This window comes from Thiocystis violacea, assembly GCF_016583565.1.
Classification (GTDB): domain Bacteria; phylum Pseudomonadota; class Gammaproteobacteria; order Chromatiales; family Chromatiaceae; genus Thiorhodococcus; species Thiorhodococcus violaceus_A.
In genome coordinates this window covers 1-57,152 of sequence record NZ_NRRF01000023.1, presented here as the reverse complement: position 1 = coordinate 57,152, position 57,152 = coordinate 1, and the positions used below count along the sequence as shown (strand labels likewise).

Here is a 57,152-nt window from a genome sequence, read left to right as displayed (position 1 = left end):
CGGGCGATGTCCTCAAGGAGCAGCTCGCCGCGCATCAGTCCGGAACCGAATACGAAGATCCGCGCGTCGCGGAGGTCTGCCAGCGGCTCGAGATCCTGGCTCGACTGGATCCGACGGAGGGCGGTGACGCGATCGAGCCCGTCGCCGCGAGCCCGGCGGCGCCGCGCGAGCCGGTGACCTGGCAGCTGCGCTTTCGGCCAAGCGAGATCGGGCCGCTCTCGGGCGCGGATCTTCGCGCGCTTGCCGATGCCCTCGTCATGCTCGGTCCGCTCGAACGGGTGCGGGAGGATGCGGAGGATCTCCACCATTGGCGTCTGACGAGCGCCAGCGACGAGCGTGGCATCCGCGATGTCATCGCCTTCCTCGGCGACCCGGAGCCTGTCGAGATCACGGTCGACAGCGCCGTTTCCCAGCAGACCGCTTCCGCGTGCCTGGAGGATGAGGAAGAAGACGGATTCGGCTTCTTCGCCGGGGCGCCGGGTCGCGCGCCGGCGCTGGAGCAGAATGAGGATGAGGATGGATTCGGTTTCTTCGCCGGGGCACCCGGTAGCGAGCAGGCACTGGATCAGGAGGAGAGCGGTTTCGGACTCTTCGGCGGCAGTCCTGGGATGCAGGAAGTCGCTGCCGTCGCGAGCCGGAGTCGCGCCGAAGAGGCGCAGGGTTTCGGCTTTTTCGACGCCGCGCCCGGTGTGCCTGAAGAGGCTGGCGATCACGAGACATCCGCAAGCGCGGCGCAGCCCCTGCGTTCGATCAAGGGGGGCGAGCGCAAGCCCATGGCGGCCGGGGCCGCGCGTCCCGCCGCCGCCGAGACCTCGATCCGCGTGAGCGTGGAAAAGGTCGATCAGCTCATCAATCTGGTCGGCGAGCTGGTCATCACGCACGCCATGCTCGCGGAGTCGGCCTCCAACCTCGACCCCGTGCTCTTCGAGCGCATCTTCAGCGGACTCTCCAACCTGGAGCGCAATTCGCGCGACCTGCAGCAGGCGGTGATGTCCATCCGCATGATGCCGATCAATTTCGTCTTCAACCGTTTCCCGCGCGTGGTGCGAGACACCGCGGCGAGTTTGGGGAAGAAGGTGACGCTCAAGCTCGTCGGCGAGGATACCGAGCTGGACAAGGGGCTGATCGAGCGTCTGGCCGATCCGCTCAACCATCTGGTGCGCAACAGCATCGATCATGGCATCGAGCTGCCGGAGCAGCGCCGCGAGGCGGGCAAGCCCGAGATCGGCGAGATTCTGCTGCGCGCCAGCCACCGTGGCGGCAGCGTCGTGGTCGAGGTGAGCGACGACGGCGCCGGACTCAGCCGCGAAAAGCTGTTGGCCAAGGCCGCGAAGCAGGGCATCCCCATGCCCGAGAACCCGACTGACAAAGAGGTCTGGCAACTCATCTTCCATGCCGGATTCTCGACGGCGGAAAAGGTGACCGACATCTCCGGTCGCGGCGTCGGCATGGACGTGGTGCGGCGCAACATCGAGGAGATGAACGGCCGGGTCGACATCGACTCCAAGCCGGGCCGGGGCACCCAGATCACCATCCGGCTGCCGCTCACCCTGGCGATCCTGGACGGTCTCTCGGTGCGCATGGGCGAGGAGATCTTCATCCTGCCGCTCACCGCCATCCGGGAGTCGATCCAGCCGAGACCCGAGCAATTCAAGTCGGTTGCGGGGCGTGGCCAGTTGGCGTTGGTCAATGGCGAGTATCTGCCGCTGGTGGTCCTGCACGACGTCTTCGGCTTCGCCGGGGAGAAGATTCGGCATGAGGACGGGATCCTGGTCATCGTCGACACCAACGAGGGGCGCGCGGCACTGCTGGTCGAGGAGTTGGTCGCCCAGCATCAGGTCGTCATCAAGAGCCTGGAGACGAACTACCGCAAGGTCGAGGGCGTCTCGGGTGCCACCATCATGGGCGACGGCCGCGTGGCACTCATCCTGGACGTCGATGCCCTGGTTCGACTCAACCGCAAGGCGGCTTGAGCCGATCCACTGGCAACTTCTCCACTGACAACTTCTCCACTGATAACTTCAAATCCATCGGAGCCTAAGACATGAACGTTTTGAGCCAGGAGGGGGCCTCGACGATGAGCGACGATTCGCGGGAGTACCTGACCTTCACTCTCGGCGACGAAGAGTATGGGATCGACATCCTCAAGGTGCAGGAGATTCGTGGCTACGACGCGGTCACCAAGATTGCCAACTCGCCGGCCTTCATCAAGGGCGTGATCAATATGCGCGGCGTGATCGTGCCCATCATCGACATGCGCCTGAAATTCAACTTGGGTCAGGTCGAGTACAACCAGTTCACGGTCGTCATCATTCTGAATATCGCCGGACGGGTGATCGGCATGGTGGTCGATGGCGTCTCGGATGTGATTGCGCTCGGTCGTGACAAGATCAGCTCCGCACCCGAGTTCGGCGCCGTGATGGATACCGATTACATCGATGGTCTGACCACGCTGGAAGATCGGATGATCATTATGGTGGATATCGAGAAGCTGATGACGAGCGCGGAAATGGGCCTGGTCGAGCAAGTGCAGACGGCCGTCGCCTAGGGTGTGTTCCTTGAATACGGGATCTGATGTCCTTGTTCATCCTTTCCGCCGCGCGGTCGCGATTCCGGCGTGGGGCGTTCAGGCTGGTCGCTACCCTTGAAGAGGCGGATCACCCTGGCGGGTATCCGCCCTACCGGCCTGGAACTCGACCAATCATCTTGCCTAGGACACTTTCATGATGTTTAGAAAAAGCCTGCAAGCCAAGCTCTACCTCGCCGTTGCCATTCTTACCCTCGGCGTGGTGTTGATCCTCGTCGGCGTCTTGGCGTTGAACGGCAGCGCCGCCATGCGTGCTCAGGCGGGGAAGGAGGTTGCAGCCGGGCTGGATTCGGCCGAACGCTTGTTGGCCGTGACCGACGCGATCATGAAGGAGCGTGTCCAGGCGTCGATGGCCTTGCTGACGCAAGGGGTCGAGGCTCTTGGCACCGCGTCGCTGGGCGAGAGCGTCACCGTGGGCGAGCGCCAAGTCCCCGATCTGTTGCTGGGTGGGCAGCCACAGGCCAATCGGTTCGAACTGGTGGATCGCGTCACGGCGATTGCCGGCGGCACGGCGACCCTGTTCGTTCGGCAAGGCGATGAGTTCGTGCGCGTCTCCACCAACGTCATGCGCGAGGGCAAGCGCGCCATTGGCACCGTGCTCGATCCCAACGGTAAGGCGATCCAGGCGATTCGCGCGGATCAGCCATTCTTCGGTCAGGTCGATATTCTGGGGAATCCCTTCCTGACCGGCTACGCGCCCATCCATGACGCCACGGGGGCCGTGATCGGGATCAGCTATGTTGGCTACAAGGCTGACCTGAAGGTGCTGGAGGATGGGATTGCCGACAGTCATATTCTGAAGCGGGGGCTCATGGTCCTGCTCGACGATCGCCAGCGGGTACGCATGCACAGCCGCGATGCGGACCCAGAAGTGGTCGCAGCGATGGTTGCCGGTGCGCCCGCAGGTTGGGTGGTCGAGCGTCGGTCGTTCGCGCCCTGGGGTTACAGCGTCCTGGCGGCGTTCCCCGAGTCCGAAGTGACCGAGGCGGTTCGTGCACAGATCTTGAGCGTGGTCGGTATCGGTTTGGGCATCGGCGCAGCCTTGGTGTTGCTACTGGGCTGGATCACTGGTCGCTTGGTGGTCCGTCCATTGCGCGATCTGGTGGGAAAATTCGCGGCGATTGGCGGCGGCGACTATGACCAGGTCATCGACGAGGCGCGCGAAGACGAGGTCGGCCAGGCGCTCAAGGGGCTGGCCAGCATGCAGTCCAAGCTCAAGACCGACATGACCGAAGCCCGTCGCGTGGCCACCGAAAGCCTACGCATTCGTTACGCGCTCGATAGCGTGGCTTCGAACGTGATGCTGTCGATGCCCGACGGCGAAATCGTCTATGCCAACCCATCGATCATCGAGATGTTTCGCAAGGCCGCTCATGAGATTCGCAGCGATCTGCCGAATTTCGATCCCGAGCGTTTGGTCGGATCCAGTCTCGACGTCTTCGACAAGAACCCCTCGCATCAGAACCGAATGATGGAGGTCATGCGTTCCCGGCATGAGGCCCAGATCACCATCGCTGGGCGCATTTTCAATCTGATCGCCAATCCCATTGCGGACAAGGACGGTTCTCGCATCGGCACGGTCATCGAGTGGGAGGATCGCACCGAGGAATTGAAGATCGAGCGCGAAGTGACCGCCCTGGTGGAGGCCGCCGCGGCCGGCGATTTCTCCAATCGGGTGGCGACGCATGATCTCGATGGTTTCTTCAAGCGTCTCGGCGAAGGCATCAATACCTTGGTGGAGATCACCGCGCGCGGCCTGGGCGAGGTGGCTCGGGTGCTCGATGCGGTCTCTCAGGGTGATCTGAACCAGCGGATGGACGGCGACTATCAGGGCACCTTCGGACAGCTGAAAGACAGTACCAATGACACAGTGGGTACGCTCAAGCAGCTGATTGGCCAGATCAAGGAATCGGCCGACACCATCAATACGGCGGCCGGTGAGATCGCATCCGGCAACTCGGACCTCTCGCAACGCACCGAGGAGCAGGCATCCAGTCTTGAGGAGACCGCCTCGAGCATGGAAGAGCTGACCTCGACGGTCAAACAGAACGCGGACAACGCCCGCCAGGCGAACCTGCTTTCCAGTGGCGCGCGTGACTCGGCGAGCCGCGGCGGTGAGCAGGTCAAGGCCGCTGTCGCGTCCATGCAGGTCATCACCGCGAGTGCCGAGAAGATCAGCGACATCATCTCCGTCATCGACGGCATCGCCTTCCAGACCAACATCCTGGCGCTCAACGCCGCGGTCGAGGCGGCGCGGGCCGGCGAGCAGGGACGCGGGTTCGCGGTGGTCGCGGCGGAGGTCCGCAGCCTCGCGCAGCGCTCGGCCACGGCGGCGAAGGAGATCAAGGTGCTGATCCAGGAGGACGCGCAGGCTATCGCGACCGGAAGCGAGCGGGTCCACGCGGCGGGCGAGAGCATGGAGGAGATCGTCAACCAGGTGAAGCGGGTCTCCGACCTCATCGCCGAGATCTCCGCCGCCTCGGACGAGCAGACCTCGGGGATCGAACAGGTGAATCAGGCCATCACGCAGATGGACGACGTCACCCAGCAGAACGCCTCGCTGGTGGAGGAGGCGGCGGCTGCCGCCGAGTCGCTTGAGGAGCAGGCGCAGGGGCTGGCGCGGGCCGTGAGCGTCTTCCGCGTCGATGGCGCCGAGGGCGGACGCACCCAGGCTCTAGCGCCGCGTCCGACGGCGAGGACGCCTGCCGCGCCCACGCCCGAGGCTCGCGCGAGTCGCGGTGCTGCCGCGCCGGTGCGCATGGGGCAGAAGGGGCGGGCGGCGACGGCGCGTGCGACCGGCCCAGCCGTGCCGGCTCAGTTGCAGAGCGCGGAGGACGAGTGGGAGGAGTTTTGACGCTCGCAGGCTGAGCGTCGATGGCCGCGGTGTCCGAATCAATTAGGCGCGCAACCAGCCTCTCGCGAAGAGAGCGGGGCAGCCGCAACGATGGGGTCGTGTCAATTGTCTTCCGAATCAGCGACGCGCGAGCGCGAGTTTCAGTTCACCCCCGCGGATTTCGAGCAGATCCGCGGGCTCATCTACGAGCATGCGGGCATCTCGCTCAGCGACGGCAAGGTCGACATGGTCTACAGCCGTATCGCCCGTCGTCTGCGCGCCAATGGGCTGAACACCTTTCAGGGCTATCTGAGATTTCTCGATGAGAACCCGGAGGAGTGGCAGCACTTCACCAACTCGCTGACCACCAATCTGACGTCCTTCTTCCGCGAGCAGCATCACTTCCCGATCCTGGCCGAGCGCGCCCTGGAGGTGAAGCGGAAGGGTCAGAATCCGGTCACGCTCTGGTCGTCGGCCTGCTCGACGGGCGAAGAGCCCTATTCCATGGCCATGACCATGATCGATGCCTTCGGCACCTGGAAGCCGCCGGTCAAGATCCTGGCGACCGATCTGGACACCAATGTCGTCAAGCACGCCTACAAGGGCGTCTACCCGATCGAGCGGGTGGAGAAGCTCTCGGAGGAGGTGCGCAAGCGCTTCTTCCATCGCGGCAAGGGGGCGCAGGCCGGCATGGTGCGCGTGCGCCCCGAGGTGCGCGCCCTGGTCAGCTTCCACCCGTTGAACCTGCTCGACGACCACTGGCCGATGCGCGGACGCTTCGACGTCATCTTCTGCCGCAATGTGCTCATCTATTTCGACAAACCGACACAGTACAGGCTCTTGGCGCGCTTCCATCCCCTGCTGCGCCAGGACGGTCTCCTCTTCGTGGGCCATTCGGAGAGCCTGACCCATGTTTCGGACCTCTTCCGTCTACAAGGCAAGACGGTCTATGCCCCATTGGGCAGTCAGTGAGCGGAGAACCCGATGGATCATGGATTCGAGGAAGTCTTGGCGCCCAATCTCTACTACGACCGTCATTTCGAGACGGACGCGGTCAAGATCCTGCCGGGGGAATACTATGTCTCCAGGCGTGAGATTCTCATGGTCACGGTGTTGGGTTCCTGTGTTGCCGCCTGCATTCGGGATCGCGTGAGCGGCACCGGAGGCATCAATCACTTCATGCTGCCGGACGACAAGCGCGACGACGACAGCCGCTTTGGCCGCTCCATGCGCTACGGCGACTACGCCATGGAGATCCTGATCAACCAGCTGCTCAAGCTCGGCGCGCGGCGCTCCAACCTGGAGGCCAAGATCTTCGGCGGTGGCAACGTGCTGCCTGGCTTCAAGAATCACGTCGTGGGGGAGCGCAACGCCACGTTCGTCGTCGAGTACCTGCGCACCGAAGACATCAAGGTCACCGCCCAGGACTTGCTGGGCAACTATCCCCGCAAGGTCTACTTCTTCCCGACGACGGGACGCGTGCTGGTGAAGAAGCTGCGGAGCATGCACAACGACACCATCATCGAGCGCGAGCGCAGCTACCGCGAGACGCTGCGCCAATCGAAGATGGAGGGCGAGGTCGAGTTGTTCTCCTGACATACGCTGTCGGAGTCTGTCGAGCTCGGTGATCGGGCCAAGCCCGGAAGGAGAGTAGATGTTGGACAAGATCAAAACGCACTGGCCACCGCTCAGCATCAGCGTGCTGGTGTGGCTGCTGTCTCTCGTGATTCCGGGCGTCTTGCCAGCCTGGGCGTGGGTCCTGAGCGTGGCGCTGATTTGGCCTCTCTGGGGCCTGCGCCGCCAGCGCGCGCCGGCGCCCGAGGCGTCTGGCGCTCTCGCGGCGCCTGGGCCGTCATCGACCGGACAGGCCGAGCACGAACTCTGGGATCTGGTGGTCGAGACCGACGGACTCATCGGCCCGCAGATGGTCGAGCTGCGCCAGTTGGTGGGGCAGGCCATGGACTTGGTCGGTCACGCGGCGCGTGATCTCCATTCCAGCTTCACCGGGCTCTCGGAGGAGTCGCGCGCGCAGCAGGGGCTGGTGATGCGCCTGGTCACCCAGAGTGCGGGCGATGGGCAGGATCACAGCGATCTCATCGATATCAATCAGTTCCTGCAGGCGAACAGCGAGCTGCTGTCCGAGAACGTCGCACGGCTGATCGACATGGGCAAACACAGCATCCAGGTCGCGCATCAGATCGACGATCTCACGACCCAGATGAACGACATCTTCGAGCGGCTGGACGGCGCCAAGCGCATCGCGCGTCAGACCAATCTGCTCGCCCTCAATGCCGCGATCGAGGCGGCCCGCGCCGGCGAGGCAGGGCGCGGCTTCGCGGTCGTGGCCCAGGAGGTGCGCAAGCTCTCCCAGGACGCCGCCGAGTTCAACGACCAGATCCGCGACCAGGTCGAGGCGGCCCAGTTCGTGTTCCAGGACACCCGTGACATCGTCGGCGAGATGGCATCCCAGGATCTCAACGCCTCCATCACCGCCAAGGGCGCCATGGACGAGATGATCGTTCAGGTTCAGAGCCTCAACGCCATGGTGTCGCAAGGCTTGAGCGAGCTGGCGGTCGTGGTCGAGCGCCTCCAGTCGAACGTCGGCGCCGCCGTGCGTCTGCTCCAGTTCGAGGACATCACCCGTCAGGTGCTGGTGCAGGCGCAGATGCGCATCGATTTCATGGACAGGTTCGTGGCGGACCTCAAGCTCATTCCCTCCGGCCAGCTGCGCTCGCCGGAGGACATCGCGCAGGCCAAGCAGCGGCTCGAGACCCTGCGCACCGAGCTGATCGCGGCGGCCCATCGCCCCGTGAGTCAGCAATCCATGGACGAAGGCGATATCGAGCTCTTCTGAGGTGCCCGTGGCCAACCCTATTCGCGTTCTCATCGTCGACGACTCGGCCCTGGTGCGGAAGCTGCTGACCGAGATCCTGGGCCAGGCGCCCGGGATCGAGGTGGTGGGCGCCGCGCAGGATCCCTATATCGCGCGCGACAAGATCAAGGCGCTGGATCCGGACGTGTTGACGCTGGACGTCGAGATGCCTCGCATGGATGGGCTCACCTTCCTGCGCAATCTCATGCGCCTGCGCCCCATGCCGGTGGTGATGGTGTCGTCCCTGACGGCGAAGGGCGCCGAGGTGACGCTGCACGCCCTCGAGCTGGGCGCCGTCGATTTCGTGCGCAAGCCGGACATGGACCTGAGATACGGCTTGCAGGAGTACGCGGACGAGTTGGTCGCCAAGATCCGCGCGGCGGCCGGGGCTCGGGTTCGGGCGTTGCCACCGCTGCCAGCCCGTGCCGCCGCGGCCGAAGGGCCGGCCGAGATCCCACGGCGGGCCATCCAGTCCTTCCGCACGACCGACCGCGTCATCGCCATTGGCGCCTCGACCGGCGGGACCGAGGCCATCAAGGAGGTGTTGCTGCGGTTGCCGCCGGATACGCCCGGCGTGGTCATCGCGCAGCACATCCCGCCGGGCTTCAGCGCGGCCTTTGCCGAGCGCATGAATCGTCAGACCGGCCTGGTGGTCAAGGAGGCCGCCGAGGGAGATCGCGTCATGTCCGGGCACGCCTATGTGGCGCCCGGCGACTTCCATCTCGAGATCGCGCGCGATGGGGCCAGATATGTCTGCCGGCTGAACCAGAACGAGCCTGTGAACCGGCATCGGCCCAGCGTCGACGTGCTCTTCCGCTCCGTCGTCAAGGCGGCCGGAACCAATGCGACCGCCGCCTTGCTCACGGGCATGGGCGCGGACGGGGCCGAGGGGCTCAAGGAACTGCACGAGATCGGCGTCTATACCGTTGCTCAGAACGAGGCGACCAGCGTGGTGTGGGGCATGCCGGGCGAGGCCGTCAAGCGCGGCGCGGCGCGGGAGGTTCTGCCCTTGCAGCAGATCGCGGATGCCCTGCTCAAGGGTGCGGCGGCCAAGCGCTAGACGCTGAAGATTCAATCAAGCTGAAGATTCGATCAATAAGACAACACGGAGCTACACATGGGTGTCACGGCACGTTCTGACGCGGAGAAGTCCCAGGTCGTCATCGCCATCGACGGGCGCTTCGACTTCTCCCAGCACAAGGCCTTCAGGGAGGCGTACAAGGATGCGACGGGCAAGACGACCAAGTTCGTCGTCGATCTCTCGGATGCCTCCTATCTCGACAGCTCCGCGCTCGGCATGCTGCTTCTGCTGCGCGAGTTTGTCGGCTCCGACCCCAAGCGGGTCAGGATCACGGGCGCCAGCGAGGATGTGGCGCGCGTGCTGAAGATCGCCAACTTCGACAAGCTGTTCACGGTCGACTGACCAAGTGCCATGCACGCCCTGAACGCCTCGCGAGACCTCCCGGCCCCCTTGGGCCTTGCCGACTCCGGCCCGCGTTGGCTGGGGCGGCGCGGTTACGCGATGATCGTGGAGCCGGATCCGCGCATCGCCGAGGTGATGGTGCCGGTATTGGCGGCCCACGCCTGCGGTTGTCTGGTCTTGACGACGGCCGAGGAGGCGATCGCCCGCTTCGAGGCGGAGCGGCCGGACATCGTCTTCGTCGGCACCGATTTGCCCGGCCTGGACGGCTTCGAGGCCACGCGTCTCATCAAGGCACTCGCCGGCGACCGTTTCGTCCCGGTCATCCTCACGGCGCACCAGCGTGACGAGGCGCTCTTGCTGCGCTGCATCGAGTCCGGCGCCGACGACTTCCTCTTGAAGCCCTTCAGGGCGAGCGCGCTCAGGGCGCGCATCCTGGTGATGGAGCGCGTCTGTGGACTCCAGCAGCGGATGTCGGAGCGCAACCAGACCGTTGCCGCACTCCTGGAGCGCGAGCGCATGGAGCAGGCGCTGGCCGAGCGCGTCCTGGATCGTGCCGTGAAGGGGCGTAATGTCGTCATGGACCAGATCGGCATGGTGTTCCGCCCGGCGGCCATTTTCAGCGGCGACATCGTGCTCACTCAACACCTGCCGAACGGCGCTTTGCGTCTCCTGATTGGCGACTTTACCGGCCATGGCCTGGCGGCGGCGGTTGCGGCCTTGCCGGTGGCGGATGCCTTTCATGCGATGACGCGCAAGGGCGTGAGCGATGCCCAGGTGCTGGCCGAGCTCAACCGCAAGCTCTATCAGCTGCTGCCCGCGGATCGCTTCATGGCGGCCATCCTGGTCACCATTCCGGCCAATTGCGAAGAGCTGCGGTGGTGGAATGGCGGCATGCCGAGCGGTTGGTTGAAGACCAGCGGCGGCTTGCGGGAGCTGACGGCGCATGCCCTGCCCTTGGGCATTCTCCCCGATCTGCCGTTGGAGGAGTCGCCCCGGCGGGTGCGGTTGAGCCGGGGCGATCACCTGCTGTTGATGACGGACGGCCTGCTCGAGGCCCATGATCGCGAGGAGCGCATGTTCGTCACCGAGGGTTTTCCGGCCGTGCTGGACGCCTGGCGCGAGCCTGAGTCCGGCCGCATTCTGCCAGCGCTGTGCCAGGCACTGGACCTGCATGGCCAGGGCGCCGAGCAATTGGACGACATCGCCGTTCTGGATATCCCGATCGAGACGGGGCTCTTCGGGACGCCCGCCCCGGTCTCTGACGTACCCATGCACAGCGGCTGGACCCTGACCCTGGAGCTGGAAGGCGAACGGCTGCAGATCCAGCCAACGCTCGAATCCATGCTGGGGCCGCTGGGACTCGTGGATGGCTTGCGCAAGGAGATAGTCGTGCTCGAAACCATCCTGACGGAACTCTATGCGAATGCCCTGGAGCACGGCGTGCTCAAGCTGGATTCCACGCTCAAGGCCACGCCGGAGGGATTCGACGCCTTCTACAAGGAGCGTGCGCGACGGCTCGGGGACGCATGCTCGGGCAGCGTCTCCATCCAGGTCGACTTCGAGCCGAGCGCCGATGGCGGCTCTGTTCGCATGCAGGTCCGCGACTCGGGCGAGGGTTTCCGCGAAGCGGACACCCGGGCGCTGGCGCTCGATACGCAGCGGCCCTGGGGGCGCGGAATCCCCTTGCTCAGGCAGCTGTGCGAGTCGGTTCGGTTCCACGGCGATGGCTCACGGGCCGAGGTCGTCTACCGATGGCCGTTGCGGCCCGATCCCCTGCGGGCGGGGCGAAACATCGGTACCCCAGCGTTTTCGAACCAATGAGATCCGCAGGTGACGGAAGGAATCCCCATGCCGCATGTCCAATCTCTTTCGCCCGAGGGGACGCCGCACGCTCGCCTCGCGAGGCTGCCGGCGTGCTCGCGGGGCAAGGCGTTGGTCGTGGACGACGATCCAGTGAATCTCCAACTGGTCAAGCGGATGCTCGAACTGGAGGGGTTCAGCGTCTGCACCGCGATCGACGGCGAGCAGGCGATCCGCTGCTTCGAGCGCGAGCGCCCGGACATCGTCCTCATGGACATCATGATGCCGGTGATGAACGGCATCGAGGCGACCCGTCGGATCAAAGCCGCGGCGGCGGGCGATTTCGTGCCGGTCATCTTCCTCACGGCCCTCTCCGACGAGGAGACCATGATGGGCTGCATCCAAGCCGGCGGTGACGATTTCCTGACGAAGCCCTTCAGCTTCACGCTGCTCAAGGCGCGGATCCTGGCGACCGAGCGCGTGCGTGAGCTGCAACGCCGCATGGCGGCGAGCAGCCAGCCATTGGCGGATCTGCTGGAGCGCGAGCAACAGGAGCAGCAACTCGCCGAGCGCGTCTTCAGCCGGGCCATCAACAACCGCAATGTCAGCAGCGAGCATCTGAGCTGCCTGCAGACCTCGGCGGCGACCTTCGGCGGTGATCTCTTGTTGACCCAGCACCTGCCGGACGGTGGTCTGCGGATTCTGATGGCCGATATCACCGGGCACGGGCTTGGGGCGACCATTGGCGCCCTCCCGGTCGCCGATGCGTTCCACGCCATGACGCTCAAGGGCGTCGAGGACGCCGAGGTGCTGAATGAAATCAACCGCAAGCTGCATGGACTGCTCCCCTCCGACCGCTTCATGTCGGCCTGTCTCATCACGCTGTCCGGCAGTGGTCGCCGGCTCAGCTGGTGGAACGGCGGCATGCCGAGCGCCTGGCTGAGGACGCGCGCTGGCCTTCAGGAGCTCGCCTCTCACGCCGTGCCTCTGGGGGTGCTGAGCGAGCTGCCGCCCGGCGATCTGCCGCGCGAGCGGCGGGTCGAGGTCGGTGACAGCCTCTTGCTCTTCAGCGACGGCTTGATGGCGGCGCGCGACCAGGGCGATCAGGCCTTCGGTGCGGTCCGGCTCGATCCCCATCTCACCGACTGGACCCATGGCGAGCCGATCTTCCCGGCGCTTGCCGAGTCCTTGCGGCAACACTGTGGAGAGACTCCGCAGCGCGACGACATCGCGCTGCTGGAGCTTCGCATCGCGCCGGTCTGCATCGAGGTGCCCGAGCCGGAGTCCGGCCAGGCGCTCGGTGGAGACTGGGCCTGGTCGCTTGAGCTCGCGCCCGAGGATCTTGCCAGGGCAGGGTCTCTTCAATCCCTGCTCAAGCCACTCGGCCTGCTGGACGGCATCGAGTCTCAGCGCGAGGCCCTGGAACGACTCTTCGCGGCGCTGCGCGCGCATGCGCTGCGGGATGTCGACATCAAGGTCCTGGGGCAGGATCCGCGACAGTCTGATCCGGGTCGGGTGAGGCTCGAAATCCGCTCTACGCCACTCCCGGAGGGTGGACGCATCTGGATTCGGATCATGGGTCACGCGGGCGGCGGGGCCGTCGCGGCGGCCGAACACCCGAGCGCGAGGCAGGAGACGCTGCGGGGCCTCTGCGAATCGTTCAGCGAGGATGCGCGGCGGCAGGTCATCGAGGCCGTCTATCGCTGGTGAGGGGCTCGATGGTCGAGGCGGATGACGGGCGAAGACGATGTCCTGGGGTCGCGGACACCGCCATCCTGACGATCCCAGTTCGTCACCCTGGATCCGGCGGTTAACCGCCGGATCCAGGGTCACTGCATGATGAATCCGGTGAAGTAGATTGCGCTGATGGCTGGCCTTCCGGCCTGTGCCGTCATGGTCTCGCGCAAGTCGCTCAGGAGTTCGCCGCGCAGGGCGTCACGCGCCTCGGTCGTCGTCAGGGTGCTGCCGTCGCGTCCGGCGAGCAGGCTGATCAGGCGGTCGCGGAGACGGGGCATGTGGTGTGCCACCAGGTCGGCCTCTTCCTTGCTCTCGATGAAGAGCTGGATGTCCACGCGCAGATACCTGGCCTTGCTCGGGTTGGAGAGATTGACGACGAGCGCGGGATCGATCTCCATGTAGCCGGGAAAATCCCCGGTGGCGCCCGAGCCGCCGCCGCTCGCAAACGCCAGTGTGGTGGGTAGCATGAGGGCCATGGCCAGGAAGATGCCTGCGTGGCGATTCATCGACAGCATCGCGAACCTCGGGTGTGCGTTAGGTTGATGGTCGAGCCGGCCGTTTCGGGCGGCCGGCTTGCTTCTGGATAACTGGTTACACCTGCTCAGAACTCTTCCCAGTCGTCGTCTTCGCGCGCCGGCCGGGGTGCATGGTGTTTGGGCGCCGGGGCTGGCTCTTGCTTGGAGCGCGAGTTCGCAGGCCCTGACGCCTCTGCGGCGGGGCCTGGGGTCGGGCGGATGCGGGCGACATTGGTCGCCCGCCGCGGACCACGGCGCTCCCGGCCGTTCCACGGCGGGTCCTGCCTTGGCTCGCCGCGATCGAAGCGAAAGACGGCGACCGTCCCAGAGAGCTCGCGCGCCTGCTCCTCCAGGCTCTCGGTGGCGGCGGTGGCCTCTTCGACGAGCGCCGCATTCTGTTGCGTCATCTCGTCGATCTGGCTGACGGCACGCGTCACCAGCTCGATCTCGGACGACTGTTCGCGGCTGGCGGCGGAGATCTCAGAGACCAGCGTGGCGACCTCTTTGAAGTGCCGGATGACGGCGTCCATCTCATCGCCGGCCTGGGTGGCCAGTCGAGCTCCGCCCGCGACCTGCGCGACCGACTCGTCGATCAGCGTCTTGATCTCCTTGGCCGCCTGAGCGCTACGCTGCGCGAGCTGCCGCACCTCCGCGGCGACGACCGCGAATCCCTTGCCCTGCTCCCCGGCGCGGGCCGCCTCGACGGCGGCATTCAACGCGAGGATGTTGGTCTGGAAGGCGATGGAGTCGATGACGCCGATGATATCCGCGATCTTGCGGCTCGACTCCTGAATGTTCCCCATGGTGCCGGCCAGGGCCTTCACGGTTTCTCCGCCCTGCTGGACGGTCTGGCTGGCGGTGTCGGCAAGACCGTTGGCTTGGGCGGCGCTCTGAGCATTGCGCTGGACGGTCTGGCTCAGTTCTTCCATGGAACTGGCGGTCTCTTCCAGCGAGCCTGCCTGGGACTCGGTGCGCGAGGAGAGGTCTGAATTCCCCATGAAGATCTCCTGGGCGGCGCTGCTGATGGATTGCGTCGATTCCAGGATGCCCCCGACGATCTTCTTGAGTTGGCGAACCGTCGCGTTGGTGTCCGCCTTGAGGGCGCCGAAGGTGCCGGCGTAGTCGGCGGTGATCTGCTGGTTGAGGTCGCCATCGGCGATGCCGTGCAGCACGCGTGCGATGTCGGCGAGGCCGGCCGAGACGATCTCCATCAGCCGGTTCATCTCCTCGGCGACCTGGCGGAAGAAGCCGTGCTTGTCGGTGGTGCTCATGCGCAGGCTGAAGTCGCCGCGCAGTGCGGCGTCGAGCAGGTTCGCAAGCTCGCGCTCGGCCTTGATCTCGTTGGTGCGGTCCGCCCACTCGACCACGGCGCCGATGCGGTTGCCATCCGCGTCGACCACGGGATTGGCGACCAGGCGGAAGATGCGCTCGCCCAGCTCCATCTGGATGCTTTGTTCGTGCCGCAGGTCTGTGAGCAGACCCACGTGCCCGCCGGGATGGCGCTGCAGTGCCTCGAACGGCGTGCCGAGGAGGTGGCCCGCATCGAAGCCTGGCAGGACCTTGCGGATCTGGGGCGCCGATTCGCGCATCAGCCGGGCGACGGCGGCATTCATGAAGATGATGTTGCCCAGATTGTCGACCAGCATCATGTTGGTCGACGCCTTGTCCAGCGCGATCTGGACCCGCAGGCGCTCGGCCGCGATGCGCTGCTCCTTTTCGATACGGTCTTTCAGCAGGTGCTGCATGGTCTTCATGGAGGCCAGCAGGCTGTCTTCATCGCCCGCGCGCAGCGGGATGGCGTTGTCGAGCGTGCCGTCTGAGATGGCGCGCGCCACCTCGACGGCAAAGGCGGGTTCGCCGCCGATTTGTCTCAGGATGCCGCGTGCGATCCAGATGCCGAGCCAGACGGTGAGCACCAGCACGCTGCCGGCGAGCCCGAGATAGGCCAGGAGGTGTGTTCTGGTGGCCTGCGCGGTCTGCACCAGACCCGTCTCGATGTCGGCGGAGAACCGCTGCTCCACTTCGCGGAGCAGATCGATCTTCGCGGTGATCTGGTCGAACCAGGTCGTCGGCGAGTAGTTGAGATCGGCGCCGACGCCCTTGTCCCTGACCATCTGCTCCACGCGCGCGACCTCGGCGACGATCGGCCGGCTCAGGCGATCGGCCAGGAACGCCTGTTGCGCAGGCGTTGCATAGGCCTGGGTGAGGCGCAGGTAGTTGGTCTGGTCGCTGAGCAGCGTGAGCAGGATGTCGAAATTGGCCGCCGTGATCCGGCCGGCGCCGAAGGCCCCGGAGAGAATGGCGCGCTCCTGGCCGTTGCGTTCCTTGAGGTAGAGCAGGGCGCTCTTGGCATTGGCCAGCCGCTCCAGGTGGGCATCCGGCAGCTCATTGCCGGAGCGGATGGCGATGTCCAGCAGGGTGGCGATGATGGCGCTGTAGCTGCTGAAGGACTCGGCCGGCGTGACCTTCAGATCGCCGATGCGGGTGCGCAGATCCGGGAGGTCGCCCAGTCCGGCAGCGGCCTCGTCGAGCAGCGTGCGGTACTCGGGCGCGACCGCGGTCGGGTCGATCCCGCCGATGGCGGCCTGCAGCTCGGCGACGGCGGTGAGGGCGGCCTGGCGTTGAGCCGGGAGTCGGTCGGCGAAGGTGTCGCCCTTGCTCGCGAGGAAGCCGGCGCTCATGCCGCGCTCCTTCTGCAGCGCGTGGGCGACCTCGCCGAGCGCGACGACCACGCGGCCAACGTCCTCCGCGTGCTTGACCTGAGCCAGCTCGGCGAGCAATTGTGACGCCCCGAAGACGGTGAGCGCGAGTAGCGCGGCGGCCGGGATCCCGGCGATCAGGAGGAGCTTGGTCTTGATTCTGAGTGTGTTGAGCATGCCGATAAGCCTTGGCGAGATCCGGGGAGGCTGGCCGTCGGGTGGTGCGATGGTCTGCCCGCAGGCGGCGCGGATCGGGTCCGAGCCCCAGGGGCCGTCGCCCGATCGGGATTGGTCCCACGAATGATGTCACGGGCTGTGGCGCAGGATCAGAGACCTCGGTCGCGAAAACCCGACATCCAGACGGCCATGCGCGAGCTGATTGCCCAGGTGCGCGCGGCGATCCCGTTCGAATCCGCCGAGGCCCAGCTGTGCTCCGGGGTGTGCAACGGCTGCTCCAGGAAACTGCTGGAGTACCTCGACACAGAGCTGGAGGACTGGGAGCGGCGTCTGGCGCAGGGCGAGAAGCCCGGTCTCGACGACTTCTCCCGTCTCATCCGCACCAGCAGGAAGATCCATCGCGTGCTGGAGCGCAATGGTCTGGTTGAGGCGTCGAGAGGCGCGGATGACTGAGTTCGGGTTGGCAGGTTTCAGGTGTCAGGTGTCAGATCCCCTGGCGTCTTGAAGAGTGCGAATAGTTTCGCTGTGTGCAGGAGAACCGCGTCGAAACCCGTTCTGCAACGCGCGGGGTCTCCGACGCGGGCCGCTCGCTCCAGCGCCGACATGGCGGCATCCAGCGCGGGAACGCCGCAGTAGCTCGTGGCGCCGCGGACTTGGTGGGCATATTCCGCGAGTCCGGGCCAGTCGGATTCGGCCAGGCAGGCCTTGAGCGATTCGATCTCGTCCGGAAGGCCGTCGAGCAGCGCGGCCATGAGATCAGCGGCCAACTCGGCGTCGCCGCCGGCGTACTCCAGTGCCGCGGCCTGATCATGCACCGCAAGATCAGCGCCCGAGCTGGGCATGTCGGTCGTCTTCATCTGAGTGCTCTCCGTCTTGCAGTCGATGCGGCAAACAGCCGTTTGCCGTCGCGCCGATACCAACGGAACTCTACCGACATTGGCCGTTCTCGGTCCAGCGCTCGACAGCGCGGTTTGCTGGCCTCTGGCTGGAGGCTGTAAGCTCCCGGCGCATGCGCCTCAGGCTTGCAAGAGACCATTGGCGTCGACGAACCCATTGCCAGAGGGCCAGATGACTTATCCGACGATCGAAGACTTCGTGGGCCGCACGCCGTTGGTGAGGCTGCGGCGCCTGCCAGGCGAGACGGACAACCTCGTCCTCGCGAAGCTGGAGGGCAACAACCCGGCTGGCTCGGTGAAGGATCGGCCCGCACTCAATATGATCCGCCGCGCCGAGGAGCGCGGCACCATCCGGCCGGGCGACACGCTCATCGAGGCCACCAGCGGCAATACCGGCATCGCCCTGGCCATGGCGGCCGCCATGCGCGGCTACCGGATGCGGCTGATCATGCCCGAGCACATGAGCGAGGAGCGCCGTGGCGTCATGAAGAGCTTCGGCGCGGAGATCATCCTCACGCCCAAGGCCGGAGGCATGGAAGCGGCCATCGATCTGGCCAAGGACATGGAGCAGAGGGGGGAGGGGATCCGTCTGGATCAGTTCTCCAACCCGGACAACCCGGCGGCCCACTATGAGACCACGGGGCCGGAGATCTGGGCGGACACAGAGGGCCGTGTGACCCACTTCGTGAGCGCCATGGGGACGACCGGGACCATCATGGGGACCGGGCGCTACCTCAAGGAGCGCAATCCCCAGGTCCAGATCGTCGGCGTGCAGCCGGAGGAAGGCTCGAACATCCCCGGGATCCGCCGCTGGCCGGAGGCCTATCTGCCGCGTATCTATGACCCAGCCGGCGTGGACAGCATCATCGACGTCTCCCAGTCCCTGGCCGAGCAAACGGCGCGCGAGCTCGCGGCGAAGGAGGGCATCTTCGGCGGCGTCTCCTCGGGAGGCGCCGTCGCCGCCGCCCTGCGTCTCTCCAGGGACCTCCAGGGCGCGGTCATCGTCGCCATCATCTGCGACCGTGGTGACCGCTACCTCTCCACCGGCGTCTTTCCCGCCTGATACAGCCCACACCAAGCCGGACTGACACCTGCCAACTGAAAACTGCCAACTGAAAACTGACCTCCCCCGTGTCGAGAAAATCCAAGAAACCCATTCCCCAAGAGGCCGTCGAGGCCGAGATCGAGTCCCTGACCCACGAAGGTCGCGGACTGACCCACATCGACGGCAAGACGGTCTTCGTCGATGGCGCGCTCGCTGGCGAGCGCGTCCGCTTTCGCTATCGGCGTGTTCAACGGCGCTTCGACGAGGCAGTGGTCGAGGAGGTGCTGAGCGCCTCGCCGGATCGCGTCGAGCCCAGGTGCCCGCATTTCGGCGTCTGCGGCGGTTGCAGCCTGCAGCACATGGATGCCGAGGCCCAGATCCGCATCAAGCAGGAGAGCCTGGACGACGTCTTCGCCCGCATGGGCAAGGTGGCGCCCGAGCGCTGGCTCGCGCCCCTGACGGCCGAGCACTGGGGCTACCGGCGCAAGGCGCGCCTGGGTGTGCGCCGCGTCGCCAAGAAGGGCCGCACCCTGGTGGGCTTCCGCGAGCGTGGCAACGCCTTTCTGGCGGATCTCACCCGCTGTGAGGTGCTGCACCCCAAGGTGGGCGAGCGCCTCCAGGTCATCGGCGACACCATCGACCGGATGAGCATCCGCGATCAGTTGCCGCAGATCGAAGTCGCCATGGGTGACGCCTCCTGTGTGCTGGTGTTCCGGGTCATGCAGACGCCGACGCCCGAGGATGAGGCGCTGCTGCTGGCGCTCGGTCGAGAAGAGGGCTTCAAGATCTATCTGCAAGAGGGCGGTGTCGAGACGATCCGGCCGCTGCCGGGGCAGGAGACCGAGCTGAGCTACAGCCTGCCCGGCCATGGGCTCGACCTGGCCTTTCTGCCGACGGATTTCACGCAGGTCAACCTGGAGCTGAATCGGCGGATGGTGGATCAGGCGCTCGATCTGCTCGGGCTGGAGCCAGAAGATCAGGTGCTGGATCTCTTCTGTGGACTGGGCAATTTCACCCTGCCGCTGGCCAAGCGGGTGGCCGGCGTGGTCGGTGTGGAAGGCGATGCCGGTCTGGTCGCGCGTGCCCTGGCCAATGCGCAGCGCAATGGCATCGCCAACGTCGACTTCCAGGTGGCGGACCTCTATGGCGAGTTGGACCACCAGCCCTGGATGCGCCAGTCTTTTTCCAAGGTGCTGCTGGATCCGCCGCGCAGCGGTGCCTTGCAGGTGCTGGACTGGCTGCCGCGTCTCGGCATCGAGCGGATCCTCTACGTCTCCTGCTATCCCACGACCCTGGCGCGGGACGCAGACCGACTGGTGAATACGCTGGGCTACGAGCTGCGCGCGGCGGGTGTGATGGACATGTTTCCGCACACGGCACACGTCGAATCCATGGCCCTGTTCGAGCGCAAGCGCTAGCCGGAACGCCGTCCTCTCGGCCCCCGCGAAGGGGCCTGAGACGGTGGACTGTCGATCCTGTCCGAATCCCGACCAGGCGCCGGAGCGGTTGCTGGCCGGACACTGCCTGAGTAGAGCGAAATGGCCGTCGAAATCGAGCGTAAGTTTCTGGTGTGCAGCGACAGCTGGCGCGCCGCCGTCGAGGAGGAGACGCACATCCTGCAGGGCTATCTGGCCGAGGGTTCGGCAGCGACCGTGCGGGTGCGGGTCCGCGGCGACCTGGCCTATCTGACCATCAAGGGAGCCACCCAGGGCATCAGCCGGTTGGAGTTCGAGTACCGGATCCCGGTGGAGGATGCCGAGATCATGCTCCGTGAGCTGGCGGTGTCGCCCGTCATCGAGAAGGTTCGGTACCGCGTGCGCCGGGGTCGGCACCTCTGGGACTTGGATGTCTTCGCCGGCGAGAACGCCGGGCTGGTCATGGCCGAGATCGAGCTGGATGCGGAAGAGGCCGATTTCGAGCGGCCGGACTGGGCCGGTGAAGAGGTCTCCGGGGATCCGCGTTACTTCAATGTCAATCTGGCGCAGCTTCCCTATCGGCGTTGGTGACTGGCCCGCGCGGGCGCTGATCCTCCTCGTCCTCGCCGGTGCGGTGACGGGTTGCGATCGCGGCGTCCCGGACGACGGCGTGCTCAGGTTCGGTCTCTCGGGTCCGGCGCGCACGCTGGACCCGCGCTTCGCGACGGACGCGACCTCTGAGCGCATCAATCGGCTCCTCTATCGGCGCCTGGTCGAGTTCGACGATCAACGGCTGCCGGTTCCCGGGATCGCGACCTGGGAATCTCTGAGTCCGACGCACTATCGGTTCCGGCTCGGTGAGTCGGGCCGCGACTTCAGCGACGGCAGCCGACTCACGGCCGAGGACGTGGTGGCGACCTATGCCTATGTGCTCGACCCGGCCAACGCCTCGCCGCACCGCGCCCAGCTCAGCCTCATCGACTCGGTCGATGAAATCGGGTCGGACACCATCGATTTTCATCTGCGTGCCCCGGATCCCTTGCTCCCGGCCTATCTGGCCGAGGGTATCCTGCCGGCGGTCGTCGTCCAATCCGGGCGCAAGCTCACCGATGCCCCGCTCGGCAGCGGACCCTTTCGGATGCTGGAATGGCCGGAGCCCGGCCGGCTGGTGCTGGAGCGCCGCTCCGACGGGCAGGTGGTCGAGCTGATTGCCGTGAAAGACCCCAGTGTGCGGGTCATGAAGCTGCTGCGCGGCGAGATCCAGATGCTCCAGAACGACCTCTCGCCCGAGCTCGTCGACTACCTCGCGGCCCGGCCGGCGGTGCGGGTCGAGGTCCGGCCGGGCCGGAACCTCTCCTATCTGGGCTTCAACCTCGAGGATCCGGTCGCGGGCGATCCGCGGGTGCGTCGCGCACTGGCCCATGGCCTGGACCGCGAGGCGTTGGTGCAGGCCCTCTTTCGCGACCGCGCCGGACTCGCGGAGTCCATCCTCCCGCCCGATCATTGGGCCGGGAATGCCCAGCTGGCGCCCGTTGCGCACGACCCTGACCTCGCGCGATCCCTGCTCGCCGCGATCGGCCATGGGCCGGAGCGCCCGCTCGCGCTGACCATGAAGACGTCGAGCGATCCCTTTCGGATTCGCGTGGCGACGGCCATGCAGGCGCAACTGGCGGCCGTCGGCATCGCCCTGACCATTCGCAGCTACGATTGGGGGACCTTCTTCGGGGACGTCAAGGAAGGCCGCTTCCAGCTCTACGGCCTGACCTGGGTCGGCATCAACACCCCGGACATCTTCAGGTATGCCTTCCACAGCGGCTCCATCCCGCCCAACGGGGCCAATCGGGGCCGCTATATCAGCCCCGCGGTCGACGCACTCATCGATGCGGCGGGCGCCGCGCCAAACCTCGAGCAGCAAGCACGCGGCTATCGGGAACTGCAGTCGCGCCTGCACCAAGATCTGCCTTATCTGCCGCTCTGGTACGAGTCCCAGATCCTCGCCCATCGCCCGGAGGTCCAGGGTTACAGGCTGGCGCCGGATGGGAACTACGACGGCTTGCGGGACGTTCGGCTCGCGCCGATCGAGGCGCCGAACTGACGCGCGAGTTGCCGAGCCTGGGGGCTCGGCGTTTCGAGCGCTCAGTACTTTCCGGCCAGCTTCATGATCGCCTTGTGGATGCTGTGGTAACTCAGGCCGGGGTTGAGGTACATCACGGCGCAGGTACCGGTGCGCAGCTCGATCCCGGACGTCTCGGCGAGGGCGACGGCTTCTGGGGTGTCGTGCCCCATGTGGATCCAGACGTCGCGCAGACCGGCACGCGCCGCTGCCTCGACCCAGTCGCGGGTTTCGGCGCGCGGGACTTCGATGATGAGCGCCTCGATCGGACCCGGCAGTGCGTCGAGGCTGGGGTAGGCCGTGTCGCCATCGATGAGGGCGCTGCTCGGATCGATGGGGTAGACGGTCTTACCGAGCCGCTTCAGGCCGCGATAGCTCAGCAGTGGAAAGGGTTTGGCCTGAGAGTGGCCAACAACAGCGAAGCGGTCATGGTCGAAGAAAGTTTCGTAGGACGAGGCCATCGTGGGAGGTTTCCAGTCTGTTGGGGGTAAGTGGTGTGGCCGTTCAGGTGCCGCCGACGCCCGCGTTTCGGTGGTTGTGCGGTGTCTGAGCGGATCTGGCTGGACATGGCGCCTGTTTGACCCTGTGCCCGCTGTACGACGCGCCGACGCGGCGGACAGGGCCATGGGGTCTGGTATCGATGCCGAACGCTGCTGGACCTCGGACGACCGGCAGCTGCTCGCTGGGGACAGACTCTAAAGGGTTTGTCGCCGCGCGTCGGTGACTTAGTCACCCTCGCGGTTCTCCGCCCCAGGTCGCTTGCTCGGGGCGGCGCGGCATCCAAGATGCCGTTCGCGAGATCCAGGCGACCTCGGTGTTGCGCTCTCGCGCGCGATGGCCAGGCGGTGCGCCGGCTCGCTCCCGTGGGGGGCGGGATGGCATACTCGCGGACGCCTTCGGCGCGGACCTCCGCCAGATACGGATCCGGCTCGCCCAGCGTCCAGGCGCTTGACTTGCGGTCCCCGCACGGAGTGGATATGCGCTATCTCGAAAAGGCTGTGCTCGATGAATTGAGCGACCTCCTGGGGTTCGATGAGGTTCGCAAGGTCACCAGGATCTTCGTCGACCATTTCGACGTGCAGGTCGTCGAATTGAAGCGGTGTCTGGCGTGCTCGGACATCGCCGAGGCGACCAGGATTGCGCACGGCATCAAAGGTAGCGCCGCGAACTTGGGTGCCCAGGTGTTGGCCGATGCGGCGGCGGGTATCGAGCGTTCGACCCGCGCCGGCGACCTGGCGGCGGCAGCCGATGTCCTGGACCGGCTAGCGCCCATCTACGATGGCACGCGGCGTGAGATGCAGGCGCATGGCTTTCTCGACCCCGCGCCTTGAGCGCCCATCAGGCCTTCGGCCGACCACATGAACCCAACCGGCATGACGCGAAAGATCCTCATTGATGTCGAGGCGCAGATCCTGACCCTGATGGATGGTTCGCGGCCATGGCGACGCTATCGCATCTCGACCGGTCTCAACGGGCTTGGCGAGGAGAGCGGCAGCGGTTGCACGCCGCGAGGGCTGCATCGCGTGCGGATTCGTATCGGCGCCGATTGTCCGCCCGGCACGGTCTTTCGCGGTCGCCGGCCGACTGGCGAGCGCTACGACGAGGCGCTGGCCGCCGCCTGTCCCGAACGCGACTGGGTTCTGACACGCATCCTCTGGCTGACCGGCTGTGAGCCCGGCCGCAATCGCGGCGGTTGCGTGGATACGCTCAGGCGCTACATCTACATCCACGGCTGCCCGGACAGCGAGCCCATGGGCGAGCCGCGTTCGCACGGCTGTATCCGGATGCGCAACCAGGATCTGATCGAGCTGTTCGACCTGACCCCGGTCGGCACCCTGGTCGAGATCCAGGGGTGAGCGGCAGGCGCGGCCATCCGTGCCAAGCCACCGCGCGCCGGCCCTTGAGCAGGGCGAGTGCGAAGGGTGCGGGCAGCCAGTGCCGGGGCTCGCTCGCACCGCTCGCGGGGCACGGGGATGCTTGAACGTCTTCTGACCCGCCTGGGCTCGGCGCTCTTGGTGATGTTCGGCGTCTGCACCCTGGTCTTTCTGCTCATCCACCTGGTTCCAGGCGACCCGGTCGAGGTGATGCTGGGGGAGGGCGCGCGGCCGGCGGATCAGGCCGCCTTGCGCGCCGAACTCGGTCTCGACCGGCCGCTCGGCGTCCAGTATCTGGACTACCTGGAACGCCTGGCCCGGTTCGACCTCGGCACCTCGTTACAGGGCCAGCGTCCAGTGTCCGCGCTCATCGCCGAGCGTCTGATACCGACGCTGCAGCTGGCGGTCGCCGCGCTGGCGTTGGCCATGGCGATCGCCCTGCCCATGGGGGTCCTCGCGGCGTACTTCCGTGGCAGCGCCGTGGACCGCATGGCGATGGGCTTCTCCATGCTGGGGGCGGCCATCCCCAATTTCTGGCTGGGTCCCATCCTCATTCTGGTGTTTTCGCTCTGGCTCGGCTGGACGCCGGTGAGCGGTCGAGAGGGGCTGGCCAGCCTCATCCTGCCCGCGCTGACCTTGGGCACGGGGTTGGCGGCGGTGCTGGCGCGGATGGTGCGCAGCAGCGTCCTGGAGGTGTTGGGGGAGGACTATGTGCGCACCGCGCGTGCCAAGGGGCTCGGGCCGGTCGCGGTGCTCTGGCGCCATGCCTTGCGCAACGCCTGGCTGGCGGTGCTGACGCTGCTCGGGATCCAATTTGGCGCCCTCTTGGGCGGCGCCGTGGTCACTGAGACGGTGTTCGCCTGGCCGGGTCTCGGCAGCCTCCTGGTCGAGGCCATCCAGACCCGGGACTATCCGGTGGTCCAGGCGTCTGTGCTGCTCATCAGCCTGACCTATCTGCTCGTGAATACGGCGACCGATCTGCTCTATGTCGCCGTCGATCCAAGGGTCCGGCTGGGCTGACGAGCCGCCGGGCCGGCTACTCGGAATAGCCGCCGCGACCTGACCCACGGGCGTCGCGGGCGAAGTAGCTGAGCTGGCCTTGGGGAATGACGGTGACGCCGCCGGCGCTGACATGGAAGCGCTGAGCGTCCTTCTCGTGATCGAACCCGATCTTCTCGCCCGGCTCGATGTGGTTGTGCCTGTCGACGATGACGCGGCGCAGCCGCGCGCCGCGCCCGATCCGCACGTAGTCCATGATGATGCAGTCCTCCAGGATGACGTCGTCCTCGATGACCGCCTCGCGGCGGATGATGGAGTTCTTGATCAGGGTGCCCGTGTGGATCATGGTCGCGGCGCCCAGCAGGCTGTTCTCGATCTGACCGCCGAGCACTCGGGCGACCGGACCCTGGTAACCGCTGGAGTAGATGGGCCACTCCGGGTTGAACACGTCGAAGGCTGGCTCGGCGCCGAGCACGTCGTGGTGCGCGTCGAAGTAGGCGTCGATGGTGCCGACGTCGCGCCAGTAGACCTGGGTCTCGTAGGGCTGGATACCGGGGATGCGGTTGGTCGAGAAGTCGTAGGCGAAGAGCCGGTGGGTGCGCAGCAGGCGCGGCAGCACATGCTGGCCGAAATCCGTCTCGCCGGCCTCCTGGGTCTCCTTGAGCGCCTTGATGAGCACATCGGTACTGAAGATGTAGTTGCCCATGGAGGCGAATGCATGGTCGGGGTCAGACGGCAGGGGCGTCGGATGGGCCGGTTTCTCCTCGAAGGCATGGATGCGCCCGTCCTCCTCGGCCGCGATGACGCCGAAGCTCGATGCCTCCTGGAGCGGCACGGGCAGGGCGGCGATGGTCACGTCGGACCTGTGCTGCCGATGGAACTCCACCATCTGGCGGACATCCATGCGATAGATATGATCGGCGCCGAAGACGGCGACCAGCCCGGGCCGGTGCTCCTCGATGAGGTTGATGTTCTGGTTCACGGCATCCGCGGTGCCCTGGAACCAGTGCTCGCCCGACATCATCTGCGGCGGCACCACGGTGACGAACTGGCTCTGCAGGAGCGGCGAGATGGTCCAGGCCTTGCGCACGTGCTCGATCAAGGACTGCGACTTGTACTGGACCAGCAGGTAGATGGTCTGGATCTGCGAGTTGACCAGATTGCTCAGGACGAAGTCGACCATCCGGTAGCGCGCGCCGAAGGGGACGGAGGGCTTGGACCGCCCAGTGGTGAGTGGTTGTAGTCGGGACCCTTGGCCACCGGCCATGACGAAGGCAATGATTTTGTCGTTCTGCATGACGTCCTCCGCGAGCGCTTGATTCGGCTCGATCTGTTGTTTCAGCGGCGAGTGGCCCTCAATCATAAACCCGTCGTCGACAGGTTTCCCGTCATCTGGAGACTCGGCGGCCTGCCGAGACGCCGGATGCCGATCGACGGGACCTGAGGGCGCGGTCGCCGCGTCTCCCGGCATCCGGCTAGAATACCAGCCCTCCGAGGATATAGAGCGATGAGCGACCCCATGAAGCAAATCCCCCGCCGGCCGGTGATTCTGATCATTCTTGACGGCTTCGGTTTGAACCCCTCCAAGGCCAACAACGCGGTTGCGATCGCCGAGACGCCGAATTTCGACCGCTACTTCTCCCAGTATCCCCATACCGCCATCCAGGCATCGGGGCTCGCGGTCGGGCTGCCCGACGGCCAGATGGGCAACTCCGAGGTCGGACACATGTCCATCGGCTCGGGCTGCGTGGTGCGCCAGGATCTGGTGCTGATCGACCAGGCGATCTCCGATCACAGCTTCTTCGAGAATCGCGCCCTGGTCGCCGCCGCCAAGGCCGCGGCCTCGGCGGGCCGGCCGATCCACCTCATGGGGCTGGTGTCCGACGGCGGCGTGCACAGCCATGTGCGCCATCTCAATGCCCTCATCAAGCTCTGCAAGTACCAGGGCGCGCGCCCCATGCTGCATATCTTCACCGACGGCCGGGACACGCCGCCGCGTTCGGTGTCGAGCTACCTCAAGGCTGTCGAAGAGGCGCTCGAGGTGGCTGGTGGCGGGATCGCGACCGTTTGCGGGCGCTACTACGCCATGGATCGGGACAACCGCTGGGACCGCACCGAGCTGGCCTGGCGCGCCATGGTCGACGGTGAGGGTCGGCACGCCGAGAACGTGCGCGCCGCGATCGAGGCGGCCTATGCGGCCGGCGAGGACGACGAGTTCATCCGTCCCACCGTCATCGATGGCGGCGAGCTGATCCGCGATGGCGATCAGGTCATCCACATCAATTTCCGCAAGGACCGCCCCCGCCAGTTGGTCTCAGCCTTCTTCAAGCCGGACTTCGACACCTTCGATCGGCGCGGCGTCACCGGGGTCAAGGTGACCTGCATGATGGAGTACGACCCCTGGTTCGGGCTGCCCTTCGCCTTCGATCACGACATGCCCAAGATCACGCTCGGGCAGATCCTGAGCGACGACGGTCTGCCGCAATTCCATTGCGCGGAGACCGAGAAGTACGCCCACGTCACCTTCTTCTTCAATGGCGGTCGGGACGATCCCTTCCCCGGCGAGGAACGCGCCCTGATCCCTTCGCCGAAGGTCGCAACCTACGACCTCAAGCCGGAGATGAGCGCACCCGAGGTGGCGGATGCCGTGATCGAGGCCATCGGACGCAAGGACTTTCCCTTCATCGTGGTCAATTTCGCCAATGGCGACATGGTCGGGCACACGGCGGTGCGGGAGGCCGTGATCACGGCGGTGCAAACCCTGGACCGTGAGGCCGGGCGTGTGATGGATGCGGCGGTCGAGGCGGGCTACTCGGTGATCCTCACGTCCGACCATGGCAACTGCGATGAGATGGTCGACCCGGTCACCGGCGATCCGCATACGCAGCACAGCGTCTACCCGGTGCCTTGCCTGGTCATCGACACGGTGCCCTGGCGGCTCTCGGTGGGCGGTGGGATCAAGGACATCGCGCCGACCGTGCTCAACCTCATGGGCATCCCGGTGCCGGATGCGATGGATGGCCACTCGCTCCTGCTCGGCCCGGCGACGGTCTGACGTATGCAGACCTACCTGGATCTGCTGCGCGACGTCATCGAGAATGGCACGGACAAGGGGGATCGAACCGGGGTTGGAACGCGCTCGGTGTTCGGGCGGCAGATCCGCTTCGATCTCAGCCAGGGTTTTCCGCTGCTGACCACCAAGCGGGTGCACACCAAGAGCGTGGTTCGCGAGCTGCTGTGGTTTCTCTCGGGATCCACGGACAATCGTGACTTGCGCGAGCACGGCGTCACCATCTGGGACGACTGGGCGACCGAGGAGGGCGGCCTCGGCCCCATCTACGGCGCTCAGTGGCGCAGTTGGGCCTGTCCCGACGGGCGGGTCGTCGATCAGATCACCGAGGTGGTCGAGACGATCAGGACGCGGCCCGACTCTCGGCGGCTGGTGGTGTCCGCTTGGAACCCGGCGGATCTGCCCGATGAGACCAAGAGCCCGCAAGACAATGTCAGAGCGGGGCGCATGGCGCTCGCCCCCTGTCATTGTCTCTTTCAGTTCTACGTGGCCAATGGGTGTCTGTCCTGTCAGCTCTACCAGCGCAGTGCCGATCTCTTTCTCGGCGTGCCCTTCAATATCGCGAGCTATGCGCTGCTGACGCACTTGATCGCGCATCAATGCGATCTCGATGTCGGCGACTTCGTCCACACCTTCGGCGACCTGCATCTCTACCGCAACCACCTGACGGAAGACATCGTCTACGCGCAGCTTGCGCGCGCGCCGAGATCCTTGCCCCGTCTGCGGCTCGCCCGTCGTCCGGCCTCTCTCCTCGAGTACGGCTACGATGACATCGAGATCCAGGGCTATTTGCCGCATCCGACCATTCGAGCGCCCATTGCGGTCTGACCTTGCTCGTCGGAGAGACCCCGCCGTCACTCTGCGCTGTCGGCGCTGTCGTGCGCGGGAGGCCGCCCACATCCCTAAGGACACTGATTCATGATGACTTTGTTGTTGGAATTCCTTTTCGACTACGGTCTCTTTCTGGCGAAGACGCTCACCGTGCTGGCCGGTGTCGGCTTGGTGGTGGTCTTGGTCTTTCGCTCACGCCAGAGCAGCGAGCATCGCGAGCATCTCGAAATCACGGATCTCAAGGACCGCTTCCGCACCCTGACCTTCGCGATCAAGGAGTTCTCAGTCTCCAAGAAAGACTACAAGGCGCTCGTCAAGGCAGAGCGCAAGCGCGAGAAGGAGCGCGAGAAGGCCGGTGAGTCCGATCGCAAGCGGCTCTTCGTCATCGAGTTCAACGGAGACATCCGGGCGAGCGAGGTCGGCGCCTTGCGGGTTCTGGTGACGGCCCTGCTCATGGAGGCGCATGATGGGGACCAGGTCCTGGTCCGTCTCGACAACGCCGGTGGCATGGTGAGCGAGCACGGGCTGGCGGCATCCCAGCTGGCGCGCATTCGCAAGCAGGGCATTCCGCTCACGGTCGCCGTGGACAAGGTCGCGGCCAGTGGCGGCTACCTCATGGCCTGCGTCGCCAACAAGATCATCGCGGCGCCCTTTGCGGTCGTCGGCTCCATCGGGGTGCTCGCGGAGCTGCCCAACTTCCACCGTCTGCTGGACCGTTACGGGGTCGATTTCGAGTTGCATACGGCGGGCGAGTACAAGCGCACGCTGACGCTCTTCGGCGAGAACACGGATGAGGGACGCGAGAAGCTGCGCGAGCAGCTGGAGGAGACGCACCGGCTCTTCAAGTCCTTCGTCGCCGAGAATCGCCCGGATCTCGATCTGGAGCGTGTCGCGACCGGCGAGTACTGGCATGGTCAGCGTGCGGTCGAGCTGGGGCTGGTCGATGAGATCCAGACCAGCGACGACTTCCTGCTCTCGGCGAGTCGCGACATGGAGCTGCTGAAGCTCAAGTACCGTGCGCACAAGAAACCGATCGAGCGGCTGCTCTCCAGCGTGCGCGCGGCGATCGACCAGGTGCTGGTGACCTGGCGCCGCTGAATGTTCAGTCGTTTCCGGGAAATCGCAGGCCAAAGGCACTGAAGGCGTAGGATGGGCAAAGCCCGCGCGATAAGTTCGGTTCGGGACGCTGTTGATCGACGGGCGTGCCCATCCTTGCAGCTGGGAGCCTTGAACGATGGGCACGTCCGTGCAACGCCGAGGCTCCATTCGAGCCTGGAGCGCGGACTTTGCCCATCCTGCCTGTTGGCGCCGCCGAGGGTGAGCGTGGACCGGCGTGTCGGATGACGACGTCAAGCTGAGTATCAAGTAAGGGGTAGAGCCGTGACGGAGCTGGTGATTCACGTTCAGCGTCCAGAGGACTGGGCCGAGACCATGTCGATCCATGTGTGGGACGCTCGCCCGAGCGGATTCTCCACGCACTGGCCGGGTCTGCCGATGGAGCCGCGGGGCGATGGTTGGTTCAGTATCCGGCTCCCTGGCGTTCAGGTCGCTCGGCTGGTGATCCATGACGGGCAGGGCCGGCAGACCCAGGATCTGTTGCGCGCCTCGAACGGCTGGCTGACGGCAGGCGGAACCTGGGTCGAGGATGGGCCGCCCGCCGCGCACGCGATGGAATCGTCACGACCGGCGGTGACACGAGCAAGCCGAATCGATCATTCGCCCCGACCGGTCGAGGAGCGCACCGATTTCCGCGAGGAGACCATCTATTTTCTTTTGACGACCCGTTTCTACGACGGGGATCCCTCCAACAGTTTCTTCTGCCGCGACCGCATCCAATTCGACGCTCAGGGTCAGCCGATCGATCCGCACTGGCGCGGCGACTTCAAGGGTTTGATCCAGCAGCTCGACTACATCCGTGATCTGGGATTCACCGCGATCTGGATCACGCCGCCGGTCGAGAATCGCTCCGGCCTCGACTACCACGGCTATCATGCCTATGACTGGACGCGTATCGACCCACGGCTGGAGTCCCCGGATGCAACCTATCAGGACCTCATCGACGCCGCGCATGCCAAGGGCATCAAGATCATTCAAGACGTGGTCGTCAATCACTCCTGCCAATACGGCATCCGCGGCCAGGTGCACATCGACCACCTGCCGACCAAATACTATGTCCCGCAGGGCTCGGAGCAGGGGCGGGTGGATCACGGACCCTATCAGGGGAATCTCGGGAACTACGCCTGGCTGGGCCGCGACGACATCGACAACCCGGTCGCGCCGGCCTGGTATCGCGAGCGCCAGGGTACCGATCCCGAGGGCCGCGAGCCGCTGGTCGATCCCAAGACAGGCGAGACGGTGCCCAAACCCGGCTACCAGCCGGGGCGCTTCTTTGGCATCGATCCGGCCGATCTGGATCCTGCGTGGTATCACCAGGAGGGGTTCATCTGCGGCGGCGATTGGGAGAGCGCGCATCCCCTGCAGAACAAACACCTGGCCGGGGATTGCATCGACCTGGCAACCGAGCGTCAGAACGTCAAGGACTATCTCATCGGCGCCATCAAACGCTATCTGGACATGGGCGTGGACGCCTTGCGCATCGACACCGTGAAGCACGTCGAGCGTGACAACCTGTTGGAGTACGTGAACGCCTGGAAGGCGCACAAGCCGGGTCTCTTCGTCTTCGGCGAGAACCTGGTCAAGGGCTATGGGTGGGGCGATCTGGGTGGCGGTGACAATGGCCCGTCGCAGATCCGGCCCTGGTGGTACACCCGGCTCGGCCATGATCCGCGCGATCCGCTCGCGGGCGGAGATTCCGGTTTTCCCCAGCTCGACTTCGGACTCTTCTCGACCTTTCGTGATACCGTCAGCCGCGGGACCTATGCGGGGACGGCGCAGATCCTGAGCATGGACTGGATCTATGGTGACGTCACCCAGCTCGTCACCTTCCTGCAGAACCACGACGTCGGGCCGGACAACGACTTCAAATACCGTTTTCAAGGTGAGCAGTGGATGGCTGCCGCGGCCTACAATCTCATCTGGACCCTGCGCGGCATCCCTTGTCTCTACTACGGCGAGGAGATCGAGTTCATGAAGGGCGCGCCACAGGATGTCGAGGGCGAGCGCGATACCCTGGCTCACACGGGACGTGCATACTTCGGCGACCACCTGGAGCCGGGACGGATCGAGCAGACCCAGTCCCACCCGCTCTACCGGCACATCCAGCGTCTGAACCTGATTCGCAGGGGCATTCCGGCACTCCAGAAGGCGCCGGTGACCGAGGTGCGTGAGTGGGGAGGCGGCATGTCCTTCATCCGCGCGCACGCCGACAGCGGCAGCTGCGCGGCAGTGGGTTTGGCCATTGGCCAGGATCAGCAGATCGAGATCCAGGGGGTGAGACCGGGTCTCTATCGCGACGCCGTCAGCGGTCGGGAGATCCAGAGTGGCGGGCACCTGAGCGTTCATGTCAAGGCCAATTCGGCCGCGATCTATGTGCTCGATGGGCCGGGCAAGATCGGCGAGGATGGACCCTATCTGAGATAGTTGCCGCAGCTGTTATCCGTTTGATGAATGTGTAATATCTGAGCCATGATCGAACAAGCCAAAAGCACCCGGGAACGGCGCATTCAGACCCGTTATGTGGTCGATTTGCATGCGAAAGTCCGAGGCCGAAACCAGCTTCCGACCAATTGCCGGGTGCGCAATATCTGTAATGGCGGCGTGCTCCTGGAAACCGAGCCCACCGAGCCCGAGCTGCCCTTCCAGTCCGGCGATCACGTCGATATCCACTTCGATCTCCCCGACGCCCAGAGCATGGACCCCGTTCAGGCGGTGGTCGAAATCGTACACCGCGTCGATCGCGGGCTCGGGGCCAGGTTCGTCCGCCTCGCCGGCGACGGGCGTTCCAGACTCGCGCGCTTCGTCAGCGACAAGGCCGCGGCCGAGCGGTCGGCCGGCGCGGATCTGGAGACCAACCCAGTCCGGGTGCGCGCGCGTGAAGTCCTTCAGCAGGTCGGCGAGCAGCGCCTTGGCGGCATGCTCGATTCCCTGCTCGAGACGCTGGTGGAGGAGCTCTGGAGTCACACCGAGCGGGCGGGCAGCGATAACGAGCGCACCAAGCTCTCCGGCGAGATCAGTTTGCTGGCAAAGGCCATCCACAACGAGAATTTCTCGGAGCAGCTGCGCGCGGAACTCGTTGCCTCCTTCAAGGAACTCGGGGCGGCGGAGCCCGAGGGGGGGCTTCGTACGAAGCCTCCGGGGGGCGAACCGTCGTCCGATGGTCTGCAGCTCGTGGACCCAGAGGAATTCGAGCTCTGGCTCGCCAAGTCGGAGCTGGCGAACCGTCTGGAGAACGAGCTGCGCGAGCCACTTGAGTCTCTGCGCACCCTGATCTCGGCGCTCTTCCATGGGGCCTATCTGCCGATGGAGCCGATGGCCTTGGCGGAGACCATCGAGCGCACCCTGACCGAGCTGGGGATCGGGTCGCAGCTCCAGCGCATCGCCTTGCAGGTCGTCGCCAACCATCTGTCGCGCAATCTGGGCTCCTTCTATCGCGAAGTCCTGCGCGCATGGACCTCGGCTGGGCTCCCCGGCATGGACGTGGGTACGAGCGCGACGGCTATGCGAGGTCAGGCCTACGCGCAACCCGGCGAGACTGCGGATCCCGCCGAGCCGGTCATGGGGGGCGCGGATGCGCGACCGCTCGACCCGCCATCCCCAGCGACGGCCACGCCTGGCGCCGCGGCAGCCCCGCCGATTTCCCAGGATGCGCAGACCATCTCGCAGGCCGCCGGCCTCATGGCCAATCTCATGTCCAGTTATCCGCCGCGGTCTCCCTACTACCCAGGCTTCGACCGCCGCGGGCCCGTCTATACGGGCGGACGTCGCGTGGCCGACATGCTGGCGAGCATGCCGGTCGACTATCAAATGCCGGATCCGGACCCGAAGCGACCGCTTCGGGAGCTGGTCACGCAATGGCTGCAGGCGGCGGAGGCGAAGACCAAGAGCGACCCCAAGGCCCCAGCTCCGACCATGGCGCCGCAAGTCGAGGAGCGGGTCGACCTGACTGACAGACTGCTCTCGCTCATGCTGGCGGACCCCACGGCGCCGCAGCGCGTCAAGTCGCTCATCAAGCCGCTGACGACACGCTTTCTCTCGATGGCCGTGACCGAGCCCGGTGGCATCACGGATAACAAGCTCCCGCTCATCAGTTTGCTCAACAAACTGGAGCACCTGGCGAATCTCCTGCAGAACGACGATTCCCCGGAGCAGGGTTTCCAGAAGGAATTCGAGGAGGCCATTCAGAAGCTGGTCGCTGTCGATAGTCGCGACCCCAAGACGATCGATGAGATCAGTCAGAAGGTCGGTGATCTCGAGTCGCGCGCGGGGCGCGAGTACAAGGACAACATCTCGAATTGGGTGAACATCTGCGAGTCCAAGGAGCGCGGTCGCCTGGCGCGCGAGGAGGTGCGTGCGCGCTTGAACGCCGAGCTTGCCGGACAGCGTGTCCACAAGGTCATCCTCGAGCTCCTGGACGTCGGCTGGCGCAATTTGCTCGATCACGTCTGCGCCAATTCCGGGATCGATGCCCCACGCTGGATCAAACACTGGCGAGTGATCACGGGTTTGCAGGAACTCACGGCCGAAGCTGGGGCGGCGGAAGATGAGGCCGCGGCCAAGGCCGAGGCGCCCCGTCTCGACGACATCATCGAGGAAACGCGCTCCGGGCTCACCTACATGGGGATCGACCCCATCATCAGTGACGAGTTGCTCGAGCGGGTCGAGAATGCCGTGCGGCGCGTGCGCGCCTCCCTGAATCGGGAGCAGGACTATGTCATTTTCACGCCCCTGAAACCGGATCCGGAGAGCGAGCCGGACAAGGTGCCACACGATCTCTCGGCCTCGGATTGGGAGCAAGCGCTGGCGGATGTGGCGTCGCTCTCCATCGGTTCGCTGATCTGGATGCGTTCCAGGGAGTCCAGCAAGGCCCTGCGCCTCATCTGGCGCAACGACGACGGCTCGCGCCTTGCCGTGACGGATACCATGGGCAAGAAGGTCAAGGTGCTGCGTCGCAACCGGCTCGCCGAGGCGTTCGCGCGCGGTCAGGCGCGCGCCCAGGCGCCGACCGGCAAGCGCATCGTGACGCGCGCGGCCGATGCCGCCCTCTCCGAGATGCAGGAGCGCCTCAAGTACCAGGAGACGCATGACCCCATGACGGGGCTGTCCAACCAACGGCGCCTGGTGGGCTCGCTCACTCAGACGCTCTTGCCCGAGGCTGTGTCGGATCATATGCATGCGCTCTGTTTTCTGGAGCTCGACCGCTACGACACCCTGACGGGAACCTTCGGCTATTCCGTCGGCGAGCGGATGCTGATGGGGGTGGCCAAACTGCTTGAGGGCGTGGTGTCGGATGCCGTCTGTCTCGCCTACATGGGGGGGAGCCGCTTCGGTATCCTCATGCCCGTGATGGACCTGAACCATGCGACCGAAATCGGCGAGTCGATCCGGGCTGGCCTCACGGTCATGCCCTTCGACCTGCAGGGCAAGCCCTTCCGGATCTCGGGTAGTCTGGGCTTCACCATGCTGGCCGGCGAGAACCTTAGCCCGGAGAAGATGGTCTCCGCGGCGAGCGTGGCCTGCCTTGCGGCACAGCGCGAGGGCGGCGACCGCGTGGTGCTCTTCCGCGAGGACAACGAGGTCATCGCCCGACAGCTCGAGCACATGCGCGGTTGGGCGCAGGCTGAAGAGGTGATCAAGGCCGGGCGGCGCAAGCTGCGCTACCAACGCATCGTCCCGATCGATCCGACATCGGGTTTGCTGCCGCATTGCGAGATTCTGCTCAGCGTCTTCGACGAGGATGGGTTGCCACTGCCCCTGCAGTCCTTCATCGCCGCCGCAGAGGCCTTCAACATGATGCGCGAGGTGGACCGCCAGGTCATCGACGAGACCTTCAAGTGGCTTCACAACAACCAGTCCAAGGCGCGCGAAATCGGCGGTGTGGCGATCAACCTCTCCGGTCAGTCACTGAGCGACCCTGACCTGCTCACCTACATCAAGGCCGGTTTGACGGCGATGGACATCCCGGTCGAGATGGTGAGCTTCGAGGTGACGGAGACGGCGGCCATCGTCAATCTCGACCAGGCCGCGATCATTCTGGACGACATCAAGGCCCTTGGCTGCAAGGTGGCATTGGATGACTTCGGCGCCGGGATGTCGTCCTACAGCTATCTCAAGCGTCTGCCGGTCGACTACGTCAAGATCGATGGATCCTTCGTCAAGGATATCCTGGTGAATCCGCACGACCGCGAGATCGTCAAATCCTTCAACGAGATCGCCCACTTCATGGGCAAGAAGACGATCGCCGAGTATGTCGAGAACCAGGAAATCCTGGAACTGCTGAGAGACATCGGGGTGGATTTCGCCCAGGGCTACGCGATCGAGAAGCCACAGTTCATCGATACGCTGCGCTAGGCGACCGCACCAAAGCCCCGCCTGGCGGCTCTCGAGGCCGGTGGCGGCCTTTTTTTACGCGCTAGACCTAACCCTTGTGACCAAGAAGAACATCGACCTTCCCGAAGCCCTCGACGCCCCTCGCGAGGCGTTGCGAACCCAGTCCGGCGTGCGCCTTGCCTACTATGCCGACCGCCGCGGGCAGGGTCGGCCCATCGTCCTCATCCACAGCATCAACGCCGCCGCGAGCAGTTTCGAGGTGCGCCCCCTCTTCGAGCACTATGCTGGCCGCCGACCTGTCTATAGCCTGGATCTGCCAGGTTTCGGCCATTCGGACCGGGCGTCGAGAGACTACAGCCCCGAGCTCTACGCGGAGGCGATCGCCGCTCTTCTGACAAGTGTCGTCGTCGAGGCGGCAGACCTGGTCGCGCTCTCCCTGAGCTGTGAGTTCGCCGCGCGGGCCGCCCTGCTAGCGCCGGATCACGTCGCCTCCTTGGTCCTGATTTCGCCGACGGGTTTCAGTCGGCAATCACTTCCGAGTCCGGGTGTCGCCGGCACGGCGGCGCGCATCTTGAATCTCCCCGTCCTGAGTCAGCGGTTGTACGACCTGGTCGCCTCGCGGCGCAGCATCGCCTATTTCTTGGGCCTCTGTTTCGTCGGCCAGGCGCCGAAGTCGATGATCGACTACGCCTACGCGACCTCGCATCAACCTGGTGCCAGACATGCCCCGCTGGCCTTTCTCTCGACGCGGCTGTTCACGCCGGATGCCACGGACAGGCTCTACGGCGCACTGGGCGCCTTGCGGGGATTGGTGATCGCGGATCAGGATCCCTTCGTGACCTTCGATCGCCTCGATGCCTTTCTCCTCGCCCGCCCCAGCTGGCAGCGGGTGAGATTGGCCCCGCACAAAGGGCTGCCGCACTGGGAGAATCCCGAGGATACGGTCGAGACCTTGGATCAGTTCTGGCGAGGCTAAACCGCTGGCAGTGCCGCAGATCGGTAGGATGGGCAAAGTCCGAGCTCTGGGCTCGCGCCCAACCTCGGCGCCAGACGGACGTGCCCATCTTGCAAGACGCTGAGCTGGGATGATGGGCACGCCCCTCGACCCTCGGTGCTCCGAAAGAAGCGCATCGCCAGGGCTTTGCCCATCCTACGGGATCGGAACTGCGGGTCTGTTGTTTCCCGGAAATCGCCTAAACCGCTGGCAGTGCCTCAGGCGGATCTCGCCAGGGGCGCCAGGCGATAGACCTGCTCGGAGAGCGCCGTGAGTCCGCGCTGGCGAAACTGCGGCGACTCGGCCAAGGCATCGAAAGAGGCCAGCGTCTCGATCCGGTATGTCTCGCTGAAGAGATGCTCCACTTCCGCGGATTGAACAGAGAAGGGCGGGCCGGTCATTTGGCCCTGGTCGTAGCTCAGGGTGACCAGCAGGGTGTCCAGCCCGCCCGGGAAGAGTCGATTCATCTGGCTCGCATAGCGGCTTCGCAGCTCTGGTGGCAGCGCGATCAGTGATGCGCGGTCGAAGACGGCGCCGACGTCGTGCAGATGCTCGGACGTCAGATCGAAGAAGTCGCCGCACAGGACGGTAAGCTCGTCGATCTGATAGCGTCGGAAGGGGAGCGTCTCGGTGATCCTGGGCGTCAACCCATGCTCCCTGAAGATCTCCTCGACGGCAATCTCGCTGATCTCGACGCCGATGACCCGGAATCCTTGGCTGACCAGCCAGATGAGGTCGAGCGTCTTGCCGCAGAGCGGGACGAAGACCAGGGTGCCAGGCGTCAGCCCGAGCTTGGGCCAGTGTTCCTGCAGGTGTGTATTGATCTCGTCCAGATGCCAGCCGATCTCGCGCCAACGCCAGCGTTCGAGCCAGAATTCAGTATCCATCGGTGAGGTGTCTTCTTCTCCGCGTTGAACATGGAATCGATCGCGAACAGGGTCACGCTTCCGTGAACCCGGCCGACCCTTTTTCGGGGATCCTACTCAACCTGTCGAGTGCCGTCGATTCCTGGATTGGGCGCGACGACTCGGTCATCCGTTCGATCCGTGATGCGTCCGCTGCGGCTCGCGGGCGATCTCCCGATCTTGCGGAGTGCCGCACAGAACAGCGCCCAGGTGGCTGGGTTAAGCTTCGGTGTATCCCAAGACAAGGCCAAACACACCGATCCACGGCTGGCTGCGCATGGCCCCGGACAACGAGCGATGATCTCCATGACTCTAGCCGCCAACGCAAGCCCGCGGGCTTCGGCGTCCGACCGCTATCCATCCAAGTCCGAGCTGGAGTCGGCGTTTCGCGCGATTCGCAGGGCCAGGGTTCCACAGATCCCGGACCTCGTCTTCGCGCTGAGAGACGAGCTGCGGCGGCCGGAGCCGGACTTGCGGCGTGCCGCCGAACTCATCGGGCAAGACCCCGCCATGGCCGGACAGGTGCTCAAGACCGTCAATTCGCCGTTCTTCTTCTGTCCGACGAAGATCAGCAGTGTGCAGCGTGCCGTCATGCTGATGGGCATCGGGAAGCTGGCGAATCTGGTGACGGCCGAGGCCATCAATCGCGTCCTGGGCGCCGGCGATGGGCGATCGCGCGCGGTCTGGGACGCCGCCATGGCGCAGGCTCGCCTCATGGCTGCGATCTCGGGAGATGTGGAGGGTGTCACTGCCGACGAAGCCTATCTCTTCGGCATCATGCAGGACGTGGGCAGCCTCATCTTCGCGGATCTCGTGCCGGACTACAGCTCCGAGTGGGTCCTGTGCAATTTTGCCGCGCCGCAAGCCCTGATCGACTGCGAGCGACGCTTGTTCGGAGTCGACCACATGGCCGTTGGATTCCTGCTCGCCGGTACTTGGCGACTCCCCGAGCACCTGGCGATGGCGATCTATCATCACCACGAACAAGAAATCACTGGACTCGAGGATTACCGGGTTCGTGCCCTGATCGCCATTGCCAAGCTCGCCTACTATCTCGCCGGCGTCCGTCACGAAACCCACGACTCCTCGGAGATGCTCGATTACCGCGAATCCGCCAGCCAAGAACTGGCGCTCTCCGACGAAGCCTGGAGCCGTCTTGCCGCCTTGGCGGGGCACTAGCGGCGAGGCTTGCCGAAGCCTGTTTGTCCGGTAATGCCCGCGGTCGGGTCGAGCAGCCCTGGCGCGCCGCGATGGCCTCTGTCAGCTCTTGATGAACGACATGAACTCCGAGCGGGTCATTGGATCGTCCTGGAAGGCGCCGCGCATCGCGCTGGAGACGGTTGTGCTGCGCTGTTTCTGGACCCCGCGCATCATCATGCAGGTGTGACTGGCTTCGATGACGACCGCGACGCCGTGCGCGCCGAGGTGCTCCATCAAGGCATCGGCGACCTGACTGGTGAGGCGCTCCTGAACCTGGAGGCGGCGGGCGAAGACATCGACGACGCGGGCGACCTTGCTCAGGCCAACCACATGGCCGTTGGGCAGGTAGCCGACGTGCGCATGGCCGAAGAAGGGCAGCATGTGGTGCTCGCACATGGAGTAGAACTCGATGTCGCGGACGATCACCATCTCCTTGACGTCTTCCTCGAAGATGGCGCCCTTGATGATCTCTTCGGCGGACAGGCTGTAGCCGCTGGTCAGGAAGTCCATCGCCTTGGCGACCCGCAGGGGCGTTCGCCTCAAGCCTTCGCGATTCGGGTCTTCGCCGATCTCGCACAGCATGCTGCGCACGAGGGTCTCCTTGCCCGCATCGTAGACCTCTTCCTCCGGCTCGGGCTCGAAACTGGTCGCGTAGCGGCTGCGCGCGATCATCTTGGATAGCTGTGACTTGTCGGACATGGTATCGCCTCTTTCCTTGCGCGCTCCCAGTGAGATCGGGGTCGCGGCTGACGTCAGGATCTGTTCGCCTTCTGTTCAGCAGAGTGGGGCTGATCGACGGAATTAGAAGGCGAGGCGATTCCCAGAGGGGTCGCCGCCGAGGGGGGCGAGACGCTGGCGCAGTGCACTGAAGGCTCGGCGAGGCACAGCGGTCCGCCGGATGCTGTGATTCGGTCGAGCGGGCGACGTTCCGACTTCAACCCCCGGTCATGTTCATATGCCGGACGAGCACTGGCGTGCCACCGAGCTCGAAGGCGTGTCCGCGTGGCTTGAGGTCCATTGCCGCGACCATGGCTTCCTTGACCCGTTGGTCGTCGGTTGGGTGGGCGCGCAGACTGCGACGCAGATCGGCCGAATAGGCTTGCCCGAGGCAGAGCAGCAGGCGGCCTTCCGCGGTGACGCGTACGCGATTGCAGTCGGCGCAAAAGTTGTGGCTGTGCGGGGAGATGAAGCCGACGCGCGTCTCTTCGCCGACGATCCGGTAGTACTTGGAGGGTCCGCCGGTCGACTCGATGGTGGGAACCAGCTCGAAGCGGCTTTCGAGCTGTGCTCGGATCGCGTCGCTGGGGTAGAAGGCCTCGGCGCGGTCATGCTCGCCGATCAAGCCGAGCGGCATCTCCTCGATGAAGCTGATGTCGAGACCGCGCTCGATGGCGAAGCCTGTCAGATCCAGGACTTCGTCGTGATTGCGGTGCTTCAAGATGACGGCGTTGAGCTTGATGCGCCGAAAACCGGCGCGCATCGCCGCCTCGATCCCTGACAGCGTCTTGCCGATGTCACCAAGTCGCGTGATGCGCCTGAAGCGTTGGGGTTGCAGCGAATCCAGACTGATGTTGACGCGGGTGACGCCGGCGTCTTTGAGGGACTGGGCGAAGCGTGCGAGCTGCGTCCCATTGGTGGTCAGGCTCAGATCCTCGATACCCGGCTGGGCGCCGAGCTGCTCGAACAGCCAAAGGGCGTTTCGGCGCATCAGGGGCTCGCCACCCGTGATGCGGAAGCGGGTGACGCCAAGCTCGCTGAAACATCGGCCGAGCCGGGCCGTCTCCTCAAGCGTCAAGAGCTGATTGCGCGGCAAGAACCGCATGTCTTCGTGCATGCAATAGACGCATCGCAGATCGCAGCGATCCGTGATCGACAAACGGACATAGGTCACCTGTCGCCCGAACCGGTCCTGCAGAGGGGGCTGGGTCGTGTGAGTGTGCGGTGGCAGTGGCATGGGGCAGGCTCCTCGGGGCCGGCGGACCGCAAGTCCGCTCGTTCTTCTGTCGTCTACTCTCGCAGGAGTCTATGTGTCCGGCAACCCGACAAAACGACGGGCTTGCGCGTCCCCTCCGGGACACCAGTCGGACGATTCGCGTTGACGTGCGCGATGTCTCTGCGTTACTAGGGCGCATGGAATTCAACGTCGCATGTCAGCTCGTCCAAGAACCGCGTCGCTGGACAAGGCGGTTCTTGGTTGGTGTCGGTCGGTGAACGAAACCTTGAAGGCCGCGATCGCCGAGGCGACTCGACTGACCCAGGCGGGTCGCCTCTCCGAAGCGACTGCGCTCATGCAGCGCGCTCTGACGGGTTGCTCGCTGGATCTCGCCGCCGCACAAACCTCTAGTGTCGCGGACGACGCCCAATCCGTCGCGGGGGCGGCCGCGGGGCCTCAGCCTGGCGCGGGCGCTGGCAAGACAGCTGTGCAACCGGATGCGCCAAGCCCCGACGCTGTGCGCCGCGTCGATGGGGCGCGGCCCATGCGGGGCTTCACGCGCGGGAGCTATTCCAACACGGCAGGCTCGCGCGACTACAGGCTGTTCGTCCCAGAGCGCCGACTGGACGTCAAGCCGCCGCTCCTCGTCATGCTGCACGGCTGCGCCCAGGATCCCGAGGACTTCGCGGCGGTCACCCGCATGAACGGGTTGGCGGAAGTCGAGGGCCTGGTGGTTCTTTATCCAGCGCAATCGCTCGGCGCCAATGTCTCGGGCTGCTGGAACTGGTATAGCCCTGAGCATCAGCGCCGGGACGCCGGCGAGCCCGGCATCCTTGCCGGTATGACGCGGCAGGTCGTCGCGTCGCTCGACGCCGACCATGCGCGCGTCTTCGTGGCCGGCTTCTCCGCGGGTGGCGCGATGGCGGCGACGCTAGCCGCGATCTATCCGGATCTCTTCGCCGCCGTCGGGGTTCACTCTGGGGTGCGGTATGCCGCCGCCCAGGACATGGTCTCGGCCATGTCGGTCATGGCGCAGGGGCCGAGTGGGCGTGAGCAATCCCCGCGTGCGGTGCGGCCGGTCCCTGTCATCGTGTTTCAGGGCGACGCGGACATGACGGTGCATCCCGCCAACGCGGCGCCGCTCGTCGCGCAATTTCTGCCCGATCGCGAGGGGGGCGCGGGGCCAATCCGCGTGGAGCGCGAGGCGCTGGTGTCCGCGGGTGGCTCAGGCTGCAGCCGCGCGCGCTATTTTGATGGCGCTGGGGTGTTGAGGGCGGAGCTTTGGACCCTGAACGGGCTCGGGCATGGCTGGTCCGGTGGGGACGTGACGGGTCGCTTCTCGGAGCCAGAGGGGCCAGACGCCTCGCAAGCGATGCTGCGTTTCTTTCTGTCAGTGCCTTGAACCGTCCACGGCCTCGTGTTTTGCCTGGATGCCAACTGCCCCATGTTCGTTGCAAGGGGCGAGCGCCATCTCGCCCTCGCTCGAATTTGACTCAAGCGGCGCGATGAACCGCCCGGTGCAGAAGCCTGGCCGTCGTCGTGGCGCTTTGTCTTTGCACAATCCCATGGGAAACTCATGGTTTTCTTCACGTCACATTGAGGATGTCGGCTCATGGGTCAAGAGGTCAAGGTCGAGCGCTACGGACTGGTCGCGCAGGGGTTCCACTGGTTGATCGCGCTCCTGTTGTTGGGGCTTTTCGTGACCAACACGATCCGTGAAATGGTGCCGGAGGAATCCGAGTCTGTCTGGCTCGGGCTCCATATGTCACTGGGTATTCTGGTCTTTCTGCTGACGATTGCGCGCTTGGGCTGGCGCAAGCTGGTGCCGCCGCCGGTGTTGATCGACGCCCCGAAATGGAGTCAAGTTGCGGCGAACGCTGCCCATGTGCTCCTGAATCTGTCCACCTTGCTGGTGCCCATCTTTGGCTATCTCCGGGTCGCCTCCAAGGACTATGCGGCAAACTTCTTCGGACTGCAGATCCCCTCCGTCACGGGCCAGATGCAGGGTCTGCATGAGCTGATGGAAGATGTCTTCCATGGCGAGCCGATGGAGATCTTTCTCTATGTCCTGATCGGGCTGCATGTGGTCGCCGCGCTCTGGCATCAGTACGTGCTGAAGGACAACGGCCTGCGTCGCATGCTGCCCTGGTAGCGGCGCTTGCGGTGAGCCTGTCGGCGGATGAGGTGGTTTGGCCGCTGGCAGCGCTTACGGCAGGATCTCGATCGGTGTCCCGCTCGCCGTGAGCCTCCAGATGTCGTCGATGGCCTCATTGGACACGGCGATACAGCCTTGCGTCCAATCGCCCTCGATGGGATCCGGCGGTCTTCGGCGATTGGGCTGCCCATGGATCATGATCATGCCGCCCGCCGCAACCCCTCGGAAGGCGGCGCGCATGCGATCGCGCTGGTTGGGGTAGGAGACATGCAATGACTTGTGGAAACTGCTTTGAGGGTTCTTCCAGTCCAGCTGGTAGCGGCCCTCGGGGGTGCGTCCGTCACCGCGCTGCCGTTTGTGCCCCGTCGGTTTGAAGCCAAGCGCGATCGGATAGGAGCGGATCGGTCGGTCGCCCTGCATGAGGTAGAGCCTGCGTTCCCCCTTCTTGACGACGACCCGATCGGCCATGCCGGACGCGGGTGGGGACAAGGGTGCAGCCGCCGTCGTGGAGTGCCCAAGTGTCGGCAGGGGCAGCATGGACATGGCGTCGAGGCTTGTGTGACTGCAGGCTAACAGCAGTGCCAGGAGAAAGGGATGTGTCGCCGTCTTGGTGAGGCTGAGTCGGCTCATCGATGCCAGGGCATCCTCGGACACCAACATGCGTTCGAACGCGTGGAGCCGCGTCCAGATCTGGATGGCCTTGGGCGCAAACCAGCGATTCGAGAGGGGCGTGATCAAGGGTGCGCTGGCGTGCGCTTGGGGGCGATCGAAAACGTCCGATGCCTGAGACGGCGGATGTGGTTCTCGCCGTTGGTGGGGGGGCGCAGGGAATCTGGCTTCAGGAGGTCCTGATGGGCTCTCAGGTGGAGCCCATCAGCATTCCTGCTGTCCAGTCTTGAGCGACGCACGACTGGCCCATTGGCCACCGTACGCGATCAGGAGGATGATGCCTCTCCGCGCCGGTAGATACGGACGGTGTCACCTGTTTTCAAACGGTTGTCGGCAAGATGGTTCCAGCGCCGAATATCGGAGGGGCTGACACCATAGCGACGCGCGATCGTCGAAACGGAGTCACCCTTGCGGACCCTGTGGTTGACCAGATCCGGGGAGGCGCGGCGGGCCGGGATGTTGAGCGTTTGGCCGGGAAGCAGCGGCTCGCGCGAGGAGATGCCGTTCCATTCGGCCAGGGTCTTGAGGTCCAAGCCATGCCGCAGTGCGATGGCCGCGAGCGTTTCGCCATTCTTGACGACATGCGCTTGAACGTCGTTGAGGGAGGATGCGGCGAGCGCAGGCTGACGCTGCTGGATGCGAACGGCGCCGCGGGATGTGGCGGGTGCTCCGGTGGGGCCGACCTCGATCTTGGAGGAGGCAGCGCTGATCTTACTGCCATGGCCAGCCGGGACCATGAGCTTGGAGATGCGCGGACCGCCATTCTTGCCCATGTTCACCCCGGGATTGAGGCGCTTGAGCTCGGAGATGTCGACACCGCTGGCCTTGGCGACCCGGACGAGATCCATGGGCTCGCTGGCGCGGATCATCTCCATCTGCAGGGTGTCGGCAATCGCCGGCAGCCGCTGGCCGTATTTGCGTGAATCCGCGACCAGCTTGGCCGTTGCGAGAATCTGGGGAACGTAGTTCTGGGTCTCTTTCGGCAGATTGAGCGACCAGAAATCGGTCGGTTTTCCCTGGCGTCGATTCGCCGCCTGGGCGGATTCGATCCGCCCGGGACCGCAATTGTAAGCGGCCATCGCCAGCTCCCAGTCGCCGCCGAAGCGCTTGCTCAGCATCTCCAGGTAGTCCATGGCGGCTCGGGTGGAGGCGACCACGTCGCGACGCTCGTCATAGCCGCCGTCGAGGCGCAGGCCCATCTCGCGTGCTGTATAAGGCATGAACTGCCACATGCCGGCAGCTGCCTTCGGCGAGGTCGCCGAGGGGTTGTAGCGACTTTCCACGTGTGGGAGGAGCGCAAGCTCCATCGGAAATCCTCGACGCTCGATCTCGGCGACGATCACCGGTAGATAGGGCGAGGCCCGCTGGGACATCTTCTCGAGGAACCTGGGGTCGCGGCGAAAGCGCTCCACCGTGCTGTCGATGCGTGAATCCGCGCGCAGATCGAGCTGCATGCCAGCGCGCACCCGATACCAGAGATCGCCGCGCTGATCGCGGCTTGCGAGCCGCGTTTGAGCAGAGACCCTGACGTCGTTGGCGGGTCTTACATAACCGTACTCGCGGGCCGACACCGCACCCGCGTAGGCGCCATAGTAGCCGCCCTCATCGATCGCTGTGACATCTGTCTTGGCGGCGCAGCCGGCAAGGATTGGCAAGGCGAGGGCACTCAGAACAATGGCTGAGCGCCGCAGAAGGCTGACTTCTGACATGAGAACCCCGGTCGAATGTTTGTAACTCTTTGTTCGAGCGAAACATTATGATATTTGCCTCCGCATCATACGCAAAGCCTTGCGTTAATTCCAGACCCGCTGCGCGGATACTGGCCATTTGCCGTCAGGACATCGACGACGTTCACGGTTACCATGTGCTCCCACACGAGGCACCTGCATGACTGTCGAACCCGGCTCCGTACCGTCGCTCCGAGCATTGGACGAGTGGTTTCGTTCACCCCTTGGCGGGGAAGTGGCGAGGTTGGAATCTGCCTCGATTCAGCGTTTGCTGGCCAATACCTTCGGCTACTATCTGGTCCAGGTCGGTGTGTCGGACGGTTTCGACGCGGCGCTCGCGTCGAGTCGCATCCGGCATCGGATTCGTCTGCCCGTCGCGTCGTTTCCTGAGTGCGCGAGTCCTGCGTGCGCGAGCGGCAGCATCGTCGGGCTCCCGGCGCAGTTGCCGATTGCTTCCGACAGTGTCGACGCCGTGCTCCTGCCACACACGCTGGACTTCTCTCCCGAGCCGCGGGCCGTTCTCGACGAGGTCGAGCGTGTGCTGATTCCGGAGGGTCGCGTCATCGTGGTGGGGTTCAACGCACTCAGCGCCTGGGGGGTGCGCCGCCTGTTGTGGCGGTCCAAGGGGCGTCTGCCCTGGTGCGGACGGTTCTACCTGGCCTGGCGTGTCGAGGAGTGGTTGGGCGAGCGTGGGTTCGATATCGAGGTGCGAGAGTTTCTGATGTTCTGTCCCCCGTTTGGAGCGATGGTTGGGCGCCGCTGTGCAGCCTTGGACACCTTGGGTCGGCGTCTCTGGCCCTTTTTCGGCAGTATCTATGTGATCCGCGCCGTCAAGCGCGTCGCCACACTGACCCCGGTCAAGCCGCTGCGCGCCAAGCCGAGCGCCTTGCTTGCGGGCCGTGCCGTTCGTCCGACCACGCGGGGGACGGGGCATGCCTGAGTGCGTCGAGGCATTTACGGACGGCGCCTGCAAGGGCAACCCGGGTCCGGGCGGATGGGGCGTGCTGCTGCGCTGGGGTGAGGTGGAGAAGGAGTTGTGCGGTGGAGAGTCCGAGACGACCAACAATCGGATGGAGCTGATGGCCGTCATCGTCGCCCTCGAATCCCTGAAGCACACGACCTGCATCCAAATCACGACGGACTCGCAGTATGTCAAGCGCGGCGTCGGTGAGTGGATGCCGCGATGGAAACGCAACGGCTGGATGACCGCCGAGCGCAAGCCCGTCAAGAACAAGGATCTCTGGGAGCGGCTCGATGCCGCCTTGGCTGGGCATGAGGTGAGCTGGCGCTGGGTCAAGGGGCATGCGGGTCATGCCGAGAACGAGCGCGCCGACGCGCTGGCCAATCGTGGAATCCCGCAACGGAGTCGTCGCTGATGCGTCAAATCGTCCTCGATACCGAGACCACAGGGCTTGAACCTCGGGAAGGTCATCGAATCATCGAGATCGGCTGCGTCGAGCTGATCGATCGGCGCCTGACCCATAACAACTTCCACCAGTACCTGCAGCCGGATCGGGAGATCGACGCCGGCGCCGAGGAGGTGCACGGGATCAGCAATGCCTTCCTGGCCGATAAGCCACGCTTCGCCGAGATCGCCGAGCGTTTCGTCCAGTACATCGAGGGCGCCGAACTCATCATTCACAACGCCCCCTTCGATGTCGGGTTCCTCGATCATGAGCTGCGGCTCTGGCGCAAGGATGTCCCCGCCATCGCCGACCTCTGTGAGGTGACAGACACCCTCGTCATGGCGCGCAAGCTCCATCCGGGGCAGCGTAATGGCCTGGACGCCCTCTGTAAGCGTTACTCCGTGGATAACTCGCACCGCGAGCTGCACGGCGCCTTGCTCGATGCCGAGATTCTGGCGGACGTCTACCGCGCGATGACCGGTGGGCAGGTGGCCCTGCACCTCGGTGGCGATCCCCTGGAGGAGACCGGCTCCGAGGCGCGGTTGCAGCATCGCGGGCGCATCGACCCGAATCGGCCGCGGTTGCGGGTCGTGCGCGCCGATGCGGCGGCCTGTGAGGCCCACGCCGAGCGGCTTGCAGCCATTGCGGCTGCCAGCTCGGATGGCTGTCTCTGGCTTCGCGAGGAGAATGGCTGAAGGCTGATGGCGGGAGCGAGGCTAGCCTGGCTGTTGCTGCTGGCGGCGACCCTGGTCCGAGCCGACGACGAGTGTCTCTAGCGCGGGAAGGTTGAGAAGTTGGATGTGTTTGCGGTCGACCTGCATGAGGCCGTCTTCCTGGAATCGGGTGAAGAGTCGGCTGACGGTCTCGACGGCGAGCCCGAGGTAGTTGCCGATTTCGTGCCTGGACATGCTGAGGTAGAAGTCCGATGGCGAGAGGCCACGCTTGTGCAGTCGCTGCGAGAGGCTCAGCAGGAAGGCGGCGAGGCGCTCTTCGGCGTTCTTCTTGCCGAGCAGTAGGAGCATTTCCGTATCCTGACTGATCTCCTTGCTCAGCAACCGGTACATCTGGTGCTGCAGGCTGGGGATGCTGGCCGTCAGCTCCTCAAGGTGAGCGAAGGGGACTTCGCAGATGGCGGAGGTTTCGAGCACCCGCGCGGAGCAGGCATGGATGTCCTTATCGATGGCGTCGAGACCGATGAGTTCGCCGGGCAGGTGGAAGCCGAGCACCTGCTCGCTGCCTTCCGGACTGGGTGCGAAGGTCTTTACGGAACCGGTCTTCACGACATACAGGGATCTGAAGCGATCGCCTTCGCGGAAGAGGTAATCCCCGCGGTGCAGGGGTCGCGCCCGTTTGACGATGTCGTCGAGTCGCTCCACGTCCTCCTGGCTAAGTCCCATGGGAAGACACAACGACGACAAGCTACAGTTCTTGCAAGCGACGCGTATGGTTTCTAGCGAAATCACTTTTTGCTGGCTCAAGAGACCGTCCTCAATCGCATTCATCGACGGTTCGACAAAGGGGCGAGTGTTTGATCTGGATCAAAACTTATTATTTTGTAACCTGATCGATATCAGATTACAAGAGCATTAAAGCGTGTACGGCCGTGCTCGGCCGACGACCTTCGACGGGCTCCGCAAAAGCCGCCGACAGCGTGCCATTCATGAGCGTCTGGATTGAGCCCATGCGGCCATTTTGGTAAGTTGTGCGGCTATTCGGGCCACTACTCTCGACCCTCCCTCTGCTTCCTATGACAAAGTTTATTTTTATCACCGGCGGTGTCGTCTCATCGCTGGGAAAAGGTATTGCCTCAGCCTCGCTCGGGGCCCTGCTCGAAGCCCGTGGGCTTCGGGTCACCATGATCAAGCTCGACCCCTACATCAACGTGGATCCGGGCACCATGAGCCCCTTCCAGCATGGCGAGGTGTACGTCACCGACGACGGCGCCGAGACCGATCTGGACCTTGGGCACTACGAGCGTTTCCTGCGCACCCGCATGGGGCGCAACAATAATTTCACGACTGGACAGATCTACGAGAGTGTCATCCGCAAGGAGCGCCGGGGCGATTACCTGGGCCGCACCGTCCAGGTGATTCCGCACATCACGGACGAGATCAAGCAGAGCATCCGTCTGGGCGCGCAGGGCGCGGACATCGCCATGGTCGAGATCGGCGGCACCGTGGGCGACATCGAGTCGCTGCCCTTCCTGGAGGCGATCCGTCAGATGCGGGTGGAGGAGGGGCGTGAGAATGCGCTCTTCATGCACCTGACCCTGGTGCCCTATATCCGCACCGCCGGCGAGATCAAGACCAAGCCGACCCAGCACTCGGTGAAGGAGCTGCGCTCCATCGGTATCCAGCCGGACATCCTGCTGTGTCGTGCCGAGCACAATCTCCCCGACGACGAACGGCGCAAGATCGCGCTCTTCACCAATGTTGCGGAGGACGCCGTCATCTCCGCGGTGGATGCCGACAACATCTACCGCATCCCGCGCCTGCTGCACGCCCAGAAGCTCGACGAGCTGGTCGTGCGCCAGTTCGGGCTGACCGTGCCGGAAGCCGACCTCGGCGAGTGGGATCGGGTGCTCGAGGGCTTCGATCACCCCTCTCAGTCGGTGCGCATCGGAATGGTCGGCAAGTACATGCACCTGACCGAGGCCTACAAGTCGCTCTCGGAGGCGCTGGCGCATGCCGGCGTCCATACCGGGACCAAGGTGAAGATCCTCTATCTGGACTCCGAGGAGATCGAAAAGAACGGCCCCGGCTGTCTCGAGGGGCTGGATGCCATCCTGGTTCCCGGCGGCTTCGGCGAGCGCGGTATCGAGGGTAAGATCGCGGCGGTGCGCTATGCGCGCGAGCATCGCATCCCCTACCTTGGCATCTGTCTGGGGATGCAGGTGGCGGTGATCGAGTACGCGCGCCACGTGGCCGGTCTGGAAGGGGCACACAGCACCGAACTCGACCGTCAGTCGCCACATCCCGTCATCGCCCTCATCAAGGAGTGGCGCGACGAGCACGGCAAGGTCGAGACGCGCAGCGCGGAGGACGACTTGGGCGGCTCCATGCGTCTGGGCGGCCAGAACTGCCGGCTCGAGCCGGGCAGCCTGGCCCGCGCGGTCTACGGCAAGGCGCAGGTGCGCGAGCGCCACCGCCACCGCTACGAGTTCAACAATGGCTACCTCCATCAGCTGCAGGACGCCGGGATGCGTTTCTCCGGGTGGTCGCTCGACAGCCGTTTGGTCGAGATCATCGAGATCCCCGACCATCCCTGGTTCATCGCCTGCCAGTTCCATCCGGAGTTCACCTCGACGCCACGCGATGGACACGCGCTCTTCACCGGCTTCGTCCAAGCGGCCCTCGAGCAGCGCGCACGGGTTGGAGACAAGGCCGCATGATGCGGCTCGGCCCATTCGAGGTCGGAATCGACCGCCCGCTCTTTCTCATTGCGGGACCCTGCGTCATCGAGAGCGAGGCATTGGCGCAGGAAACGGCCGGGGCGCTCAAGGAGATGACGGACGCGCTCGCCATCCCCTTCATCTACAAGTCGTCGTTCGACAAGGCCAATCGCTCCTCGGGCAGCAGCTTCCGTGGACCTGGCCTGGAAGCCGGGCTCAAGATCCTGGAGTCGGTCAGGGAGCGGATCGGCGTGCCCGTGTTGACCGACGTGCATGAAGACACGCCGCTTGGCGAGGTCGCGGACGTCGTGGATGTGCTCCAGACGCCGGCCTTCCTCTGCAGGCAGACCAACTTCATCCAAGCCGTGGCGAGCCAGGGCAAGCCGGTGAATCTCAAGAAGGGTCAGTTCCTGGCGCCTTGGGATATGCGCCATGTCGTCGAGAAGGCGCGCGCGACCGGCAACGACCAGATCATGGTGTGCGAGCGCGGCGCCTCCTTTGGCTACAACAACCTGGTTTCGGATATGCGTGCCCTGGCGGTGATGCGCGAGACCGGTTGTCCGGTGGTCTTCGATGCGACCCATTCCGTGCAGCTGCCGGGCGGACAGGGGGATCGCTCCGGCGGCCAGCGCGAATTCGTCCCGGTGCTCGCGCGCGCGGCGGTGGCGGCTGGGGTGGCGGGGATCTTCATGGAGACCCATCCGCGTCCGGACGAGGCCCTCAGCGACGGCCCCAATGCCTGGCCGCTCGGGCGCATGCGTGAGCTGCTCGCGACCCTGGTCGAGCTGGACCGTCTCGTCAAGACGGGCGGCTTCGCGGAGCTTCAGGGGGACCCGGCTCGAAGCGCCTGAACGCCTGAACGCCTGAGAGACTGCGGGTTCTCGCGGGTGCGGCGAATGCGTCGCTTGCATGGCAGCGAGTCCGTCGGAAGGCCGACTCGCAGGTGTTACCGTCTCATCGCAATTCGGTCAGGATACGTCGGTCTTTGCAGGGTGCTTGAGGATGATGGAGGCGTCGGCGATCGGATCGGGCAATCCCGCCATCGAACCGTCCGCCAATCCTGCGAAATCCTTTCGACCCTGGCCATGTATCCTAGCCATGGTTTGGCAGGCAGCGACGCCATGTCCAGGCCGAGGCAACCCGCCTCCTGGCTCTGAGGGTTTGACTCGCTCGCCTTGCCGCTCACAGTCCTTTCGTTTTTTCCTTGCTTTGGAGAACCAGACTATGTCTGAAATCGTCGATGTTCGCGCACGCGAGGTGTTGGACTCACGTGGCAATCCCACGGTTGAGGCCGATGTCATCACGGCTGACGGCGCCATTGGCCGAGCCATCGTCCCTTCCGGCGCCTCCACGGGCTCGCGCGAGGCACTCGAGCTTCGCGATGGCGACAAGTCCCGCTTCGGCGGCAAGGGTGTCCTCACGGCCGTTGGCAACATCCAGGGCGAGCTGCGCGCGGCCGTGCTCGGGATGGAGGTCGCTGATCAGCAGGCGCTCGATCGCCGCATGATCGAGCTGGACGGCACCGACAACAAAGCCCGCCTCGGCGCCAATGCGCTCCTGGGCGTGTCCCTGGCCGCCGCCCACGCCGCCGCGCAGGAGAAGGCGCTGCCGCTCTTCATGTCGCTCTCGGGCGGTCCCTACAAGCTGCCCGTGCCCATGATGAACATCATCAATGGCGGCGAGCACGCGGACAATAGCGTGGACTTCCAGGAATTCATGATCATGCCCGTCGGTGCCCCGAGCATCCGCGAGGCCGTGCGCTACGGTGCCGAGATCTTCCACGCCCTCAAGGCCGTCCTGCATGGCCGCGGGCTTGCCACCTCGGTGGGTGACGAGGGCGGTTTCGCCCCCGATCTGCCGTCCAACGAGGCCGCGATCGAGGCCATCCTCGAGGCCATCGAAAAGGCGGGCTTCAAGGTCGGCTCGGACATCTATCTGGGCATGGACGTGGCCGCCTCCGAGTTCTACGAGGGCGGCAAGTATGTCCTCAAGGGCGAGGGTCGTACCCTCGATTCCGACGGCATGATCGATCTGCTCGACCAATGGGTCTCCAAGTACCCGATCCTCTCGATCGAGGACGGGCTCGCCGAGGGCGATTGGGACGGTTGGAAGCGCCTCACGGATCGTCTGGGAGGAAAGACCCAGATCGTTGGCGACGACATCTTCGTCACCAACACGAAGATCCTCAAGGAGGCGATCGACAAGGGCGTTGCCAACTCCATCCTCATCAAGGTCAACCAGATCGGCACCCTGACCGAGACCCTGGAGGCCATCGCGATGGCGCATGGCGCCGGCTATACGGCGGTCGTGTCCCACCGCTCCGGCGAGACCGAGGACACGACCATCGCGGACTTGGTCGTCGGCGCCTGCACCGGCCAGATCAAGACCGGCTCGCTGTCACGCTCGGACCGCGTCGCGAAATACAATCAGCTGATGCGGATCGAGGACCAATTGGCGGATGAAGCCGTCTATGCGGGTCGCGACGCCTTCAAGTGGATCTGATCCCGTCATGTCTCGCCCTGGGTCCATGCGATCCAGGGCGCTAAGCCAATAGGCCCCGCGATGCGCTGGCTGTACCTCTTCCTGGTCGTCCTGTTGGGCGCCCTCCAATACCGGCTGTGGGTCGGGGAGGGCAGTTTGGCCGATCTCCATGGCCTCGAGCAGGAGATCGCCCTCCAGGAGGCCGAGATCAAGCGGCTGAGGGCGCGCAATCAAGAGCTTCAGGCCGAGGTCGAGGACCTGGACGCCGGCCTGGAGGCGGTGGAAGAACGTGCGCGGAGCGAGCTCGGAATGATCAAGCCCGGCGAGACCTTCCTTCAGGTCATCGAGCCGCCCAAGCCGGAGACGACGCCATGACGCCCGCGGTCAGACTCTGGGCCATCCTGCCCGCCGCCGGGGTGGGGCGCCGCATGGGCAGCGCCATCCCGAAGCAGTATCTCGAGCTTGCGGGTCGGACCGTCATCGAGCACACCCTGGCGCTGTTCGTCAGCCACGCGAGGATCAGCGGTGTCGTGGTCGCCCTGGGGCCCGAGGACGGCTACTGGAACGCCACGGCCTATGCAACGCATCCCAAGGTCGTGCGAGCCATGGGCGGGGCCGAGCGCTGCCATTCCGTGCTCAATGCCGTGATGGCGCTGGACGGTCGCGCCGAGGATGAGGATTGGATCCTGGTCCATGATGCCGCGCGCCCCTGCCTGCGTCTGGAGGATCTGGATCGGCTCGTCGACAGCCTCCTGGATGATCCTGTCGGCGGGCTGCTCGGCATCCCGGTGCGCGACACCATGAAGCGCGCGAAGGGCGGCCAGCGCATCGACGGGACCGTGGACCGCTCGGGTCTCTGGCATGCCTACACGCCGCAGATGTTTCGCCTGGGTCTGTTGCGCCATGCCCTGCGGGACGCCCTGGCCGCCAATGACCTGGTGACCGACGATGCCTCGGCGATCGAGCGCCTCGGGCATGCCCCGCGCCTGGTCGAGGGACACGCGGACAACATCAAGATCACGCGGGCGGAAGACCTTCCGCTCGCCCATTTCTACCTGCGGCAGCAAGGTCGTATCGACTGATGCTGTTGCCGCCACCGCAGAGGTCGTCCGCTCGCTGGCGTTCGCGGCAGGGCCATTCGGCACCGCTGGAGATCCCGAGTTGGCGGCTGGAGACTCAGCCATGTTGATCGGTCAGGGCTTCGATGCCCATCGTTTTGCGCCTGGTCGCCCCTTGCTGCTCGGCGGAGTCGAGATCCCGCACGACCAAGGCATGCTCGCCCACTCGGATGGTGATGTCCTCATCCACGCCCTCTGCGATGCCCTGCTGGGCGCGGCCGGACTCGGCGACATCGGGCGTCACTTCCCGGATACCGACGACGCCTATGCGGGCATCGACAGCCGCATCCTGCTGCGGCGCGTCATGGAGAGCCTGCGCGAGCGCGGGCTCGCCGTGCACAACGCCGACATGACCATCATCGCCCAGCGCCCCAAGCTCGCCTCCCACATTCCGGGCATGCGGGAAGTCCTGGCGGGCGACATGGGCTGCGACCCGGCCCGTGTCAACGTCAAGGCGACCACCATGGAGCAGATGGGCTTCACCGGTCGTGGCGAGGGCATCGCGGCGTCCGCCTCCGTTCTGCTAACCGAGTCGGGGAGCTGAGCGCGGTGCTCGATCCCCGCGACGCGCCCCAGATGCCCGATCCCGGGATCCCCGGCTGGACCCGCGTTCCCGACCTGCCGCGTGCCCATGGTGAGCCGCTCGCCCAGGGTCGCATCCGTGTCGCAGCGGAGGATTTTCAGGTCGAGGAGATCCTGGGTTTCGATCCGGACGGGGAGGGCGATCACCTCTTGCTCTGGGTCCGCAAGACGGGCGCCAATACCGAGTGGGTGGCCCGCAAGCTCGCGGCCTTGGTACAGGTTCCCGCCTCCACGGTCGGCTACGCCGGCCTCAAGGATCGCCATGCCGTCACCCTCCAGTGGTTTTCCGTGCCGCGACCGCGTGAGGGCCGCCCCGACTGGGCGAGTCTCGAGCCCCTGGGTATCGAGGTCTTGGCTGAGCATCCACATCGGCGCAAGCTCAAGCGCGGCGCACTCGCCGGAAATCGCTTTCGTCTGCTGATTCGTGATTTCGCCCCCGCGCCCGATGCGCTCCAATCCAGGCTGCGCCAGATCCGCGAGCGTGGTGTGCCGGGCTATTTCGGTGAACAGCGCTTCGGGCACGACGACGGCAATTTGCTCCGCGCGCATGCGCTTCTGTCTGGCGCAGCTGGGCGTGTCCCGCGCCACGAACGGGGTCTTTGGCTCTCGGCCGCCCGCTCGCAGGTCTTCAACGAGGTCCTGGCCGAGCGGGTGAGGCGTGGGAGCTGGGACCAGCCCCAACCCGGCGATTGTCTCCAGCTCGATGGCAGCCACTCTCACTTCGTGGCGGAGACGATCGACGACACCCTGGTTGCGCGCGCCGCCGCCATGGATCTGCACCCCAGTGGTCCGCTCTGGGGCGAGGGCGAGCTGCCGACCCGCGGCCCCGTGTCTCGGCTCGAGGAGGAGGTCGTTGCGCCTTTTTCGGTCTGGCTCCAAGGGCTCGCCCGTGCCGGCTTGACGCAGGAGCGACGTGCGCTGCGGTTGCGTGTGGACGACCTGACGGCGACGGAGTCGGACGCGGGCCTGATCCTGGAGCTGCGCCTGCCCGCTGGCGCCTACGCCACCACGGTGCTCCGCGAGCTCCTTCTCTACCCATGATTGGCGCGCCTGGCGTGCCGACTTTGCGATGCAGTTCAAAAAAGCCTTGCCCTCCTTGTGGCTAGGATGGTCAGGGCGAGCGCGTATAATATTTTTCAAAAAGAACCGGTTGCGGCAGTCTATCGGGAAACAGCCTCAGGAGGTTCCCATGTCTGCCAGTATTGTCGATCATTTCGCCCCCCTTAACGACCCGCGCGTCGAGCGCCACAAACGTTATCCGCTCATGGAAATTCTGTTGCTGGTGGTCTGCGCGATGCTCAGTGGCGCCGAGGGTTGGGAAGCGATGGAGGAATTCGGCAAAGAGAAACTCGAGTGGTTGCGCAAGTTCGCACCGTTTGCCAACGGGATTCCCTCGCACGACTGTATCGCCAGCGTCATTTCGCGGCTAAATCCCAAGACCTTTCAAGCCTGTTTTGTCAGTTGGACGCGCGCGATCAGCGCGGTCACCGACGGGGAGATCGTGGCCGTCGACGGCAAGAGTGCACGTGGCTCGCGTGATCGCCGCCGCGGCAAGGCGGCGCTGCACATGGTCAGCGCCTGGGGGAGCCGCAATCGACTGGTGCTGGGGCAAGAAGCCACCGAGGAGAAATCCAACGAGATCACAGCCATCCCGAAGTTGCTGGAACTCCTTGAGCTCAAAGGCTGCATCGTCACCATCGACGCGATGGGCTGTCAGACCAAGATCGCCGAGCAGATCATCGAGCAGGGTGGCGACTACGTCCTCGGACTCAAAGGCAATCAGAGCACGCTCCGCGACGAGGTCGAGGACTTCTTCGACACCGCGCGTGCCGGTGAGTTTGCGGGTGTTGCCTACGATTACACCGAGGAGACCGACAAGGACCATGGGCGCCTGGAAGTGCGCCGGTACTGGATCACCGAGGAGCTGGGCACCCTCTCGGAAAGCGCACAGTGGAAGGGCCTGCACAGCATCGGCATGGTGGAGCGCGAATGTTGGATCGGAGAGCATCACAGCCTCGAACGACGCTTTTTCATCAATTCCATCCCGGCACGGGCCGGGCGTTTTGCCGAGGCGGTGCGCGGCCATTGGGGGGTGGAGAATCCCCTGCACTGGCGTTTGGATGTCCTCTTTCGCGAAGACGCCTGCCGCATCCGCAAAGGCCATGCTCCAGCGATTCTGACCTCGATCCGTCACCTTTGCATGAATCTGCTGGAACAAGAGCCCTCCAAGCAGCGCATGTCCAAGAAGCGCCGCAAGGC

At 65.1% G+C, this 57,152-nt stretch carries 49 protein-coding genes (1 of these 49 running past the window's edge); 38 read left to right on the top strand and 11 right to left on the bottom strand.

What is annotated here, in order from left to right:
• From CKO23_RS11410 to CKO23_RS11365, 10 genes are all read left to right on the top strand, one after another.
• On the top strand, positions 1-1,973 hold the 3' portion of the coding sequence (locus tag CKO23_RS11410) for a chemotaxis protein CheW (protein WP_200331130.1). The gene continues 280 nt to the left of window position 1, outside the view; 1,973 of the gene's 2,253 nt are visible here — the last part of the coding sequence; its start codon lies off the left edge, out of view; it ends in the stop codon at positions 1,971-1,973.
• 71 nt (positions 1,974-2,044) lie between these two features.
• Positions 2,045-2,548, top strand: coding sequence for a chemotaxis protein CheW (locus tag CKO23_RS11405; RefSeq protein WP_200331128.1), 504 nt, complete (start codon positions 2,045-2,047; stop codon positions 2,546-2,548).
• A 175-nt stretch (positions 2,549-2,723) separates the two neighbouring features.
• Complete coding sequence (locus tag CKO23_RS26365) at positions 2,724-5,441, top strand: methyl-accepting chemotaxis protein (RefSeq protein WP_200331126.1); 2,718 nt, start codon at positions 2,724-2,726, stop codon at positions 5,439-5,441.
• Positions 5,442-5,546: 105 nt separating this feature from the next.
• Positions 5,547-6,392: a CheR family methyltransferase gene (locus tag CKO23_RS11395; protein ID WP_242482371.1), complete on the top strand. Its 846-nt coding sequence runs from the start codon at positions 5,547-5,549 to the stop codon at positions 6,390-6,392.
• Between the two features lie 12 nt (positions 6,393-6,404).
• A complete protein-coding gene (cheD, locus tag CKO23_RS11390) occupies positions 6,405-7,016 on the top strand; it encodes a chemoreceptor glutamine deamidase CheD (RefSeq protein WP_200331122.1) in 612 nt (203 codons plus the stop codon).
• A gap of 58 nt (positions 7,017-7,074) precedes the next feature.
• Positions 7,075-8,274, top strand: coding sequence for a methyl-accepting chemotaxis protein (locus CKO23_RS11385; protein WP_200331120.1), 1,200 nt, complete (start codon positions 7,075-7,077; stop codon positions 8,272-8,274).
• 1 nt (position 8,275) lies between these two features.
• A complete protein-coding gene (locus tag CKO23_RS11380; RefSeq protein WP_200331118.1) occupies positions 8,276-9,352 on the top strand; it encodes a chemotaxis-specific protein-glutamate methyltransferase CheB in 1,077 nt (358 codons plus the stop codon).
• Positions 9,353-9,409: 57 nt separating this feature from the next.
• On the top strand, positions 9,410-9,715 hold the full coding sequence (locus tag CKO23_RS11375) for an STAS domain-containing protein (protein WP_200331116.1): 306 nt from the start codon (positions 9,410-9,412) through the stop codon (positions 9,713-9,715).
• 9 nt (positions 9,716-9,724) lie between these two features.
• Positions 9,725-11,536 (top strand): ATP-binding SpoIIE family protein phosphatase, encoded by a 1,812-nt coding sequence (locus tag CKO23_RS11370; RefSeq protein ID WP_200331114.1) that lies wholly within the window; start codon positions 9,725-9,727, stop codon positions 11,534-11,536.
• 117 nt (positions 11,537-11,653) lie between these two features.
• Positions 11,654-13,225 (top strand): PP2C family protein-serine/threonine phosphatase, encoded by a 1,572-nt coding sequence (locus tag CKO23_RS11365; protein WP_346014598.1) that lies wholly within the window; start codon positions 11,654-11,656, stop codon positions 13,223-13,225.
• A 119-nt stretch (positions 13,226-13,344) separates the two neighbouring features.
• Here CKO23_RS11365 and CKO23_RS11360 read toward each other — a convergent pair whose 3' ends face one another.
• On the bottom strand, positions 13,345-13,758 hold the full coding sequence (locus tag CKO23_RS11360; RefSeq protein WP_242482370.1) for a flagellar basal body-associated FliL family protein: 414 nt from the start codon (positions 13,756-13,758) through the stop codon (positions 13,345-13,347).
• A gap of 95 nt (positions 13,759-13,853) precedes the next feature.
• Complete coding sequence (locus CKO23_RS11355; protein ID WP_200331110.1) at positions 13,854-16,643, bottom strand: nitrate- and nitrite sensing domain-containing protein; 2,790 nt, start codon at positions 16,641-16,643, stop codon at positions 13,854-13,856.
• 189 nt (positions 16,644-16,832) lie between these two features.
• Between CKO23_RS11355 and CKO23_RS11350 the strand changes: the two genes are divergently transcribed.
• Positions 16,833-17,096: a hypothetical protein gene (locus CKO23_RS11350; RefSeq protein ID WP_200331108.1), complete on the top strand. Its 264-nt coding sequence runs from the start codon at positions 16,833-16,835 to the stop codon at positions 17,094-17,096.
• Positions 17,097-17,113: 17 nt separating this feature from the next.
• Here CKO23_RS11350 and CKO23_RS11345 read toward each other — a convergent pair whose 3' ends face one another.
• On the bottom strand, positions 17,114-17,500 hold the full coding sequence (locus CKO23_RS11345) for an Hpt domain-containing protein (RefSeq protein ID WP_242482369.1): 387 nt from the start codon (positions 17,498-17,500) through the stop codon (positions 17,114-17,116).
• A gap of 211 nt (positions 17,501-17,711) precedes the next feature.
• Between CKO23_RS11345 and cysM the strand changes: the two genes are divergently transcribed.
• The 4 genes from cysM to CKO23_RS11325 all read left to right on the top strand — a co-directional run bounded on the left by cysM (position 17,712) and on the right by CKO23_RS11325 (position 22,094).
• Positions 17,712-18,602, top strand: a complete 891-nt coding sequence (cysM, locus tag CKO23_RS11340; protein WP_200331106.1) for a cysteine synthase CysM — start codon at positions 17,712-17,714, stop codon at positions 18,600-18,602.
• A 68-nt stretch (positions 18,603-18,670) separates the two neighbouring features.
• Complete coding sequence (gene rlmD, locus CKO23_RS11335; RefSeq protein WP_200331104.1) at positions 18,671-20,002, top strand: 23S rRNA (uracil(1939)-C(5))-methyltransferase RlmD; 1,332 nt, start codon at positions 18,671-18,673, stop codon at positions 20,000-20,002.
• A 120-nt stretch (positions 20,003-20,122) separates the two neighbouring features.
• Positions 20,123-20,590 carry a CYTH domain-containing protein gene (locus CKO23_RS11330; protein WP_200331096.1) on the top strand — a complete coding sequence of 156 codons (468 nt, stop codon included), beginning with the start codon at positions 20,123-20,125 and terminating at the stop codon, positions 20,588-20,590.
• Positions 20,553-22,094 (top strand): ABC transporter substrate-binding protein, encoded by a 1,542-nt coding sequence (locus tag CKO23_RS11325; protein ID WP_200331094.1) that lies wholly within the window; start codon positions 20,553-20,555, stop codon positions 22,092-22,094. The genes CKO23_RS11330 and CKO23_RS11325 overlap by 38 nt, the downstream gene beginning before the upstream one ends.
• A 41-nt stretch (positions 22,095-22,135) precedes the next feature.
• Here the strand turns inward: CKO23_RS11325 and CKO23_RS11320 are convergent, their stop codons facing one another.
• On the bottom strand, positions 22,136-22,573 hold the full coding sequence (locus CKO23_RS11320; protein WP_200331092.1) for a CoA-binding protein: 438 nt from the start codon (positions 22,571-22,573) through the stop codon (positions 22,136-22,138).
• A gap of 516 nt (positions 22,574-23,089) precedes the next feature.
• Between CKO23_RS11320 and CKO23_RS11315 the strand changes: the two genes are divergently transcribed.
• From CKO23_RS11315 to nikB, 3 genes are all read left to right on the top strand, one after another.
• The gene (locus tag CKO23_RS11315; RefSeq protein ID WP_200331090.1) at positions 23,090-23,443 is read left to right on the top strand and encodes an Hpt domain-containing protein; all 354 of its coding nucleotides are present in this window, start codon (positions 23,090-23,092) and stop codon (positions 23,441-23,443) included.
• Between the two features lie 42 nt (positions 23,444-23,485).
• Positions 23,486-23,968: a L,D-transpeptidase gene (locus CKO23_RS11310; protein ID WP_200331088.1), complete on the top strand. Its 483-nt coding sequence runs from the start codon at positions 23,486-23,488 to the stop codon at positions 23,966-23,968.
• A 117-nt stretch (positions 23,969-24,085) separates the two neighbouring features.
• Positions 24,086-25,006: a nickel ABC transporter permease gene (gene nikB, locus CKO23_RS11305; protein ID WP_200331086.1), complete on the top strand. Its 921-nt coding sequence runs from the start codon at positions 24,086-24,088 to the stop codon at positions 25,004-25,006.
• A gap of 16 nt (positions 25,007-25,022) precedes the next feature.
• Here the strand turns inward: nikB and CKO23_RS11300 are convergent, their stop codons facing one another.
• The gene (locus CKO23_RS11300; RefSeq protein WP_200331084.1) at positions 25,023-26,282 is read right to left on the bottom strand and encodes a glucose-1-phosphate adenylyltransferase; all 1,260 of its coding nucleotides are present in this window, start codon (positions 26,280-26,282) and stop codon (positions 25,023-25,025) included.
• Positions 26,283-26,492: 210 nt separating this feature from the next.
• Between CKO23_RS11300 and gpmI the strand changes: the two genes are divergently transcribed.
• The 6 genes from gpmI (at position 26,493) to CKO23_RS11270 (ending at position 37,308) form a co-directional block, all read left to right on the top strand.
• The gene (gene gpmI, locus CKO23_RS11295) at positions 26,493-28,040 is read left to right on the top strand and encodes a 2,3-bisphosphoglycerate-independent phosphoglycerate mutase (RefSeq protein ID WP_200331083.1); all 1,548 of its coding nucleotides are present in this window, start codon (positions 26,493-26,495) and stop codon (positions 28,038-28,040) included.
• A gap of 3 nt (positions 28,041-28,043) precedes the next feature.
• A complete protein-coding gene (locus CKO23_RS11290) occupies positions 28,044-28,883 on the top strand; it encodes a thymidylate synthase (RefSeq protein WP_200331081.1) in 840 nt (279 codons plus the stop codon).
• A 93-nt stretch (positions 28,884-28,976) separates the two neighbouring features.
• Positions 28,977-29,984, top strand: coding sequence for a protease SohB (sohB, locus tag CKO23_RS11285; RefSeq protein ID WP_200331151.1), 1,008 nt, complete (start codon positions 28,977-28,979; stop codon positions 29,982-29,984).
• Between the two features lie 282 nt (positions 29,985-30,266).
• Positions 30,267-32,426: an alpha-amylase family glycosyl hydrolase gene (locus tag CKO23_RS11280; RefSeq protein ID WP_200331079.1), complete on the top strand. Its 2,160-nt coding sequence runs from the start codon at positions 30,267-30,269 to the stop codon at positions 32,424-32,426.
• 45 nt (positions 32,427-32,471) lie between these two features.
• Positions 32,472-36,353 (top strand): DUF1631 family protein, encoded by a 3,882-nt coding sequence (locus CKO23_RS11275; protein WP_200331078.1) that lies wholly within the window; start codon positions 32,472-32,474, stop codon positions 36,351-36,353.
• Between the two features lie 76 nt (positions 36,354-36,429).
• Positions 36,430-37,308, top strand: a complete 879-nt coding sequence (locus CKO23_RS11270) for an alpha/beta fold hydrolase (RefSeq protein WP_200331076.1) — start codon at positions 36,430-36,432, stop codon at positions 37,306-37,308.
• Positions 37,309-37,544: 236 nt separating this feature from the next.
• Here the strand turns inward: CKO23_RS11270 and CKO23_RS11265 are convergent, their stop codons facing one another.
• Positions 37,545-38,213, bottom strand: a complete 669-nt coding sequence (locus CKO23_RS11265; protein WP_200331074.1) for a thiopurine S-methyltransferase — start codon at positions 38,211-38,213, stop codon at positions 37,545-37,547.
• A 324-nt stretch (positions 38,214-38,537) separates the two neighbouring features.
• On the opposite strand from CKO23_RS11265, the gene CKO23_RS11260 reads away from it, so the two are divergent.
• Positions 38,538-39,410 carry an HDOD domain-containing protein gene (locus tag CKO23_RS11260; RefSeq protein WP_200331072.1) on the top strand — a complete coding sequence of 291 codons (873 nt, stop codon included), beginning with the start codon at positions 38,538-38,540 and terminating at the stop codon, positions 39,408-39,410.
• 81 nt (positions 39,411-39,491) lie between these two features.
• Here the strand turns inward: CKO23_RS11260 and folE are convergent, their stop codons facing one another.
• The gene (gene folE, locus CKO23_RS11255; protein WP_200331070.1) at positions 39,492-40,130 is read right to left on the bottom strand and encodes a GTP cyclohydrolase I FolE; all 639 of its coding nucleotides are present in this window, start codon (positions 40,128-40,130) and stop codon (positions 39,492-39,494) included.
• A gap of 235 nt (positions 40,131-40,365) precedes the next feature.
• Positions 40,366-41,385 (bottom strand): GTP 3',8-cyclase MoaA, encoded by a 1,020-nt coding sequence (gene moaA / locus CKO23_RS11250; protein ID WP_200331068.1) that lies wholly within the window; start codon positions 41,383-41,385, stop codon positions 40,366-40,368.
• Between the two features lie 253 nt (positions 41,386-41,638).
• Here moaA and CKO23_RS11245 point away from each other — a divergent pair, with 253 nt between their 5' ends.
• The gene (locus CKO23_RS11245) at positions 41,639-42,766 is read left to right on the top strand and encodes an extracellular catalytic domain type 1 short-chain-length polyhydroxyalkanoate depolymerase (protein ID WP_200331066.1); all 1,128 of its coding nucleotides are present in this window, start codon (positions 41,639-41,641) and stop codon (positions 42,764-42,766) included.
• Positions 42,767-42,976: 210 nt separating this feature from the next.
• Positions 42,977-43,516: a cytochrome b gene (locus CKO23_RS11240; protein WP_200331064.1), complete on the top strand. Its 540-nt coding sequence runs from the start codon at positions 42,977-42,979 to the stop codon at positions 43,514-43,516.
• A gap of 54 nt (positions 43,517-43,570) precedes the next feature.
• Here the strand turns inward: CKO23_RS11240 and CKO23_RS11235 are convergent, their stop codons facing one another.
• Entirely contained in the window at positions 43,571-44,149 is a 579-nt protein-coding gene (locus CKO23_RS11235; RefSeq protein WP_200331062.1) for a L,D-transpeptidase family protein, read from the bottom strand.
• A gap of 305 nt (positions 44,150-44,454) precedes the next feature.
• Entirely contained in the window at positions 44,455-45,897 is a 1,443-nt protein-coding gene (locus CKO23_RS11230) for a LysM peptidoglycan-binding domain-containing protein (RefSeq protein ID WP_200331060.1), read from the bottom strand.
• A gap of 253 nt (positions 45,898-46,150) precedes the next feature.
• Between CKO23_RS11230 and CKO23_RS11225 the strand changes: the two genes are divergently transcribed.
• Genes CKO23_RS11225 through dnaQ form a run of 3 tightly spaced genes read left to right on the top strand, consistent with a single transcriptional unit; the run spans position 46,151 to position 48,016 of the window.
• The gene (locus tag CKO23_RS11225) at positions 46,151-46,855 is read left to right on the top strand and encodes a class I SAM-dependent methyltransferase (protein WP_346014599.1); all 705 of its coding nucleotides are present in this window, start codon (positions 46,151-46,153) and stop codon (positions 46,853-46,855) included.
• On the top strand, positions 46,848-47,291 hold the full coding sequence (gene rnhA, locus CKO23_RS11220; RefSeq protein ID WP_200331049.1) for a ribonuclease HI: 444 nt from the start codon (positions 46,848-46,850) through the stop codon (positions 47,289-47,291). The genes CKO23_RS11225 and rnhA overlap by 8 nt, the downstream gene beginning before the upstream one ends.
• Positions 47,291-48,016 carry a DNA polymerase III subunit epsilon gene (gene dnaQ, locus CKO23_RS11215; protein WP_200331047.1) on the top strand — a complete coding sequence of 242 codons (726 nt, stop codon included), beginning with the start codon at positions 47,291-47,293 and terminating at the stop codon, positions 48,014-48,016. The genes rnhA and dnaQ overlap by 1 nt, the downstream gene beginning before the upstream one ends.
• Before the next feature lie 21 nt (positions 48,017-48,037).
• On the opposite strand, the gene fnr is transcribed toward dnaQ, so the two are convergent.
• Positions 48,038-48,799: a fumarate/nitrate reduction transcriptional regulator Fnr gene (gene fnr, locus CKO23_RS11210; RefSeq protein ID WP_200331045.1), complete on the bottom strand. Its 762-nt coding sequence runs from the start codon at positions 48,797-48,799 to the stop codon at positions 48,038-48,040.
• 269 nt (positions 48,800-49,068) lie between these two features.
• Between fnr and CKO23_RS11205 the strand changes: the two genes are divergently transcribed.
• The 8 genes from CKO23_RS11205 to CKO23_RS11170 all read left to right on the top strand — a co-directional run.
• Positions 49,069-50,712: a CTP synthase gene (locus CKO23_RS11205; protein WP_200331043.1), complete on the top strand. Its 1,644-nt coding sequence runs from the start codon at positions 49,069-49,071 to the stop codon at positions 50,710-50,712.
• Positions 50,709-51,563: a 3-deoxy-8-phosphooctulonate synthase gene (kdsA, locus tag CKO23_RS11200; protein ID WP_242482367.1), complete on the top strand. Its 855-nt coding sequence runs from the start codon at positions 50,709-50,711 to the stop codon at positions 51,561-51,563. The genes CKO23_RS11205 and kdsA overlap by 4 nt, the downstream gene beginning before the upstream one ends.
• Positions 51,564-51,936: 373 nt before the next feature.
• Positions 51,937-53,214 carry a phosphopyruvate hydratase gene (gene eno / locus CKO23_RS11195; RefSeq protein WP_200331041.1) on the top strand — a complete coding sequence of 426 codons (1,278 nt, stop codon included), beginning with the start codon at positions 51,937-51,939 and terminating at the stop codon, positions 53,212-53,214.
• Positions 53,215-53,274: 60 nt separating this feature from the next.
• Complete coding sequence (ftsB, locus tag CKO23_RS11190) at positions 53,275-53,568, top strand: cell division protein FtsB (RefSeq protein WP_200331039.1); 294 nt, start codon at positions 53,275-53,277, stop codon at positions 53,566-53,568.
• Positions 53,565-54,275 carry a 2-C-methyl-D-erythritol 4-phosphate cytidylyltransferase gene (ispD, locus tag CKO23_RS11185; RefSeq protein ID WP_200331037.1) on the top strand — a complete coding sequence of 237 codons (711 nt, stop codon included), beginning with the start codon at positions 53,565-53,567 and terminating at the stop codon, positions 54,273-54,275. The genes ftsB and ispD overlap by 4 nt, the downstream gene beginning before the upstream one ends.
• Before the next feature lie 100 nt (positions 54,276-54,375).
• On the top strand, positions 54,376-54,855 hold the full coding sequence (gene ispF / locus CKO23_RS11180) for a 2-C-methyl-D-erythritol 2,4-cyclodiphosphate synthase (RefSeq protein WP_200331035.1): 480 nt from the start codon (positions 54,376-54,378) through the stop codon (positions 54,853-54,855).
• A gap of 32 nt (positions 54,856-54,887) precedes the next feature.
• Positions 54,888-55,934, top strand: a complete 1,047-nt coding sequence (gene truD, locus CKO23_RS11175; protein WP_200331149.1) for a tRNA pseudouridine(13) synthase TruD — start codon at positions 54,888-54,890, stop codon at positions 55,932-55,934.
• A 148-nt stretch (positions 55,935-56,082) separates the two neighbouring features.
• Positions 56,083-57,152: ISAs1 family transposase (locus CKO23_RS11170; protein WP_200331033.1), on the top strand; the 1,070-nt coding region annotated here is incomplete at its 3' end.

What these genes read in the sequence shown, in the direction of transcription:
- CKO23_RS11405 (WP_200331128.1), top strand. Translation starts at nt 2,045, where the DNA reads ATGAACGTTTTGAGCCAGGAGGGGGCCTCGACGATGAGCGACGATTCG.
- CKO23_RS26365 (WP_200331126.1), top strand. Translation starts at nt 2,724, where the DNA reads ATGATGTTTAGAAAAAGCCTGCAAGCCAAGCTCTACCTCGCCGTTGCC.
- cheD (WP_200331122.1), top strand. Translation starts at nt 6,405, where the DNA reads ATGGATCATGGATTCGAGGAAGTCTTGGCGCCCAATCTCTACTACGAC.
- CKO23_RS11385 (WP_200331120.1), top strand. Translation starts at nt 7,075, where the DNA reads ATGTTGGACAAGATCAAAACGCACTGGCCACCGCTCAGCATCAGCGTG.
- CKO23_RS11375 (WP_200331116.1), top strand. Translation starts at nt 9,410, where the DNA reads ATGGGTGTCACGGCACGTTCTGACGCGGAGAAGTCCCAGGTCGTCATC.
- CKO23_RS11370 (WP_200331114.1), top strand. Translation starts at nt 9,725, where the DNA reads ATGCACGCCCTGAACGCCTCGCGAGACCTCCCGGCCCCCTTGGGCCTT.
- CKO23_RS11360 (WP_242482370.1), bottom strand. Translation starts at nt 13,758, where the DNA reads ATGAATCGCCACGCAGGCATCTTCCTGGCCATGGCCCTCATGCTACCC.
- CKO23_RS11355 (WP_200331110.1), bottom strand. Translation starts at nt 16,643, where the DNA reads ATGCTCAACACACTCAGAATCAAGACCAAGCTCCTCCTGATCGCCGGG.
- CKO23_RS11350 (WP_200331108.1), top strand. Translation starts at nt 16,833, where the DNA reads ATGCGCGAGCTGATTGCCCAGGTGCGCGCGGCGATCCCGTTCGAATCC.
- CKO23_RS11345 (WP_242482369.1), bottom strand. Translation starts at nt 17,500, where the DNA reads ATGAAGACGACCGACATGCCCAGCTCGGGCGCTGATCTTGCGGTGCAT.
- cysM (WP_200331106.1), top strand. Translation starts at nt 17,712, where the DNA reads ATGACTTATCCGACGATCGAAGACTTCGTGGGCCGCACGCCGTTGGTG.
- CKO23_RS11330 (WP_200331096.1), top strand. Translation starts at nt 20,123, where the DNA reads ATGGCCGTCGAAATCGAGCGTAAGTTTCTGGTGTGCAGCGACAGCTGG.
- CKO23_RS11325 (WP_200331094.1), top strand. Translation starts at nt 20,553, where the DNA reads ATGTCAATCTGGCGCAGCTTCCCTATCGGCGTTGGTGACTGGCCCGCG.
- CKO23_RS11320 (WP_200331092.1), bottom strand. Translation starts at nt 22,573, where the DNA reads ATGGCCTCGTCCTACGAAACTTTCTTCGACCATGACCGCTTCGCTGTT.
- CKO23_RS11315 (WP_200331090.1), top strand. Translation starts at nt 23,090, where the DNA reads ATGCGCTATCTCGAAAAGGCTGTGCTCGATGAATTGAGCGACCTCCTG.
- CKO23_RS11310 (WP_200331088.1), top strand. Translation starts at nt 23,486, where the DNA reads ATGACGCGAAAGATCCTCATTGATGTCGAGGCGCAGATCCTGACCCTG.
- nikB (WP_200331086.1), top strand. Translation starts at nt 24,086, where the DNA reads ATGCTTGAACGTCTTCTGACCCGCCTGGGCTCGGCGCTCTTGGTGATG.
- CKO23_RS11300 (WP_200331084.1), bottom strand. Translation starts at nt 26,282, where the DNA reads ATGCAGAACGACAAAATCATTGCCTTCGTCATGGCCGGTGGCCAAGGG.
- gpmI (WP_200331083.1), top strand. Translation starts at nt 26,493, where the DNA reads ATGAGCGACCCCATGAAGCAAATCCCCCGCCGGCCGGTGATTCTGATC.
- CKO23_RS11290 (WP_200331081.1), top strand. Translation starts at nt 28,044, where the DNA reads ATGCAGACCTACCTGGATCTGCTGCGCGACGTCATCGAGAATGGCACG.
- sohB (WP_200331151.1), top strand. Translation starts at nt 28,977, where the DNA reads ATGACTTTGTTGTTGGAATTCCTTTTCGACTACGGTCTCTTTCTGGCG.
- CKO23_RS11275 (WP_200331078.1), top strand. Translation starts at nt 32,472, where the DNA reads ATGATCGAACAAGCCAAAAGCACCCGGGAACGGCGCATTCAGACCCGT.
- CKO23_RS11265 (WP_200331074.1), bottom strand. Translation starts at nt 38,213, where the DNA reads ATGGATACTGAATTCTGGCTCGAACGCTGGCGTTGGCGCGAGATCGGC.
- CKO23_RS11260 (WP_200331072.1), top strand. Translation starts at nt 38,538, where the DNA reads ATGACTCTAGCCGCCAACGCAAGCCCGCGGGCTTCGGCGTCCGACCGC.
- folE (WP_200331070.1), bottom strand. Translation starts at nt 40,130, where the DNA reads ATGTCCGACAAGTCACAGCTATCCAAGATGATCGCGCGCAGCCGCTAC.
- moaA (WP_200331068.1), bottom strand. Translation starts at nt 41,385, where the DNA reads ATGCCACTGCCACCGCACACTCACACGACCCAGCCCCCTCTGCAGGAC.
- CKO23_RS11240 (WP_200331064.1), top strand. Translation starts at nt 42,977, where the DNA reads ATGGGTCAAGAGGTCAAGGTCGAGCGCTACGGACTGGTCGCGCAGGGG.
- CKO23_RS11235 (WP_200331062.1), bottom strand. Translation starts at nt 44,149, where the DNA reads ATGAGCCGACTCAGCCTCACCAAGACGGCGACACATCCCTTTCTCCTG.
- CKO23_RS11230 (WP_200331060.1), bottom strand. Translation starts at nt 45,897, where the DNA reads ATGTCAGAAGTCAGCCTTCTGCGGCGCTCAGCCATTGTTCTGAGTGCC.
- rnhA (WP_200331049.1), top strand. Translation starts at nt 46,848, where the DNA reads ATGCCTGAGTGCGTCGAGGCATTTACGGACGGCGCCTGCAAGGGCAAC.
- dnaQ (WP_200331047.1), top strand. Translation starts at nt 47,291, where the DNA reads ATGCGTCAAATCGTCCTCGATACCGAGACCACAGGGCTTGAACCTCGG.
- CKO23_RS11205 (WP_200331043.1), top strand. Translation starts at nt 49,069, where the DNA reads ATGACAAAGTTTATTTTTATCACCGGCGGTGTCGTCTCATCGCTGGGA.
- kdsA (WP_242482367.1), top strand. Translation starts at nt 50,709, where the DNA reads ATGATGCGGCTCGGCCCATTCGAGGTCGGAATCGACCGCCCGCTCTTT.
- eno (WP_200331041.1), top strand. Translation starts at nt 51,937, where the DNA reads ATGTCTGAAATCGTCGATGTTCGCGCACGCGAGGTGTTGGACTCACGT.
- ftsB (WP_200331039.1), top strand. Translation starts at nt 53,275, where the DNA reads ATGCGCTGGCTGTACCTCTTCCTGGTCGTCCTGTTGGGCGCCCTCCAA.
- ispD (WP_200331037.1), top strand. Translation starts at nt 53,565, where the DNA reads ATGACGCCCGCGGTCAGACTCTGGGCCATCCTGCCCGCCGCCGGGGTG.
- ispF (WP_200331035.1), top strand. Translation starts at nt 54,376, where the DNA reads ATGTTGATCGGTCAGGGCTTCGATGCCCATCGTTTTGCGCCTGGTCGC.
- truD (WP_200331149.1), top strand. Translation starts at nt 54,888, where the DNA reads ATGCCCGATCCCGGGATCCCCGGCTGGACCCGCGTTCCCGACCTGCCG.